Origin of the sequence: Nocardioides sp., from assembly GCF_041913365.1 — a bacterium.
Classification (GTDB): domain Bacteria; phylum Actinomycetota; class Actinomycetes; order Propionibacteriales; family Nocardioidaceae; genus Nocardioides.
This window is the reverse complement of record NZ_JAYSFM010000015.1, coordinates 1-57213: the sequence shown is the minus strand read 5'-3', so window position 1 is coordinate 57213 and position 57213 is coordinate 1. Positions and strand designations below refer to the sequence as shown.

At 70.5% G+C, this 57213-nt stretch carries 53 protein-coding genes (1 of these 53 only partly in view); 30 read left to right on the top strand and 23 right to left on the bottom strand.

Features of this window, described 5'->3' with window-relative positions:
• The 4 genes from ACE3QY_RS20785 to ACE3QY_RS20770 all read right to left on the bottom strand — a co-directional run.
• Positions 1-2419 carry the 5' portion of an AMP-binding protein gene (locus tag ACE3QY_RS20785; RefSeq protein WP_374457970.1) on the bottom strand. The gene continues 122 nt to the left of window position 1, outside the view, so only the first 2419 of its 2541 coding nucleotides appear in the window; its start codon is at positions 2417-2419; its stop codon lies beyond the left edge, outside the window.
• Positions 2416-3468, bottom strand: a complete 1053-nt coding sequence (locus tag ACE3QY_RS20780) for an ABC transporter ATP-binding protein (RefSeq protein WP_374457969.1) — start codon at positions 3466-3468, stop codon at positions 2416-2418. The genes ACE3QY_RS20785 and ACE3QY_RS20780 overlap by 4 nt, the downstream gene beginning before the upstream one ends.
• Positions 3465-4946: an ABC transporter permease gene (locus ACE3QY_RS20775; RefSeq protein WP_374457968.1), complete on the bottom strand. Its 1482-nt coding sequence runs from the start codon at positions 4944-4946 to the stop codon at positions 3465-3467. Before ACE3QY_RS20775 ends, ACE3QY_RS20780 begins: the two co-directional genes overlap by 4 nt.
• 65 nt (positions 4947-5011) lie before the next feature.
• Positions 5012-6040 (bottom strand): iron ABC transporter substrate-binding protein, encoded by a 1029-nt coding sequence (locus ACE3QY_RS20770; protein ID WP_374457967.1) that lies wholly within the window; start codon positions 6038-6040, stop codon positions 5012-5014.
• Between the two features lie 141 nt (positions 6041-6181).
• Here ACE3QY_RS20770 and ACE3QY_RS20765 point away from each other — a divergent pair, with 141 nt between their 5' ends.
• Entirely contained in the window at positions 6182-7378 is a 1197-nt protein-coding gene (locus ACE3QY_RS20765; protein WP_374457966.1) for an acyl-CoA dehydrogenase family protein, read from the top strand.
• Positions 7379-7388: 10 nt separating this feature from the next.
• Here the strand turns inward: ACE3QY_RS20765 and ACE3QY_RS20760 are convergent, their stop codons facing one another.
• Positions 7389-8747, bottom strand: coding sequence for a DUF222 domain-containing protein (locus ACE3QY_RS20760; RefSeq protein WP_374457965.1), 1359 nt, complete (start codon positions 8745-8747; stop codon positions 7389-7391).
• A 72-nt stretch (positions 8748-8819) separates the two neighbouring features.
• Positions 8820-9869 (bottom strand): restriction endonuclease, encoded by a 1050-nt coding sequence (locus ACE3QY_RS20755; protein ID WP_374457964.1) that lies wholly within the window; start codon positions 9867-9869, stop codon positions 8820-8822.
• Positions 9870-9954: 85 nt separating this feature from the next.
• On the opposite strand from ACE3QY_RS20755, the gene ACE3QY_RS20750 reads away from it, so the two are divergent.
• From ACE3QY_RS20750 to ACE3QY_RS20710, 9 genes are all read left to right on the top strand, one after another.
• Entirely contained in the window at positions 9955-11736 is a 1782-nt protein-coding gene (locus tag ACE3QY_RS20750; RefSeq protein WP_374457963.1) for an N-6 DNA methylase, read from the top strand.
• Positions 11733-12920, top strand: a complete 1188-nt coding sequence (locus ACE3QY_RS20745) for a restriction endonuclease subunit S (protein ID WP_374457962.1) — start codon at positions 11733-11735, stop codon at positions 12918-12920. The genes ACE3QY_RS20750 and ACE3QY_RS20745 overlap by 4 nt, the downstream gene beginning before the upstream one ends.
• The gene (locus ACE3QY_RS20740) at positions 12917-15874 is read left to right on the top strand and encodes a type I restriction endonuclease subunit R (protein WP_374457961.1); all 2958 of its coding nucleotides are present in this window, start codon (positions 12917-12919) and stop codon (positions 15872-15874) included. The genes ACE3QY_RS20745 and ACE3QY_RS20740 overlap by 4 nt, the downstream gene beginning before the upstream one ends.
• Positions 15875-15885: 11 nt before the next feature.
• Positions 15886-16455 (top strand): DUF6642 family protein, encoded by a 570-nt coding sequence (locus tag ACE3QY_RS20735; RefSeq protein ID WP_374457960.1) that lies wholly within the window; start codon positions 15886-15888, stop codon positions 16453-16455.
• Between the two features lie 19 nt (positions 16456-16474).
• On the top strand, positions 16475-17119 hold the full coding sequence (locus ACE3QY_RS20730) for a hypothetical protein (protein ID WP_374457959.1): 645 nt from the start codon (positions 16475-16477) through the stop codon (positions 17117-17119).
• Between the two features lie 52 nt (positions 17120-17171).
• Positions 17172-18497: a sensor histidine kinase gene (locus tag ACE3QY_RS20725; protein ID WP_374457958.1), complete on the top strand. Its 1326-nt coding sequence runs from the start codon at positions 17172-17174 to the stop codon at positions 18495-18497.
• Positions 18494-19162, top strand: coding sequence for a response regulator (locus tag ACE3QY_RS20720; protein ID WP_374457957.1), 669 nt, complete (start codon positions 18494-18496; stop codon positions 19160-19162). The genes ACE3QY_RS20725 and ACE3QY_RS20720 overlap by 4 nt, the downstream gene beginning before the upstream one ends.
• Positions 19163-19242: 80 nt before the next feature.
• On the top strand, positions 19243-20124 hold the full coding sequence (locus ACE3QY_RS20715) for an ABC transporter ATP-binding protein (RefSeq protein ID WP_374457956.1): 882 nt from the start codon (positions 19243-19245) through the stop codon (positions 20122-20124).
• Complete coding sequence (locus ACE3QY_RS20710) at positions 20121-21311, top strand: ABC transporter permease (RefSeq protein WP_374457955.1); 1191 nt, start codon at positions 20121-20123, stop codon at positions 21309-21311. The genes ACE3QY_RS20715 and ACE3QY_RS20710 overlap by 4 nt, the downstream gene beginning before the upstream one ends.
• A 21-nt stretch (positions 21312-21332) precedes the next feature.
• Here the strand turns inward: ACE3QY_RS20710 and ACE3QY_RS20705 are convergent, their stop codons facing one another.
• Genes ACE3QY_RS20705 through ACE3QY_RS20680 form a run of 6 tightly spaced genes read right to left on the bottom strand, consistent with a single transcriptional unit; the run spans position 21333 to position 26616 of the window.
• Positions 21333-21797, bottom strand: a complete 465-nt coding sequence (locus ACE3QY_RS20705) for a YqaA family protein (RefSeq protein ID WP_374457954.1) — start codon at positions 21795-21797, stop codon at positions 21333-21335.
• Entirely contained in the window at positions 21794-22408 is a 615-nt protein-coding gene (locus ACE3QY_RS20700; RefSeq protein ID WP_374457953.1) for a CDP-alcohol phosphatidyltransferase family protein, read from the bottom strand. The genes ACE3QY_RS20705 and ACE3QY_RS20700 overlap by 4 nt, the downstream gene beginning before the upstream one ends.
• A gap of 43 nt (positions 22409-22451) precedes the next feature.
• Complete coding sequence (locus tag ACE3QY_RS20695) at positions 22452-23051, bottom strand: nucleoside triphosphate pyrophosphatase (protein ID WP_374457952.1); 600 nt, start codon at positions 23049-23051, stop codon at positions 22452-22454.
• Positions 23048-24739, bottom strand: a complete 1692-nt coding sequence (locus tag ACE3QY_RS20690) for a DUF885 domain-containing protein (protein ID WP_374457951.1) — start codon at positions 24737-24739, stop codon at positions 23048-23050. Before ACE3QY_RS20690 ends, ACE3QY_RS20695 begins: the two co-directional genes overlap by 4 nt.
• 33 nt (positions 24740-24772) lie before the next feature.
• On the bottom strand, positions 24773-24997 hold the full coding sequence (locus ACE3QY_RS20685; protein ID WP_374457950.1) for an acyl-CoA carboxylase subunit epsilon: 225 nt from the start codon (positions 24995-24997) through the stop codon (positions 24773-24775).
• Entirely contained in the window at positions 24997-26616 is a 1620-nt protein-coding gene (locus ACE3QY_RS20680; RefSeq protein WP_374457949.1) for an acyl-CoA carboxylase subunit beta, read from the bottom strand. Before ACE3QY_RS20680 ends, ACE3QY_RS20685 begins: the two co-directional genes overlap by 1 nt.
• 61 nt (positions 26617-26677) lie before the next feature.
• Here ACE3QY_RS20680 and ACE3QY_RS20675 point away from each other — a divergent pair, with 61 nt between their 5' ends.
• The 6 genes from ACE3QY_RS20675 (at position 26678) to purE (ending at position 31174) form a co-directional block, all read left to right on the top strand.
• Entirely contained in the window at positions 26678-27478 is an 801-nt protein-coding gene (locus tag ACE3QY_RS20675; protein ID WP_374457948.1) for a biotin--[acetyl-CoA-carboxylase] ligase, read from the top strand.
• Positions 27479-27516: 38 nt separating this feature from the next.
• A complete protein-coding gene (locus ACE3QY_RS20670; protein WP_374457947.1) occupies positions 27517-28020 on the top strand; it encodes a PH domain-containing protein in 504 nt (167 codons plus the stop codon).
• The gene (locus tag ACE3QY_RS20665; protein ID WP_374457946.1) at positions 28010-29017 is read left to right on the top strand and encodes an adenylate/guanylate cyclase domain-containing protein; all 1008 of its coding nucleotides are present in this window, start codon (positions 28010-28012) and stop codon (positions 29015-29017) included. Before ACE3QY_RS20670 ends, ACE3QY_RS20665 begins: the two co-directional genes overlap by 11 nt.
• A gap of 95 nt (positions 29018-29112) precedes the next feature.
• Positions 29113-29427, top strand: coding sequence for a winged helix-turn-helix domain-containing protein (locus tag ACE3QY_RS20660; protein WP_374457945.1), 315 nt, complete (start codon positions 29113-29115; stop codon positions 29425-29427).
• A 42-nt stretch (positions 29428-29469) separates the two neighbouring features.
• Positions 29470-30639 carry a 5-(carboxyamino)imidazole ribonucleotide synthase gene (locus ACE3QY_RS20655; RefSeq protein WP_374457944.1) on the top strand — a complete coding sequence of 390 codons (1170 nt, stop codon included), beginning with the start codon at positions 29470-29472 and terminating at the stop codon, positions 30637-30639.
• Positions 30640-30643: 4 nt separating this feature from the next.
• Positions 30644-31174: a 5-(carboxyamino)imidazole ribonucleotide mutase gene (gene purE, locus ACE3QY_RS20650; RefSeq protein WP_374457943.1), complete on the top strand. Its 531-nt coding sequence runs from the start codon at positions 30644-30646 to the stop codon at positions 31172-31174.
• On the opposite strand, the gene arfB is transcribed toward purE, so the two are convergent.
• On the bottom strand, positions 31171-31599 hold the full coding sequence (gene arfB, locus ACE3QY_RS20645; RefSeq protein WP_374457942.1) for an alternative ribosome rescue aminoacyl-tRNA hydrolase ArfB: 429 nt from the start codon (positions 31597-31599) through the stop codon (positions 31171-31173). The genes purE and arfB overlap by 4 nt on opposite strands.
• A 53-nt stretch (positions 31600-31652) precedes the next feature.
• Here arfB and lhgO point away from each other — a divergent pair, with 53 nt between their 5' ends.
• On the top strand, positions 31653-32852 hold the full coding sequence (lhgO, locus tag ACE3QY_RS20640; protein ID WP_374457941.1) for an L-2-hydroxyglutarate oxidase: 1200 nt from the start codon (positions 31653-31655) through the stop codon (positions 32850-32852).
• Between the two features lie 31 nt (positions 32853-32883).
• On the top strand, positions 32884-33867 hold the full coding sequence (locus ACE3QY_RS20635; RefSeq protein ID WP_374457940.1) for a Gfo/Idh/MocA family protein: 984 nt from the start codon (positions 32884-32886) through the stop codon (positions 33865-33867).
• Positions 33868-33870: 3 nt separating this feature from the next.
• Here the strand turns inward: ACE3QY_RS20635 and ACE3QY_RS20630 are convergent, their stop codons facing one another.
• Positions 33871-34311: a CoA-binding protein gene (locus ACE3QY_RS20630; RefSeq protein ID WP_374457939.1), complete on the bottom strand. Its 441-nt coding sequence runs from the start codon at positions 34309-34311 to the stop codon at positions 33871-33873.
• 54 nt (positions 34312-34365) lie between these two features.
• Here ACE3QY_RS20630 and ACE3QY_RS20625 point away from each other — a divergent pair, with 54 nt between their 5' ends.
• Complete coding sequence (locus tag ACE3QY_RS20625; protein ID WP_374457938.1) at positions 34366-35538, top strand: acyl-CoA dehydrogenase family protein; 1173 nt, start codon at positions 34366-34368, stop codon at positions 35536-35538.
• Between the two features lie 15 nt (positions 35539-35553).
• Here ACE3QY_RS20625 and ACE3QY_RS20620 read toward each other — a convergent pair whose 3' ends face one another.
• On the bottom strand, positions 35554-36117 hold the full coding sequence (locus tag ACE3QY_RS20620) for a TetR/AcrR family transcriptional regulator (protein ID WP_374457937.1): 564 nt from the start codon (positions 36115-36117) through the stop codon (positions 35554-35556).
• 74 nt (positions 36118-36191) lie between these two features.
• Between ACE3QY_RS20620 and ACE3QY_RS20615 the strand changes: the two genes are divergently transcribed.
• Complete coding sequence (locus tag ACE3QY_RS20615) at positions 36192-36518, top strand: multidrug efflux SMR transporter (protein ID WP_374457936.1); 327 nt, start codon at positions 36192-36194, stop codon at positions 36516-36518.
• 54 nt (positions 36519-36572) lie between these two features.
• A complete protein-coding gene (locus ACE3QY_RS20610) occupies positions 36573-37412 on the top strand; it encodes a hypothetical protein (protein WP_374457935.1) in 840 nt (279 codons plus the stop codon).
• On the opposite strand, the gene ACE3QY_RS20605 is transcribed toward ACE3QY_RS20610, so the two are convergent.
• The 6 genes from ACE3QY_RS20605 to ACE3QY_RS20580 all read right to left on the bottom strand — a co-directional run bounded on the left by ACE3QY_RS20605 (position 37390) and on the right by ACE3QY_RS20580 (position 43248).
• Complete coding sequence (locus ACE3QY_RS20605; RefSeq protein WP_374457934.1) at positions 37390-39081, bottom strand: copper resistance CopC/CopD family protein; 1692 nt, start codon at positions 39079-39081, stop codon at positions 37390-37392. The two genes, ACE3QY_RS20610 and ACE3QY_RS20605, sit on opposite strands and share 23 nt — an antisense overlap.
• Complete coding sequence (locus tag ACE3QY_RS20600) at positions 39078-39788, bottom strand: YcnI family protein (RefSeq protein WP_374457933.1); 711 nt, start codon at positions 39786-39788, stop codon at positions 39078-39080. Before ACE3QY_RS20600 ends, ACE3QY_RS20605 begins: the two co-directional genes overlap by 4 nt.
• A gap of 66 nt (positions 39789-39854) precedes the next feature.
• On the bottom strand, positions 39855-40403 hold the full coding sequence (locus ACE3QY_RS20595) for a hypothetical protein (protein WP_374457932.1): 549 nt from the start codon (positions 40401-40403) through the stop codon (positions 39855-39857).
• A gap of 50 nt (positions 40404-40453) precedes the next feature.
• Positions 40454-40870, bottom strand: a complete 417-nt coding sequence (locus tag ACE3QY_RS20590; protein ID WP_374457931.1) for a DUF1707 domain-containing protein — start codon at positions 40868-40870, stop codon at positions 40454-40456.
• Positions 40867-41577 (bottom strand): PadR family transcriptional regulator, encoded by a 711-nt coding sequence (locus tag ACE3QY_RS20585; protein ID WP_374457930.1) that lies wholly within the window; start codon positions 41575-41577, stop codon positions 40867-40869. The genes ACE3QY_RS20590 and ACE3QY_RS20585 overlap by 4 nt, the downstream gene beginning before the upstream one ends.
• 150 nt (positions 41578-41727) lie before the next feature.
• Entirely contained in the window at positions 41728-43248 is a 1521-nt protein-coding gene (locus tag ACE3QY_RS20580; protein ID WP_374457929.1) for a hypothetical protein, read from the bottom strand.
• Positions 43249-43476: 228 nt separating this feature from the next.
• Between ACE3QY_RS20580 and ACE3QY_RS20575 the strand changes: the two genes are divergently transcribed.
• Complete coding sequence (locus ACE3QY_RS20575) at positions 43477-44175, top strand: hypothetical protein (RefSeq protein WP_374457928.1); 699 nt, start codon at positions 43477-43479, stop codon at positions 44173-44175.
• A gap of 1165 nt (positions 44176-45340) precedes the next feature.
• Here ACE3QY_RS20575 and ACE3QY_RS20570 read toward each other — a convergent pair.
• Both ACE3QY_RS20570 and ACE3QY_RS20565 read right to left on the bottom strand, forming a co-directional pair.
• The gene (locus ACE3QY_RS20570) at positions 45341-46687 is read right to left on the bottom strand and encodes a hypothetical protein (RefSeq protein ID WP_374457927.1); all 1347 of its coding nucleotides are present in this window, start codon (positions 46685-46687) and stop codon (positions 45341-45343) included.
• Between the two features lie 196 nt (positions 46688-46883).
• Positions 46884-48086, bottom strand: a complete 1203-nt coding sequence (locus ACE3QY_RS20565; RefSeq protein ID WP_374457926.1) for an LCP family protein — start codon at positions 48084-48086, stop codon at positions 46884-46886.
• Positions 48087-48111: 25 nt separating this feature from the next.
• On the opposite strand from ACE3QY_RS20565, the gene ACE3QY_RS20560 reads away from it, so the two are divergent.
• From ACE3QY_RS20560 to ACE3QY_RS20525, 8 genes are all read left to right on the top strand, one after another.
• Positions 48112-48615, top strand: a complete 504-nt coding sequence (locus ACE3QY_RS20560) for an acyl-CoA thioesterase (protein WP_374457925.1) — start codon at positions 48112-48114, stop codon at positions 48613-48615.
• 91 nt (positions 48616-48706) lie between these two features.
• Positions 48707-50242 carry an LCP family protein gene (locus ACE3QY_RS20555; RefSeq protein WP_374457924.1) on the top strand — a complete coding sequence of 512 codons (1536 nt, stop codon included), beginning with the start codon at positions 48707-48709 and terminating at the stop codon, positions 50240-50242.
• A gap of 31 nt (positions 50243-50273) precedes the next feature.
• Entirely contained in the window at positions 50274-51203 is a 930-nt protein-coding gene (locus ACE3QY_RS20550; RefSeq protein WP_374457923.1) for a glycosyltransferase family 2 protein, read from the top strand.
• A complete protein-coding gene (locus ACE3QY_RS20545) occupies positions 51200-52117 on the top strand; it encodes a glycosyltransferase family 2 protein (protein WP_374457922.1) in 918 nt (305 codons plus the stop codon). Before ACE3QY_RS20550 ends, ACE3QY_RS20545 begins: the two co-directional genes overlap by 4 nt.
• Positions 52118-52152: 35 nt before the next feature.
• A complete protein-coding gene (gene glf / locus ACE3QY_RS20540; protein ID WP_374457921.1) occupies positions 52153-53349 on the top strand; it encodes a UDP-galactopyranose mutase in 1197 nt (398 codons plus the stop codon).
• Positions 53346-55370 (top strand): glycosyltransferase, encoded by a 2025-nt coding sequence (locus ACE3QY_RS20535; RefSeq protein ID WP_374457920.1) that lies wholly within the window; start codon positions 53346-53348, stop codon positions 55368-55370. Before glf ends, ACE3QY_RS20535 begins: the two co-directional genes overlap by 4 nt.
• A complete protein-coding gene (locus ACE3QY_RS20530; RefSeq protein ID WP_374457919.1) occupies positions 55367-56338 on the top strand; it encodes an ABC transporter permease in 972 nt (323 codons plus the stop codon). The genes ACE3QY_RS20535 and ACE3QY_RS20530 overlap by 4 nt, the downstream gene beginning before the upstream one ends.
• Entirely contained in the window at positions 56338-57135 is a 798-nt protein-coding gene (locus ACE3QY_RS20525) for an ABC transporter ATP-binding protein (protein WP_374457918.1), read from the top strand. The genes ACE3QY_RS20530 and ACE3QY_RS20525 overlap by 1 nt, the downstream gene beginning before the upstream one ends.
• Positions 57136-57213 lie beyond the last annotated feature (78 nt).

Below are 57213 nucleotides of genomic sequence, written 5' to 3'. Positions count from 1 at the left end.
GGGCCGGGTAGACCTGCCAGTGGGTGAGGTAGACGAACAGGCTCGCCCCGGCGAGCACCCCGGCGGCCCGTGCGAGCCACGACGGCAGCGGCACGTGCGGGACCCACAGCATGAGCAGGAAGCCGCCGAGCACGATGACCTCGCGGTGCGCCTGCCCGAAGAAGCCGACGGTCAGCGCGGCGGCAACGGCGGTCACGAGCAGGCGCCGGCGGGTGCTGGTGGCGCGGGCCGCGACCCACCCGAGCACGAAGAAGAAGGCGACGACGAGCGTGGTGTAGCGCTGGGTGGGTCCGGCGCGGAGGCCGACCTCCACGAATCGGGCGGCGGCGGCTACGGCGAGGACCGCGAGCGCGAACCGGAACGGCGTACGCCGCTCGAGCCGGTGCAGCGCCGGCACGCACGTGATCGCGAGGGCGGCGGCGGTGATCCAGACCAGCGACTCGAGGAACCACAGCTGCCACTGGTCGTCCCACTCCGAGCCGTTGACCAGCTCGCGGACGAAGAGGGCGGTGGTGAGGTCGTAGCTGCCCAGGACGAGCGCGACGCCGCCGACCCAGAGCACCGAGGGCACCACCAGCTGGGCCAGGCCGGAGAGGCCGTGGCGGAGGCGCGTGCGGGCGTCGCCGGCGGCCGAGAGCTGGAAGCGGGCGAAGTTGAAGCCGGCCAGCGCGAGCAGCAGGTGGGCGCCGCCCTCGAGCGGGACCAGGTCGACGTGGCTGGCGACGACGAAGAGGATCGCGAGCGCGCGCAGCCCGACCGTGGTGTCGAGCCGCACGGTCCTCCTGCGGCGGGCGGGCGCGTCGACGGTCGTCGCCGTGGTCCGCAGGTGCTCCAGCTCGCCGATGCCGCGCGTGTGCCAGCCGGCCGGCAGGCCGCCCGGGAAGAGGTCCGCGAGGCGCGTGGCCAGCTCGACGTAGGACAGCGAGTCGCCCCCGAGGTCGACGAAGGAGTCGTCGTCGGTGGCGTCGGGACGGCCGAGCACGAGCACGAAGTCGGCGCGCACCGAGGCGGCCTCGCGGGTGTCGTCCGGCGCACCGTCGGCCAGCTCGGCAAGCTCGCCGAGCGCGAGGTAGTCGGGCTTCCCGGTCGCGGTGACGGGGAGCGGGTCGAGGACCGTGACCCGGACGGCGTGGGCGGGCACGCCGCAGTGGCTGGTCACGAGCCCGCGCGCGGCGGCGCTGCCGCGGCCGTGGGTCACGAAGACGTGCACGGCCCGGTCGGTCGCCACCACGCGCGCGTGCCGGTCGACGGTCGCGCGCAAGGTCTGCTCGACGGCGTCGAGGTCGATGCGCAGCCCGAAGACCTTGCCGTAGCGGTTGCGCCTCCCGACGACCTCGAAGAGCCCGTCGACGCAGCGGGCCAGGTCGCCGGTGCGCAGCTCGGCGGTCTGCGCGCCGAGGGCGAGGTCGGCGGGGGCCTGGGCGTAGCCGAGCATCACGTTGGGACCGGAGTAGACGAGCTCGCCGACGCCCGGCCGGTCGTCGGCCTCCTGGTCCAGGCGCAGGTGGCCACCGGGGATGGCGCGACCGATCGCGGCGGGGTGGTCCTCGGCGAGGCCGGGCGGCAGCCAGGCCATGCGGGCGGTCGCCTCGGTGGCGCCGTACATCACCACGAGGTCCCACCCGTGTCCGCGGCCGAACCGGCTCCAGCGGCGTACGGCGTCGGGGTCGAGGCGGCCGCCGGCCTGGGTCACCTGCCGCAGGGTCGGCAGGTCGCGCTCCTCGAAGCCGCTCGCGGCCAGCAGGTCGAAGGTGTGCGGGACACCGGCGAAGCTGGTGGCGCCGCTGCGGGCGAACAGGTCCCAGAAGCACTCGTCGACCACGCTCAGGCCGGTCAGCACGACGCTGGCGCCGGCCATCAGGTGCGAGTGCAGCACCGACAGCCCGTAGCAGTAGTGCAGCGGCAGCGTGGTGATCGCGCGGTCGGTGGGGGTGAGGTCGAGGTAGTCGGCGATCGCGGCGGCGTTGCTGGCCACGTTGTCGCGGGACAGCCGCACCAGCTTGGGGGAGCCGGTCGTGCCCGAGGTGCTGAGCAGCAGGGCCAGGTCGGGGTGGAGGTCGTGGGCGGTGGCGTCGCGGCGTACGTCGTCGGGTGCGTCGGTCGTGCAGACGACGTCGGGGTCGTAGGCGGCGACCATCGCCTCGAGCTGGGCCTCACGCGCGTCGGGGACCACAAGGGCGACGTGGCCGTGCTGGAGCGCGGCGAGGTAGGCGACGAGCGAGTCGAGCCGGTTGGCGCCCTCGACGAGCACGAGTCGGCGGGCGGGGCCCCAGGCCGCGGCGCGGTCGGCGACGCGCCGGGCGAGCTCGGCGTGCGAGACCTCGACGCCGTCGGTGAGGACGGCCGGGGCGGCACCGAAGCGCGCGTGCGGGAGGACCGGGCTGGTCGCCGGTGACGGTCGGGTCGGAGTCAGCGTCACGGCGAGCCAGCCGCTCGGTAGGCGCGGACCAGGCCGGTCACCCGCAGGTGGACGACGTCGCCGGGGGCGGGGTGGAGGACCCCGGACATCCGGGAGAGCACGGAGGTGCCGTCGGCGAGCCGGACCTGCACCGCGCAGTCGTGGCCGTAGTAGCTGACCTCCTCGACCTCGCCGCGCACGCCCTCGTCGTGCGCGAGGTCGACGTAGACCTGCTCGGGCCGGATCATCAGCGACACCGGGCCGGTGGCCGGCTCGGTCAGCACGACCTCACCGAGCGCGCAGCTCGCGTGGGCCTCGTGGGCGGTGCCCGGGAGCACGACGGCGCGGCCGACGAACTCGGCGACCTGGGGGTCGCTGGGGGACAGGTAGACCTCGCTCGGCGGCGCCGACTGCACGAGGCGGCCGCCGCGCATGACCGCGACCTGGTCGGCCAGCGAGAGGGCCTCGTTCTGGTCGTGGGTCACGAGCAGCGCGGTGGTGTTGGTGGCCTCCAGCGCCCGGCGCACGGCACGGGAGGTGCTGCCACGCAGGCTCGCGTCGAGGGAGGAGAACGGCTCGTCGAGGAGCACCACGGCGGGCTGCGGCGCGAGCGAGCGCGCGAGGGCGACGCGCTGCTGCTGGCCGCCGGACAGCTCGTCGGGACGGCGGTGGCGGTAGTCGGCGGGCAGCTCGACCAGGTCGAGCATCTCGGCGACCCGGTCCCGTCCGCCGCCGGAGGCACGGGCCTCCCGGGGCAGGCCGAAGGCGATGTTGGCGGCGACGTCGAGGTGCGGGAAGAGCGCGCCCTCCTGCGGGACGTAGCCGACCCGGCGCGCCTGCGGCGGCGTCGAGCGCACGCCGTCGCCGGCGACCACGGTGTCGCCGAACGCGATGCTGCCGGACTCGGGCACGAGGAAGCCGGCGATGAGGCGCAGCAGCGTCGTCTTGCCGCACCCCGACGGGCCGAGCACGGTCGTGAAGGAGCCGTGCGGGACGGTGAGGGTGACGTCGTCGACGGCGCGGGTCGCGCCGAACGACTTCGTCACGCCGGTGATGGTCACGCTGCTCATGCGGGCACCCTCTCCGGGTCGTCGGAGCGCATCAGCAGCACCGTGGCGGGGATCGAGACGAGCACGAGCAGCAGCGCGTAGGGGGCGGCGGCGCCGTAGCGCAGCTCGGAGGAGGCCGACCAGAACTCGGTGGCCAGGGTGCGGGTGCCGATCGGGGAGAGCATGAGCGTGGCGGTGAGCTCGGTGGAGATCGCGAGGAAGACGAGGGCCGCACCCGCGCCGAGGCTCGGCGCGATCAGCGGCAGGGTCACCCGTCGCGCGGTGGCGAGCGGGCCGACGCCGAGGCTGTGCGCGACGTCGTCGAGCACGGCCGGCGCCTGCTCCAGCCCGGCACGCACGGTCACCACGGCCCGCGGCAGGAAGAGGATGGCGTACGCCGCCACCAGCAGGCCGGCGGTCTGGTAGACCGCGGGCACCAGCCGCAGCGACGCGACCACCAGCGCCAGCCCGACGACGATGCCGGGCAGGGCGTTGGCGACGTAGGTGCTGCGCTCGATGAGCGTGCTGGCCGCTCCGCGGTGGCGCACGGCCAGCCAGACGACCGGCACCGCGGCGAGCGTGGTGACGACGGCGCCGGCCAGCGCCAGGACGATCGTGGCGACCAGCGCCCCGGTCAGGTCGGTCATCGGGAACTCGGTCGAGGTGCCCACCGCGAGCCAGCGCACCAGCGAGAAGGCGGGTACGCCGATGGCGAGCACGACGACGGCGCCCACGGTCGCGAGCAGCGGGGCCTGCCACCGGCCGAGCTCGACGGGCACGGCCGCGCGGGCGGCGCCGCGGCCGACTCGGGCGTAGCGGCGGTCGCCACGCAGCCGGAGCTCGCCGACCAGGAGGAAGAGGCAGAGCAGGACGAGGACGCCGGCCATCGCGGTGGCGGCAGCGCCGTTGAAGGTCGAGCCGTACTGGTCGTAGATCGCGGTGGTGAAGGTCGGGAAGCGCAGCAGCGACAGGGCGCCGAACTCCGCCAGCAGGTGCAGCCCGACGAGCAGCGCGCCCCCGAGCAGGGCCGGGCGCAGCTGGGGCAGGACCACGGTGCGGAAGGTGCGGGCGCGGGAGTGGCCGAGCGACCAGGCCGACTCCTCGAGCGCCGGGTCGAGGCGGCGCAGCATCGCCACGACGGGCAGGTAGACCAGCGGGTAGTAGGACAGCGTGACGACGAGGAACGCGCCACCGAACCCGTGCACGCTGCGGTCCAGGGACACCCAGGCGTAGCCGTTGACGAAGGCCGGGACCGCGAGCGGCGCCACGAGCAGCCCGTGCCACAGCCGACGTCCGGGGAGGTCGGTGCGCTCGACCAGCACCGCCAGGGCGACGCCGAGGGCGGCGGTCGCGGCCATGCAGGCGGCCGCGAGGGTGATGGTGTTGCGGAGCAGCTCACCGATCCGCGACCGGGCGAGCAGGTGCCAGAGGTCGGCCGGCCCGATGATCACGACGTAGGTGGCGACGTAACCCAGCGGCACGAGCGCGAGCAGCGCCACGGCCGCTCCCGCAGCGAGCAGCAGGGGCGGTGTGCGACGCCCGGTCGTGGTGGCGGCCGCCCCGGTCAGAGGAGGCCGGCCTCGGTCATGAGGTCGGTGACCTGCGGGCCGTTGAGGCCGGCCACGTCGACCTCCGGCGGCTCCAGCTCGTCGAACGGCTTCACGTCGGGGTTGAGGCTGGCGTCGGGGTTGAGCGGGTACTCGAGGGCGTACGACTCCGCCATCGCCTGCTGCGCCTCGGTGCCGGTGAGCCAGGTGACGAACTCCTCGGCCGCCTCCTGGTGCTCGCTGCTGGCGAGGATGCCCGCGCCGGAGATGCTGAGGAACGCGCCCGGGTCCTGGTCGCCGAAGAAGTGCAGGGCCGAGCTGTCGGAGTCGGTGCCGTTCTCCTCGCGGTCGCGGTACCAGTAGTAGTGGTAGGCGATGCCGGCGTCGACCTCGCCGGAGTCGACGGACTGCATGACGACGAGGTTGTTCTGCACGATGACGCCGTTGTCCTTGAGCCCGGCCAGCCAGTCGGCGGTGGCCTGCTCGCCCTCGAGCGCGAGGACGGCGGAGACGATCGCCTGGAAGTCCGCGCCGGTGGGGGAGAAGGCGACGCGGCCCTTCCACTCGGGCTCGGCGAAGTCGAGGATCGAGGCGGGCATGTCGGCCTCGGTCATCGAGTCGGTGTTGTACATCGCGACGGTCGAGCGGCCGAGGAAGCCGGTCCACGTGCGGTCGGAGGGGACGTACTGGTCCGGGATCGACTCGGTCGCCGACTCGGGCAGCTCGGCGAACAGGCCGGCGTTGTCGACGATGCTCATTGCCGGGGAGTTCTCGGTGAGGAACACGTCGGCCGGGGAGTCCTCGCCCTCCTCGACGATCTGGTTGGCCATCTCGAGGTCCTTGCCGTTGCGCAGCTCGACGTCGAGGCCGGACTCCTCCTCGAAGAGCGGGACGAGCTCGTCGAGCAGCTGCTCGTGCTGGGCGTTGTAGATGACCAGGTCGGGCGACCCGAAGACGCCGCAGGCCGACAGGGTGGACGCGGCGAGCAGGGTGCTGGCGAGGGCGGCGCCGGCGCGTGCGGCGCCGCGGCGGGGGAGGGTCGTCACGGGGGTGTGCCTCACTTGACTCAGGACTTTGCTTAGGCTCGCCTAACAGTAGACCCGGAGGGGTGGGGTCGTGGAATCGGTCCATCCGGCGGGGTCGCGCGGGGGTTAGCGATCGCTAACCTGCGGCGCTACCCTGCTCGCATGACCTTCGAGCTGTCCCCCGAGCACGAGCAGTTCCGCCGCAGCGTCCGCGACTTCGCCGAGGCCGAGATCGCGCCGCACGCCGCGCAGTGGGACCGCGAGCACCACTTCCCGACCGACGTCGTGCAGAAGATGGGCGCGCTCGGCCTGATGGGCCTCACCGCCCCGGAGGAGTTCGGCGGCGCGGGGATGGCGGGCGAGGACGGCGGCTTCACCTCGCTGTGCCTGGCGATCGAGGAGATCGGCCGTGTGGACCAGTCGATGGGCATCACGCTCGAGGCCGCGGTCGGTCTCGGCATCAACCCGATCCTCACCTACGGCACCGACGAGCAGAAGAAGACCTGGCTGCCCGCCCTCGTCGCCGGTGAGCAGCTCGCCGGCTTCGGGCTGACCGAGCCCGGTGCGGGCTCCGACGCCGGGGCCACGAAGACGAAGGCGGTGCTGGAGAACGGCGAGTGGGTCGTCAACGGCGCCAAGCAGTTCATCACCAACTCCGGCTCCTCGATCACCTCGCTGGTCACCGTCACCGCGCGCACCGGCGAGCGGGCCGACGGCCGTCCGGAGATCTCGACGATCATCGTCCCCTCGGACACGCCCGGCTTCACCGCCGAGAAGGCGTACGACAAGCTCGGCTGGCACGCCTCGGACACCCACCCGCTGTCCTTCACCGACGCCCGCGTGCCCGAGGGCAACCTGCTCGGCGACCGCGGTCGTGGCTACGCCCAGTTCCTCGCCACCCTCGACGACGGCCGCGTCGCGATCGCGGCCCTCGCGGTCGGCTGCATCCAGGCCTGCCTCGACATGTCGCTCCAGTACGCCGGCGAGCGGCAAACCTTCGGCGGCCCAATCGGTCGCAAGCAGGGCCTGGCCTTCCAGGTCTCCGACCTCCAGGTGATGCTCGACGCCTCGCGCCTGCTGACCTACAAGGCCGCCGCGATGAAGGACGCGATGGATGCGGGGCAGAACGTGTCGACGGGCGCCTTCAAGCAGGCCGCCGCGGTCGCCAAGCTCTACGCCACCGAGTCGGCCGTCACCGCGACCCGGATCGCGACCCAGGTGTTCGGCGGCTACGGCTTCATGGAGGAGTACCCCGTGGCGCGCTTCTACCGCGACGCCAAGGTGCTCGAGATCGGTGAGGGCACCTCCGAGGTCCAGCGGATGCTGATCGCCCGCGGGCTCGGCCTGCCCGTCGAGTGAGCGTCGCACCTCACCCGGCGAGGACGTAGTCGATCGTCAGCGCTGGGGCGTCGCGCCGCCGGATCGTGGCGACCGGCGGAGGCCTGGTGGTGAGGGAGTGGCCGGTCGGGGTCGTGGTGGTCACGGTGCCGTCCGGCCCGGGTCTGGTCCGCCAGCGCGGGGCTTCCTTGGCGTAGTTGCAGGCCTCGCAGAGCCCTTGGCCGTTGGCCCCGGACGTGAGTCCACCCGATCCGCGGGACCGCACGTGGTCGAGGTGTCGGATCGGGGCATTGCACCAGGGGGTGCGGCAGACCTGGTCGCGCAGCCGGATGAACCGGGCCAGCGTGGACCGGAAGAGACGGGCGCGGCTGTCCATCGAGACCAGCTCGCCGGTGGTCGGGGAGGCGTAGAGCCGTCGCAGCCAGACCTCCTCGCCGCGCCTGAGGGCGTCGGCGACGATCTCGCGGGCGAGCTCGGCCGGGATCGGTCCGAACCCGGCCAGACGCGCCTCCTCGTCGCTCGTGCCGAGGAGGGCGTCGTGGGACATGACGAGGGAGAGGTCGACGGATCGGCGGCGGGTCGGGCGGCCTGTGGGGTCTGCTGGCCCCTCGGGCTCGGCGCCCTCGGACGCCTCGGCTCCGAGGAGCCGGTCGACCAGCTCGTCGGCCATCACCTGCCCCTTGGTGCGTGGGTCGCCCTGCGCCCGGGCGGTGTCGGCCTCACGGGTCAGGGCGGCGAACGCGGCCACGCCCGCCGCGACGGGCAGCAGCGCGGACAACCACACCATGGTGTCGGGAGCGGGGCGGATCGAGACGCACCGCTCGGACTCGGCCTTGCGTCGACGGGCGGTCACTGCCTCGGCGTCCAGGCGAGCGGCCGCGGCCTGCGCGCGGCTGACGACCTCCCGGTCGCTCATCGCCTCGAACGCGTCGGGGTCGGCGGCCAGCAGCTCGTCGACTGCAAGCCGATCCTCCAACGAGAGGCAGGCGGTTTCGCGCGCCATGAGCGTGGCCCGCCACTCGGTCACGCGACCCGCTCGCCATGCGGCCCAGGTGTGTGGGAGCTCGCTGCTCACCACCCGCGCCAGCCCGAGGTGGCGCTGGCCGCGGTGGGGCGACTCACGCCGGGCGAGGGCGATCATCGACCCGACACCCTGGCCCCGGCGGGCGGCCGGGACGCCCAGCGCCTTGTGGTCCGCCTCGACCGACTCGGCGAGGTCGGCGGCGAGCGCTGCCTGCGCGGCGGTGGTCGTGCAAACCAGCTCCTCGAGCGCGCGGATGAGATCGACTCGCTCCGCGTCATCGAGCACGCTCGGCCGGTCGAGCGTCACCTGCACCTCGCGCCGGATCGCCGCGACTGCGGCTGCGGTGAGGGGCTCGGTGGTGCTCATGGATCCACTCAACACGAAGGGTCCGACAACGGGACCTGGGGTCTGTGGACTACCTGTTGCCTGGCGCGAAGCTCACGCGTCAGCGGCGTCGTCGACCACGAGCACTGACCTGAGTGGGAACAGACTGCGCCACCGAGGAGCGAGTGCCTCGTAGTGGCGTAGCACCAGATCAACGAGATCCTCGCCACTGATGAGCCGCAGGCCGTGGCGCGCACGTTCGATGGCCAGCGCGTCCTTGCTGTAGTTGCCGAGCGTCACGAAGAGGTTCAGTTCGTTGGGTGATTGCGTTCCTAGGAGCTGGCTGACCTCGGGTGCGCCGACCGTGGTGGTCCGATGCTTGCACTGCACCTTGATCAACGGTGGTTCCACCCCCAAGGGGTCGCGATGCGCGATGACGTCGACCCCTCCGTCCTGGGAGTAGGCGGTCACTCGTGCCTCGTACCCGAGCGCTCGCAGGACATCAGCAGTGAACTCCTCGAAGTCCTGATGCGTCATCGCCGTCTTGATCTGCTCAAGGACGAAGTCGCGGGTGTGGCGGTCGATGCGTGACGCTCGCGGTTCGTCCGCGGCGTCGTCGTCGACACTCGCGCTCTCGACTTCCTTCTCCACCGCCTCGGGGGAGGGCATGTCGCTCTTGAGAGCAGCCTCGAACTCCGCGCGATGTCGCCGGATGCCGAACACAGCGAGGAAGGCGCCGACCTCGTAGAGCGCGGCCTGCGAGAAGAGGGAGCGGGGCAGCCCGAGCTTCGTCCACTCCACCGGGCGACGGTGGCGATGGGTGCTTGCAGTCGAGACGAACTCGTAGGGTCCAGTCACCACGCCGATGTTGATGGTGCTGTCGGGCTTGTAGGGCGCGACCACGATGTCGCCCACGGCGATTTCATCGGCGAAGCGATGGAGGATCCCCACCCAGCCGGCTATCGCGCGTGACTTCTTGTCGGGGTAGGCGTCGAGAAGTGCCGCGCGGAGGTCGTCGCGATCGAGTCCGATGTCGCGGAGGTCTCCGAGCTCGTCCCAACCGATGCTGACGAACCCGCCGCTCACCAGTTCGTCGGATAGTGCGTTGTTGTGAATCCCCCACATGTCCACCATGCCCGTCGTTCTATCACCCGTCTCGGTCACCCGTTGAGCTTCACGACATAGCGCCACGCCCTCAGCTCTGGCGGGTTAGGTTGGCCGCGCGCAGGTTGGTCAACAAAGGGGAGTCATGGCACCGCAGGGGTTCTCGGACAAGGTCGCGTTCGTCTGGAGGGTGGCCGACAAGCTCCGCGGCACCTTCAAGCAGCACGAGTACGGCTCGGTGATGCTCCCGCTACTCGTCCTCCGCCGGATGGACGCGGTCCTCGAGCCGACGAAGAAGGCTGTGCTGGACGCGGCCGCGGGGATGAGCGAGATCGGTCCCGGTCAGGACGCGATCCTCAAGCAGGTCGCCGGCCAACGGTTCTACAACACCTCCCCGCTGACGCTCGCCTCGATGCTGAGCGACGACAAGAACCTGGACCAGGCGCTCGCCGGCTACCTACGTCGTCTCTCGGCGGACGCGTACGCCGTGATGGAGGCCTACAACCTCGACGACAAGATCGCTCGGATGCACAAGGCCGGGACCCTGTACGCCGTCCTGGCCGACTTCGCCGACCTCGACCTGCGCCCGAGCGTGGTAGGCAACGAGGCGATGGGCTACATCTTCGAGGAGCTGCTCCGGAAGTTCTCCGAGATGTCTAACGAGACCGCGGGTGAGCACTACACCCCGCGCGAGGTGATCTCGCTGATGGTGCACCTGATGCTCACCGGAGCGACGTCGGCGGAGCTGACCCAGAACCCCAAGCCGGTGCGCACCATCTACGACCCGGCCGCGGGCACCGGCGGGATGCTGATGGGCGCGATGCACCAGATCACCGAGATGAACCACGGCGCGGTGGTGAAGGTCTACGGTCAGGAGCTGAACGACGAGACGTGGGCCATCGCCCAGTCCGACCTGATGATGCAGGACATCGACCCCAAGCAGATGGCCAACGGCAACACGCTCGTCGCCGACGCCTTCGCCACGCTGCCGGGCTTCGACTTCATCCTCGCCAACCCGCCCTACGGCGTGGACTGGAAGGGGTACGCCCCAGCGATCAAGGACGAGCACGCACGTCTCGGCTTCGACGGGCGCTTCGGCGCCGGCCTGCCGCGCGTGTCCGACGGGTCGCTGCTCTTCCTCCAGCACATGCTCAGCAAGATGAAGCCGAGTGGCTCCCGCGTCGGGATCGTGCTCTCGGGGTCGCCGCTGTTCTCCGGGCAGGCCGGCTCGGGGGAGTCGGAGATCCGCCGGTGGATCCTCGAGAACGACTGGATCGAGGGCATCGTGGCGCTGCCGGACCAGATGTTCTACAACACCGGCATCTCCACCTACATCTGGATCCTCACCAACGACAAGGCCGAGGCTGACCGCGGCACCGTCAAGCTCGTCGACGCCCGTGAGCTCGGCACCAAGATGCGCAAGTCGCTCGGTGACAAGCGCAAGGAGCTCACCTCCGACGCGATCACCCACGTCGCGCAGCTGTACGGCGGCGCGCGGGGCGAGTTCGCCGACGACCCACGCGTGAAGGTGCTGACCCGCGAGACGTTCGGGTTCCAGCGGATCACGGTAGAGCGACCACTGCTCGACGACGCGGGTGAACCGGTCCTGAAGAAGGGCAAGGCCCAGCCCGACCCCAAGCTCCGCGACCAGGAGAACGTGCCGCTTCCCGCCGGATTCCTCGACCTCGGTGAGGACGAGCGCGCCAAGGTGCTGCGCGTGGCGGCCGAGGAGCACCTGGAGAACGAGATCCACCCCTACGTCCCCGACGCCTGGATCGACCACGCCAAGACGAAGCTCGGCTTCGAGATCCCTTTCACCCGCCAGTTCTACGTTTACACCCCGCCGCGCCCGGTCGGGGAGATCGCGACCGAGATCAAGGAGCTCGAAGAGCAGATACAAGAGTGGATGAAGGGGCTTGGGCTGTGACAACAGCACCAGTTTGGTCGATGGTCGATCTTCAAAATGGCTATCCATTCGACAGCGCGGAGTTTGATTCAGCAGGTCCAACGCCTCTGGTGCGGATTCGCGACCTCTCAGCGTCGGACTTCGAGACCTTCCTTCCCTTCGACGTGCCCGACGAGCAGGCCATCCTTCCGGGCGATCTTGTTGTCGGCATGGACGGTGACTTCACAGTACGCATTTGGGATCGTCCGCGCGCCGCGCTGAATCAGCGCCTCTGCAGACTACGAGTGAAGAACGGTGTTGCCGATCTTCGTTTCGTGGCTTATGCGTTGCCGCAGCAATTGGAACGCATTCACGCGACGCAGTTCGCCACCACTGTCAAGCACCTTTCGTCACGCGAGATCCTCGGGTGTCGGCTGCCGGCGAAGTCGCTGCCGGAGCAGAGTCGAATTGCGAATTTCCTCGACGAACGGGTTTCACGGATCGACCGGATCATTGCTGCTCGTCGAAAGCAGGCGACCGCGGTGGTTGAGGAGTATGAGGCGGCTCGAGCGTCCGCCGTACTCTCATCCGAGTGGCCGGAACGGCGCCTCAGTCATGTGGCTCGGATGGGCACGGGCCACACACCGAGCAGGTCGAACGTGGACTACTGGCGAGATTGCACGATTCCGTGGTTGACCACCGGCGATGTGCATAGGTTTCGCAAGGACGAGATCGACGTCCTGACGGACACGACTCTTCAGATCAGTGAGCTCGGCCTGAAGAACAGTGCCGCGATCCTGCATCCCGCTGGGACTGTGGCACTCAGCCGCACGGCGTCTGCGGGATTCTCAATTGTTATGGGCCGCGACATGGCCACGAGTCAGGACTTTGCAACCTGGACTTGCCGCGACGGTCTGCTGCCCGAGTTCCTGCTCCATGTACTGCGCGCCCGCCGATCATTCCTGCTCGGCTACCTGTCCATGGGGACTACCCACAAGACGATCTACTTTCCTGACCTTATGGACCTGACCGTGGGTCTCCCGCCCCTCGCGGATCAACGATCGGCGGTGGCAGACGTATCTCTCTACGGCGAATCGCGCACGCAGGTACTCGCTGCACTGGAGAAGCAGGTCGCACTCCTCGCCGAGTACAAGACCTCCCTCATCAGCGCCGTCGTCACCGGCGAGCTCGACGTCACGACGGCGGGAAGCGGGATCCCGGTATGACCGCGCACGACGAGGCGGCGTTGGAGTCCAACATCGATGCCCACCTGACGACTCACGGCTGGCACGCGCTCGACCCGGCGACGTACGACAAGAAGCTCGGCCTGTTCGGCGGGGAGGTGGTGGCGTACGTCCAGACGTCCCAGCCGAAGGCGTGGGAGAAGCTAGTCACCCGACACGGTGGCGAGCAGATGGCGGCCGCGAAGTTCCTCAAGGTCGTGGCCGACGCGATCGACCACCGCGGCACGATCAGCGTGCTGCGCGGGACAGTCAAGGACTCCGGCGTCACGGTGAGGATGTGCTGGTCGAAGCCGGCCAACGACCTCACGCCGGAGCTGGCAGAGCGCTATGCCGCGAATCGGTGCGGTGTCGTTCGACAGCTGCACCACTCGGAGTCCAACCCCGCCGACTCCCTCGACTTGGTGCTGGTCGTCAACGGCATCCCGGTCGCGACCGCGGAGCTGAAGAACCCGCTGACGCACCAGACCATCGAGCACGCGATGGCGCAGTACCGTACCGATCGCAACCCGCACGACCTGATCTTCGCCAGGCGCACCCTGGTGCACTTCGCGGTCGATCCGCACCGGGTGGCGATGACCACGAGGTTGGCCAAGGAGCAGACGAGGTTCCTGCCGTTCAACACTGGCTCGGACGGACCGGGGCAACCGGGCGGGGCAGGCAACCCGACCAGCGACGGCTACCAGACGGCGTACCTCTGGGTGCAGGTGTGGCAGCGCGACGCGTGGCTCGACCTGCTGCACACGTTCGTCCACGCTCACGACGGAGGGATCCTGTTCCCGCGGTTCCACCAGTGGCACGCAGTGCGGACAATCCTCGCCGCGACGAAGGCCGACGGCGCGGGAGTCGACCGGCTGGTCCAGCACTCGGCCGGGTCGGGCAAGTCCAACACCATCGCCTGGACGGCGCACTCGCTCTCGCGGCTGCACGGTGACGACGACGCGCCGATCTTCGACAAGGTGGTGGTGATCACCGACCGGCGCGTGCTCGACCGGCAGCTCCAGGAGACCGTCGCCGGGCTCGACCACACGCCGGGCACGATCGTGCGGGTCGACCAGCACTCCAGCCAGCTCAAGGAGGCGCTGGAGGGCAACGCCGCGCGGGTGATCATCACGACGCTGCAGAAGTTCCCAGTGATCGCCGAGACCGCCAACGCGGTGGTCGGGCGCCGGTTCGCGGTGATCGTGGACGAGGCGCACTCCTCGACCACGGGCGACGCGGTCAAGAAGCTGAAGAAGGTGCTCGGCGAGGGGCTGGAGGAAGCCGAGGCGACCGAGTCGGAGGCCGAGGCGGAGTCCGACGCCGACGACGCGCTCTTGGCCAGCGCGCAGGCTCGCGGCAAGCAGAAGAACCTGTCCTTCTTCGCCTTCACCGCCACGCCGAAGCCGAAGACGCTCGAGACCTTCGGGCAGACGGGGCCTGACGGCAACAGGCGGCCGTTCCACACCTACTCGATGCGTCAGGCGATCGACGAGGGCTTCATCCTCGACGTGCTCGCCAACTACACGACCTACTCGACCTACTACAAGCTCGCCAACTCCCACCCGAAGAACGATCCGGAGATGGAAGCGAGCAAGGCCAAGGCCGCGCTGGCGCGGTTCGTCTCGCTGCATCCCTACCAGCTCGAGGCCAAGGCGGAGGTGATCGTCGAGCACTTCCGGCAGAAGACCGCATCGAAGCTCGACGGCAACGCCAAGGCCATGGTCGTGACGCGCTCGCGGCTCCACGCCGTACGCACCAAGCAGGCGCTGGACGCCTACATCTCGCGCAAGGGGTACGACCAGGGCGCGGCGCCGCTGCGGGTGCTGGTCGCCTTCTCCGGCAGCGTGCCCGACCCCGACCTGCCCGAGCTCGAGTACACCGAGGCCCAGATGAACGGGTTCGGCGAGGGACAGCTGCCGAAGAAGTTCCGCGAGGACGGGTACCAGGTGCTCGTGGTCGCCGAGAAGTACCAGACCGGATTCGACGAGCCGCTGCTGCACACCATGTACGTCGACAAGAAGCTCGCCGGGGTGAAGGCGGTGCAGACGCTGTCGCGCCTCAACCGCACCCACCCGGGCAAGGAGGACACCTTCGTCCTCGACTTCGCCAACAGCGCCGAGGAGATCCAGGCGGCCTTCGAGCCGTTCTTCGAGGAGTCCTTCGCCGCACCCACTGACCCCAACGTGCTCTACACGATGGAGCACGACCTGCTCGCCGCCGGCGTCCTCGCCTCCGGGGAGATGGCTGCTGCTGTGGCGGCGCTGCTCTCGGAGGATCCGGCCCAGCAGTCGGTGATCTACGCCAACCTGCTGCCCGCGGTCGGTCGCTTCGCCCAGCTGGACGAGGACGCCGCGGAGGCGTTCCGAGCCACGCTCAACCACTTCTGCCGCGCCTACGCCTTTGTCGCGCAGGTGATGCCGTGGACCGATGCCGACCTCGAGCGGCTCTACCTCTACGGCAGGGCACTGCTCACCGACCTGCCCTCCGGGGACAGCGACCCGATGCCACAGCTGAGCAAGTCGGTGCAGCTCACCCACCTGCGGCTGTCTGTGTCCGGGGAGAGCGCGATCGAGCTCACCGCCACCGACGAGGCCGGCGTCGCGCTGCCTGGTGAGGGCAAGGGCAGGGAGGCCGAGCCGGTGCTCGACAAGCTCTCGGCCCTCATCTCGGCGATGAACGAGAAGTACGGCGCCGACCTCGGCGACGCGGACAAGGTCTGGGTCGACCAGCAGTGGGTCGTGGTCAAGTCGGACGACGAGATGCGCGACGTCGCGCTCCACAACGACCGCAGCCAGTACGAGCTCGTGCTCGCGGAGAAGATCAAGGAGTTCCTGGTCCAGCGACACGACAAGAACGGGCACCTCTTCGACCTGTTCTTCGCCAACCCGGACTTCCAGGTCATGTTGCTCAGCCACCTGGCCGGCACCTACGACGAGTTCCGCACGGAAGCCGGATGAGGAGCGATCGGGTGAAACTGCCGGGGATCTTCTGCTTGGAAGGCGAGTGGGACGATGATCTTCGCCGTAGACGATCCGTCCTACCGATTCTCGAGCTCTTCGAACGGCTGGGCATCGCGAGGTACGTCCACCGCGATGTCGCGACGCGTGAAGAACTCGCCTACTACCTCAAGCGATGGCGTCTCAAGAGCTATCAGGACTACCAGTTGCTCTACCTTGCGATGCACGGAGACATCGGCGAGCTGGACCTGGGTCGTGACACGCTGCGTCTACCGGATCTGGCGGAGCTGATCAGAGGCAAAGCGGCTGGGCGCACGATCTATTTCGGATCATGCTGGACGATGCTGGAGGACGAGGCCGAGCTGCAGCGATTCGTCCGGACGACGGGCGCGACTGCCGCGGTTGGATTCTCGGAAGAGGTCGATTGGCTCGAATCTGCCGGTTTCGAGGTCTTCCTGATCCAGAAGCTGCTTCAAGGCAGACGGAGCGACGCCTTCTTCGCGAGCATCACGCGGGAGCATCCCGCTCTGGTCGGCAAGCTCGGGCTGACTGTGGCGACGAAGACGAAGACGTACTACTGATGAAGATTGAGGGGAAGCATTGAGTCGACTTGTCGCCTACTACGAGGATGAGCCGGTCCGCACGAAGGGATCTGTCGAGGTCGAGCAGCTCCCTCTGGCCGATGGGGGCGCCATCCTGACGTCGGACGGTGAGGTCAGGGCGAACGTGGTCTACGTCGTCGTGCCGAATCCTGTTGGGAGTCCCTTGCACGTCCCCTTCGCCGCCTTTGACGAGTGGTTCCTCCGCGATCGCTATGGCGAGGCGCTACGGATCGTCAACACGCTCGGAGCGTCGAGCATCGAGTGCAAGACGTCCCGCGACACCCGTAAGGGCACGGGGATCACCGGAACCGTCAAGGGCTTCGGGGCTGGAATTCGAAGGAACCGACGCCAGACCAGCTTGTTCGACTACTCCCATGCCGGCACCGGAAGCCAGCCGCGGGATCCTCGCCCACTCAGGTGGCCGGATGAACCCGGTTTCGGAGCGGCAGTGTCGAGCGTCTTGGACAACAAGGCAACGACAGTGACCATCAACATCAGCAGCACGACGCGTCATTCCGTGAAGGGCAGTCTCGGCAAGAAGCTCGCTGCCTTCGGGTTCGAGCTTGGCGTGAGTGGTGAGAGCAGTGACGCGGTCTCCTTGCACATGGTCGCGAAGTTCCCCGAGAGATCGCGCTGGCGCTGATCTCCGTCGTACGACGGATCCCCGGGCGCGGCGGGCTGACTACCCTCACCCCGTGTCCACCCTCAGCGAGCGCGTGCTCGACGTCTTCGGCGTCGACGACCCGTGGGAGCGTCCGCGTCCGGCGATCGGTCGTCCCGACGTGGTGTGGGCGGGCGCGATCGCGGTCCTCGGCCTGCTGAGCCTGGAGCTGGTCCGCAGCGGCGGCGGCCTGGAGCACACCGACGCACCGGTCTGGAGCCAGTGGCTGGTCGTGCTGTCGGGGGCGGGGCTGCTGCTCGGCCGGCGGCGCTGGCCGCTCGTGGTCGCGAGCCTCGCCGCGGCCCACATGTTCGTCTCCGGCGTGACCATGCCCGAGGTGATGGGCCAGCTGCCCAGCCAGATCGTCTACTTCGTCGCGATCCTGTCGGGGGTCTCGTGGGCCCGCGACCGCCGGGCGATGCTGCTCGTGGTCGGCGCCATCCTGCTGTTCATGTTCGCCTGGCTGAGCTGGCAGTTCGCCCTCGGCTCCGCGGTGCAGGAGTGGTACGACGACCTCGGCGAGGGCGAGCAGGAGGGGGTCTTCCCGGCGATCCCGGCCGCCATCGCGCTGACGATGCTGATCAATGCGGTCTACTTCGGCGGCGCGGTCGCCGGTGGCGTCGTCTCGTGGCGGTCCGCGCGGCAGCGACACCGCCTCGAGGAGCAGGCGACGACGATCGCCGCGCAGGCCGGCCGCCTCCGGGAGCAGGCCGTGGTCGACGAGCGGCTCCGGATCGCCCGTGAGCTGCACGACGTGGTCGCCCACCACGTCTCCGCGATGGGCATCCAGGCCGGTGCCGCGCGGCGCGTGCTCGACCGCGACCCCGACGCCGCGCGCACCGCCCTCGCCAACGTCGAGGAGGCCTCGCGTGACGCGGTCACGCAGATGCGCCGCCTGCTGGGCACGCTCCGTGAGGGGGAGCAGGTGACCACGCAGGCCCGCACGACCGAGGCGGGCGTCGGCGACCTGCCGCGGCTCGTCGCCGAGGTGTCCGGCGACGGCCTGGCCGTGACCCTCGACGTGGTCGAGACCCAGCAGGACGCGGCGACGCGGCTCCCTCGGGCCATCGGCCTCGCCGTCTACCGCACCGTGCAGGAGGCGTTGACCAACGTGCGCCGGCACTCCACCGCCGACACCGTCTCGGTGGTCGTACGTGTCGACGAGTCGCACTCCACGCCGTACGCCGAGGTGGAGGTCGTCGACAACGGCCGTCCCCGCCACGGCACGTCCGGCAGCGGGCTGGGGCAGCTCGGCATCCGCGAGCGCGCCGCCACCCACGACGGCCAGGTCGACATCGGCCCACGGGTCACCGGCGGCTACCGGGTGCGCGTGCGCTACCCGTTGGGGGCCGGCTCGTGACCGACACCCTGAAGGTGCTGCTCGTCGACGACCACGCGATGGTGCGCTCGGGCTTCGCGATGGTGCTCTCCGTCGAGGACGACATCGAGGTGGTCGGCGAGGCCGCCGACGGGCTGCAGGCGATCGAGAAGGCCCGCGAGTCGCGCCCCGACGTGGTGCTGATGGACGTCCAGATGCCGCGGATGGACGGCATCGAGGCCACCCGTCACCTCGTGGCCGACGACCTCGGGCACGTCGTCATCGTGACCACCTTCGACCGCGACGACTACCTCTTCGACGCGCTCCAGGCCGGCGCCAGCGGCTTCCTGCTGAAGAACGCCGGTCCGGAGCAGCTGCTCGACGCCGTACGCGCTGCGGGCCGGGGCCACGCCCTGCTCGCCCCGGAGGTCACCCGCCGCGTCATCGGGAGGATGGCCGGGCGCGAGGCCGCGCCGGAGCGTCCCGAGCCGCCGGCGCTGGCCGGCCTCACCGCCCGCGAGCGCGAGGTCCTCGTCCTGCTCGGCCGGGGGCTCTCCAACGGCGAGATCGCCGCGGAGCTGGTGCTGGGCGAGGCGACGGTCAAGACCCACGTGTCCAACGTGCTCGCCAAGCTGCACCTGCGCGACCGCGTGCAGGCGGTGATCTACGCCTACGAGGCCGGCCTCATCCTCGCGACGGAGGACTGACCCGCGCCGGCGCGGCTCCGCCTCGAAGTTCCGCCGCGCGACGGATCCCGCGGCCCGCTGGGCCCCCTAGCGTCGTGGTCATGTTGGAGATCAGGGAGCTGACCAGGCGGTTCGATGAGAACACCGCCGTCGACCGCGTGTCGTTCGAGGTGCCCGACGGCCAGATGACCGGCTTCGTCGGCGCCAACGGTGCCGGCAAGACCACGACCATGCGGATGGTCATGGGCGTGCTGGGCATCGACGGCGGCGAGGTGCTGTGGCGGGGGCACCCGATCACCCGCCTCGACCGCCGCTCGTTCGGCTACATGCCGGAGGAGCGCGGGCTCTACCCCAAGCAGCCGATCATCGACCAGCTCGTCTACGTCGCCCAGCTCAAGGGCATGGAGCGCACCGCGGCGCGGACCGCGGTCACCGAGCTGCTCGAGCGGTTCGGGCTGGGCGAGCGGACCAAGGACCACCTCGAGAAGCTGTCGCTCGGCAACCAGCAGCGGGTGCAGATCATCGCCTCGGTGCTGCCCCGCCCGGCCGCGCTGATCCTCGACGAGCCGTTCTCGGGCCTGGACCCGGTGGCCGTCGACTCGATGGTCGACCTGCTGCGGGAGTACACCCGCGACGGGATCCCGGTGCTGTTCTCCAGCCACCAGCTCGACCTGGTCGAGCGCCTGTGCGACCGGCTGGTCGTGCTGGCCCAGGGACGTCGGGTCGCCGCCGGGACGGTGTCGGAGCTGCGCGATGCGGGGGTACCGCGCTTCCGGCTCGTCCTCGGCGGCGACGCCGGCTGGGTCCGCGACCAGCGCGGCCTCGAGGTCCTCGACCTCGACGGCACGACCGCCCTGGTCGAGGTGCAGCAGGCCGGCGCCGAGCAGCAGCTGGTCGCCGAGGCCACGAGCCGCGGCGACGTCCACGAGTTCGTCCGGGTGCGCCCGGCGCTCAGCGAGATCTACCGGGAGGCCACGGCATGAGCACCCACACCAGTAGCGACCACCGCGAGCCGGCCTGGCTCCTGGTGACCCGCCGCGAGATCGTCTCGCGGATCACCGACAAGTCGTTCCTCATCGGCACCGTGCTGATGATCGCCATGATCGTCGGCTTCATCGGCTTCACCGCCTGGCAGGACGAGAAGACCGTGCACACCACCCTGGGCGCGACGCCCGACGCGGTGGCGATGGCGACCGCGATCGCCGACAACGCTGCCGACGTCGACGACAAGGTCGAGGTGGAGCTCGTCGAGCTCGTCGACGAGGACGCCGCGAAGGCGGCCCTGCGCGAGGAGGAGGTCGACGCCTGGCTGCACCCGGTCGACGGTGGCTGGCAGCTGACCTCGGAGTCGAGCGAGCAGGACTCGCTGACCGACGTCGCGCGCGTCGTCATACGCCAGCAGGTGCTCGCCGACAACGCCGCCGACGTCGGCAGCACCGTCGAGGCCCTCGAGGCCGGCAGCACGGTGTCGACGGACTTCCTCCGTGGCGATGCCGAGAAGGCCGGCGTGGCCGAGGCGGTCGGCTTCGTCTTCGTCTTCCTCTTCTACTTCGCCGCCCTGATCTTCGGCATGCAGCTCGCGTCGTCGGTGATCGAGGAGAAGCAGAGCCGGATCGTGGAGATCATCGCGGCCGCGATCCCGCTGCGGCACCTGCTCGCCGGCAAGGTGCTCGGCAACACCGCCCTGGCGCTGATCCAGCTGCTGACGTACCTCGCGGTGGGGCTGGTGGGGCTGTCGTTCACGCCCTACAAGTCCTACGTCCCCGCGCTGTCGGGCCCGACGATGTGGTTCATCGGCTTCTTCGTCGCTGGCTTCATCGCGCTGGCCTGCCTCTGGGCCGTCGCCGGCTCGCTGGCCTCGCGCACCGAGGACCTCCAGGCCACCTCGACGCCGCTCACGATGCTGATGCTCGTGATGTTCTTCGGCGGCCTCTCGCTCGAGGGCCGCGGCCAGGTGATCGCGTCGTTCGTCCCGCCGGTCTCCGCGGTGGTGATGCCCAAGCGCATCCTCGCCGGCGGCGTGGCCTGGTGGGAGCCGCTCGTGGCCCTCGGCCTGCTCGCGGTCTTCGCCGCGGTCACCGTGTGGGTGGGCGAGCGGCTCTACCGCCGGGCGCTGCTGCAGACCGGCGGCCGGGTCAGCCTGCGACAGGCCTGGTCCGCCGCCGAGTGAGGCCGGGCCGTGGTGCCGGCGTCAGAGCCAGCCGAGGAAGGTGCTGGCGCCGGCCACCACGACCCAGAACCGCAGGCCGCGGCCGAGCAGGCCGGTGACGAGGAACGTCCAGAAGTTCACCCGCAGCGTGCCGGCGAGCACAGCGGTGACGGCGTACGGCGGGAAGCCGGTGAACGCGGACACGAAGAGCAGCCCGGCGGTGAACCACGGCCGTCCCTCGGCGCGGGCGTGCCAGCGCTCGAGCGAGGCCTTGGCCTTCGGCTTCTCCAGCTGGCGGCGCACCCAGGGCGCACGCTCCACCTCGACGGCGCCCCAGTACCAGAGGATCTTGCCGAGCATCTGGCCGATGGTGGCCGCGACGACCAGCGCGAAGGCGTGCTGCTCCTGCTGGGAGATGGTGACGGCGAGGATCGCCTCGATGTTGATCAGCGGCAACAGCGCGGAGGCGACCGACGCGCCGAAGATGCTGGCGTAGACCCAGATCATGCGGCTCCGGGGACCGGGATCCCGATCCGCACCAGGCGGTGCAGCGAGACGCACTTGAGCACCAGCAGCGCAGTGGCGATGGCGAGGCCGACCCACATCCAGCCGGTGACCAGCAGCAGCACCGCGAACAGCGCGCTGTTGACTGCCTTCGCGGGCTTGGACCAGTTCCACAGCCAGATCGGCCGGTCGATCACGAAGAAGTAGTTGGGACTGCGCACCGGCCACGCCAGGAAGGCGATGGAGAGGAAGCAGTCGACGACCATGAACTCGGCGAGGTAGACGAACACCGCCGGGGAGAGGTCGGGCTGCAGCCAGGCGAGCCCGATGTAGAACGCGGCTGCGTTGAGCCGGTCGCACATGATGTCGAGGACCGCGCCGATGCGGGTCTCGCAGTCGCGGACCCGGGCGTAGAAGCCGTCGAGCATGTCGCCGACCCAGTAGACGCCGAGCGCGACGACCAGCAAGGTCAGGCTCTCCTGGTGGGCGGCGACCGCGGCCAGCACCACGCTGGCGATCGTGCGGACCGCGGTGATCACGGTGGCGCCGGTGAGCAGCCGCTCGTCCCGGACGCCGTAGCGGTCGTCAGGGTCGGCGACAGGCTGCGCCTTCACCGTGCCAAGCTCCCCGCTCCCCACGGTGCGAGATCGTATCGGGTCACGCCCACAGATCCGGCCATGCGTGGCCGAGCTCGATGACGAGCTCGCGCAGGAGCGGCAGGCTGACGCCGACCACGTTGTGGTGGTCGCCCTCGATCCCGCGGACGAACGCACCCCCGAACCCGTCGATCGTGAAGGCTCCGGCGACGTGCAGCGGCTCGCCGGTGGCGACGTAGGCGTCGATCTCCTCGTCGCTGACGTCGGCGAAGTGGACGGTGGTCGAGGCCGTCGCCGCGGCGACCCGTCCGCTGGCCACGTCGCGCAGGCAGTGGCCGCTGTGCAGCACGCCGGACCGGCCGCGCATCGCGCGCCAGCGCGCGCGGGCCTCGTCGGCCTCGTGGGGCTTGCCGAGGGCCTGGCCGTCGAGCTCGAGGACCGAGTCGCAGCCCAGCACGAGACCGTCCGCGGGCACGTCGTCGCGCTCCGCGACCGCCGCGCACTTGAGCTCGGCCAGCTGGAGGGCCAGCTCGGCCGGCGGCAGGTCGGTCAGCTGCGACTCGTCGACGCCGCTGACGATGACGAGCGGCTCGATCCCCGCGGTGCGGAGCGTCGAGAGCCGCGCGGGGGAGGCGGAGCCGAGGACGAGGGGTGTCGTCACAGCCGCTCCAGCGCCGCGCGCAGCGGGTCGAGGCCCAGCGAGCCCAGGTCGAGCGCGGCGCGGTGGAAGGCCTTGAGGTCGAAGTCGTCGCCGTGGCGCTCGGCGACCTCGGCGCGCGCCTCCAGCCAGATCCGCTCGCCGACCTTGTAGGACGGCGCCTGGCCGGGGAGGCCGAGGTAGCGCTTGACCTCGAACTGGATGAACTCGTCGTCCATCCGGCAGTGCAGCCGCATGAACTCCAGGCCCAGCTCGGGCGTCCAGGTCTCGCCGGGGTGGAACGCCGTGCCACCGGGACCGAGGCGGTTGTCCTCGGGGATGGTCAGCTCGAGGTGCATCCCGATGTCGATGATGACCCGGGCCGCCCGCAGGGACTGGCCGTCGAGCATCCCGAGCAGGTCGGCGGGGTCGTCGAGGAAGCCGAGCTCCTCCATCAGCCGCTCGGCGTACAGCGCCCAGCCCTCGCCGTGGCCGCTGCACCAGCACATCAGCCGCTGCCAGCGGTTGAGGGTGTCGCTGCGGTAGGCCGTCTGGGCGACCTGGAGGTGGTGACCCGGGACGCCCTCGTGGAAGACCGTGGTGACCTCGCGCCAGGGGTGGAAGTCGTCGATGCCGTCCGGCACCGACCACCACATCCGACCCGGACGGGCGAAGTCCTCCGAGGGGCCGGTGTAGTAGATGCCGCCGTCGTTGGTGGGGGCGAGCATGCACTCGATGCGCCGGATCGGCTCGGGGATGTCGAAGTGCACGTCGGCCATCGCCGCGATGGTGCGGTCGGCCAGGTCCTGCATCCAGTCGCGGAAGGCCTCGCGGCCGTGCACGACGCGCTGCGGGTCGGCGTCGAGGTGCGCCACCGCCGCGTCGACGTCGGCGCCGGGCAGGATCCGGTCGGCGGTCGCGGTCATCAGGTCGGAGAGCCGCTGCAGCTCGGTCCATCCCCAGGCGTAGGTCTCGTCGAGGTCGACCTCGGCGCCGAGGAAGTAGCGGCTGGCCAGCGCGTAGACGTCGCGGCCCACGCCCTCCTTGTCCTTGCCCTGGGGCTCGAGCTCGTCGCTGAGGAACAGCCCGAACGCCGCCGTCGCCGCGCTCGCCGCTGCCGCCAGCGCGCGGAGCTCGGCAGGGTCGCCGGCATCGAGCCGGTCCACCAGGCCGAGGTAGAAGTCGCCCGCGTCACCAGCCTGGCCGGTCCAGCGGCGCACCTGCTCGGCCACCTCGGCGTACTGCCGGGCGGCGACCACGTGGCCCTTGCGTGCCTCGTCGGACAGCGTGACGCGCAGGCCCTCGAGCGCGGCCGGCACGGCGGCGAGCCGGGACGCGATCGCGGCGACCGCCTCCTCGCCCTCGGTCGGCATGAGGTCGAACACGCCGCGGATCTCGTGGAGCGGGCTCCAGAGGACCGACATGCGCGACCGGTTGACCCCGGCGTCCTCGAGCTCGATCTCCAGCCGGGTGCGCTCGAGGAAGGCGTCGCGCGCCGCGGCCTCCCGGTCGTCGACCGGGGTGGCCGCCTCGACGGCCGCGACGACGGCACGGTTGAGCGCCTCCCGGGCGTCGTAGCCCGCCGGGGAGAAGTCGGTCATCTCGTGCTCGTGGCCGGCGACCCCGATCGAGGTGGCGGTCAGCGGGTCGAGGGCGCAGAAGTCCTCGACGTAGGCGTCGCAGAGGGCATCGATGGTCCGGGTCTCGGTCACGGGGGCGACCCTAGACCCGCGCGCCGACAGCAGTCAGCGGGGCAGGCCGCTCGCGCGCCAGGCGCCGGCGCCGTGCCGGTGCGTGGTGCGTACGCCACGTGCCGGGAGGTTCCACGACGGGCGCGGCTTCCTCGGGGCCGGGGCGCCGGCCGAGCCGAGCGCCGAGAAGACCGCGACCAGGGCGGCGACCTCCTCGGGGGTGGCGTCGGGGTTGACGACCCGCAGCAGCGGCTGACTCTGTTCGTTCTCTGCGTTCATCAGAGCGGGATGTTCCCGTGCTTCTTGGGCGGCAGGCTCTCGCGCTTGGTGCGCAGCAGCCGCAGGGCGCGGACGACCTCGACGCGGGTCTCGTGGGGGGCGATGACCGCGTCGACGTAGCCGCGCTCGGCGGCGATGTAGGGGTTGGCCAGCGTGGTCTCGTACTCGTCGATCAGCTCGGCGCGGCGGGCCTCGACGTCGCCGCCCTCCTCGCCGACCTTCTTGAGGGTCTTGCGGTGGAGGATGTTGGCCGCGCCCTGGGCGCCCATGACCGCGATCTGCGCTGTGGGCCACGCGACGTTGATGTCGGCGCCGAGGTGCTTGGAGCCCATCACGTCGTAGGCGCCGCCGTAGGCCTTGCGGGTGATGATCGTGACGAGCGGGACTGTCGCCTCGGCGTAGGCGTAGATCAGCTTCGCGCCGCGGCGGATGATGCCGTCCCACTCCTGGTCGGTGCCGGGCAGGAAGCCGGGCACGTCGACGAAGGTCAGCACCGGGATGTTGAAGGCGTCGCAGAACCGCACGAAGCGGGCTGCCTTCTCCGAGGCGTCGATGTCGAGGCAGCCGGCGAACTGCATCGGCTGGTTGGCCACCACGCCGACCGAGTGGCCCTCGACGCGGCCGAAGCCGACGATGATGTTCGGCGCGAAGAGCTCCTGGACCTCGAGGAACTCCTCGTCGTCGAGCACGGCGGTGATCACGTCGTGCATGTCGTAGGGCTGGTTCGCGCCGTCCGGGATGATCGTGTCGAGCGCCCGGTCGAGGTCGGTGACCTCCATGTCCGGGGTCTCCTCGAAGTCCGGGGCCGGGTCGAGGTTGTTCTGCGGGAGGTAGGACAGCATCGCCTTGACGTACTCGATGGCGTCCTCCTCGTCGGAGGCCATGTAGTGGGCGTTGCCGGACTTGGTGTTGTGGGTCCGCGCGCCGCCGAGGTCCTCCATCGTGACGTCCTCGCCGGTGACGGTCTTGATCACGTCGGGCCCGGTGATGAACATCGCGGAGGTCTGGTCGACCATCACGGTGAAGTCGGTGACGGCGGGGGAGTAGACGTGCCCGCCGGCGCAGTTGCCCATGATCAGGCTGATCTGCGGGATCACGCCGGAGGCGTGGACGTTGCGGCGGAAGATCTCGCCGTAGAGGCCCAGGGAGACCACGCCCTCCTGGATCCGCGCGCCGGCGCCCTCGTTGATGCCGATGATCGGGCAGCCGGTCTTGATCGCGAGGTCCATGACCTTGGTGATCTTCTCGCCGTAGACCTCGCCCAGCGAGCCGCCGAACACGGTGAAGTCCTGGCTGAACACGCACACCATCCGGCCGTTGACCTCGCCGTAGCCGGTCACCACGCCGTCGCCGTAGGGGCGGTTCTTCTCCAGCCCGAACGCCGTCGAGCGGTGCCGCGCCAGCTCGTCGAGCTCGACGAAGGTGCCCTCGTCGAAGAGCATCTCGATCCGCTCGCGGGCGGTGCGGCGGCCCTTGGCGTGCTGCTTCTCCACGGCCTTGGCCGACCCGGCGTGGACGGCCTCGTCGAGCCGCTGCTCGAGGTCGGCGAGCTTGCCGGCGGTGGTGTGGAGATCGATCTCGTCGGGAACCTCGGTTCCCTCGCCCGGCTGTGCACTCACGCGCTGTCCTCCTGGAGTGTGGCTGGTCCGTCGGTGGTCCCTCTGGGGCAATCTAGTGCCCATGAGTGACTCGCCCGCACCTCGCCCACCCATCGACCTCGACCGGCTGGTCGCGCCCACGGGGTGGCGGGTCGAGGTCGAGGCGGCCACGCCCTCCACCAACGCCGCCGTCGCCGAGCGCGGCCGCGCAGGGGAGGAGCCCGGCCTGGTCCTGGTGACCGAGCACCAGACCGCAGGTCGCGGCCGGCTCGACCGGACCTGGGAGACGCCTGCCCGCTCCTCGCTGACCTTCTCGGTGCTGCTGCGACCCGACGTACCGGCCCAGGCGTGGTCGTGGATCCCGCTCCTGACCGGGTACGCCGTCCAGGCCGCGCTCGCCGACCGGCTGCCCGACATCGCGCTGAAGTGGCCCAACGACGTGCTCGTCGACGGCGGTGACTCGGGCGCGGGCCGCAAGGTCGCCGGGATCCTGGTCGAGCGCATCGAGACCGACCGCGGGCCGATGGCCGTCGTCGGGATCGGCATCAACGTCGACCAGACGCTCGACGAGCTCCCCATCGCGCTCGCCACCTCGGTCTCCCTGGAGACGGGCGAGCCGGTCGAGCGGACCGGGCTGCTCGGGCAGGTGCTCGGCTCGCTCCACGGGCTGCAGGGCCTGCTCGACGACACGGAGGCGCTGCGCCGGGCGTACGCCGACGTGTGCGTGACGCTGGGCCGGACCGTCGACGTGCACCTGCCGGACGGCACCGTGCGCCGCGGCGAGGCGCTCGACATCGACGCGACCGGGGCGCTGGTGGTCGGCACCGACGACGGCGCCTTCACCGTCGCGGCCGGCGACGTGGTGCACGTGCGACCTGCCTGACCGTCGCGTCGCGACGTGCCTAGTGCCATGATCGGCGCGTGGCTTTCCCGACCAAGCTCCTCAACGAGGGCGAACACGTCGTCGTCTCCACCCGCACGCACGTCAAGGCGCTGATCCTCCCCGGGATCCTCGTCGTGGTCGCGCTGGCGGTGGCGCTCTTCCTCACCGGCCTGATCGACAGCTCGGTGGCCCGCCTGGTGATCTGGGTGGTGTTCCTGGGCGTGGTGGTCTGGTTCGTCGTCGGGCCGTTCCTGCGCTGGCTGACCACGACCTACACCTTCACCAACCGCCGCTTCATCAAGCGCTCCGGCTTCATCGCCAAGGAGGGCCGCACGATCCCGCTCAACCGGATCAGCGGCGTCGACTTCGAGATCGGCGTGATCGACCGGATCTTCGGCTGCGGCACGCTGGTCGTCTCCGACGCCAGCACCGACGGCAGCGTGGAGCTCAGCGACATCCCGCGCGTCGAGGAGGTCCAGCTGCAGGTCTCCAACGAGCTGCATCGCCTCGCCGGCGGTGACCGCCGCGACGATGGCTCCTGACCGCGGCCGCCGTGAGGAGCCTCCGGCCCGGGCGCCGGGGGAGCAGCTCGACGACGCCATCCTCCGCAGCACGCCCGAGTTCAACGCCCTGGAGGTGGCCGCCGAGACGGGCGTGACGATCGAGCAGACCCGTCGGCTCTGGCGCGCGCTGGGCTTCCCGGAGTTCGTCGGCGAGAAGGCCTACACCGCGGCCGACGTCGAGGCCGTCGCCACCTTGATGAGCTTCGTCGACGCCGGCGCGGTCGACTTCGACATGGCGGTGAACCTCACCCGTGGCGTGGGCCAGACGATGGCCCGGCTCGCGGACTGGGAGGTCTCCACCCTCGTCAGCCGGGTGGAGGAGATGGAGCGCGGCGAGGACGCCACCGGCTCGCGCATCGGCTCGGCGATGAAGCTGATCAACGAGGTCAACCCGCCCTTCGAGCGGCTGCTGGTCTACGCCTGGCGGCGCCACCTCGCCGCCGCCGTCGGCCGGATCGAGGCGATGGGCGCCAAGGACGAGGACCTGCACACCATCGACGTCTCCGTCGGGTTCGCCGACCTGGTGTCGTTCACCGCGCTGTCCAACACCCTCGACCGCGACGAGATCGGCGACCTCGTGGAGGTCTTCGAGAGCCGGTGCCAGGACGTGGTGGCGCGCTACGGCGGCCGGATCATCAAGAGCCTCGGCGACTCGGTGCTCTTCGTCACCAACGGCGCCGAGGACGCGGTCGCGGTCGCCGAGGGGATCATCAACGTCATCGGCCGCGACGCCAAGATGCCCGACGTACGCCTCGGGCTGGCCAGCGGACCCGTCATCCAGCGGCTCGGCGACATCTTCGGCCCGCCGGTCAACATGGCCGCCCGGCTCACGCAGGTCGCCCGCCGCAACCGGCTGATCGTCGACCAGAACACCGCGGACCTGCTGCCGTCGGCGGAGTGGGAGAGCCGTCGCCTCCCGGCCCGCCCGGTGCGCGGCTTCGGGCTCGTGGAGCCGGTCGCCGTACGTCGTCGCTGACCGGCGCCGCCCGCGCGCCGAGGTGGACCAGACCAGTTCTCCACAATTCACCCATAAGGGTCCCCTAAGACCCGCGGGCTGCCTACCTTCGCCCCGTGCTGGCTGTGCAAGACGTACGACTGGATCCCTCGACGCGACAGGTCTGGAGGGGCGAGCGCGAGATCAGGCTCTCGCGCAAGGAGTTCCAGCTCCTGCATGCCCTGATGGCGCGCCCCGGTGACATCGTCACGCGCGGGGAGCTGATGGCGGACGTGTGGCAGACGTCGTTCTACACGAACTCCAAGACCATCGACGTGCACCTCGGGTGGCTGCGCCGCAAGCTCGACGACGACCCGCGCAACCCCACGCTGATCACCACGCACCGGGGTCGCGGCCTGCGCTTCGAGTCGGGCGCAGCGGTCGCCGGCTGAGCCGGGCCCGAGGTCCGCGCGCGCCTTCTATAGGCTCCGGGCGTGTCCTCGACCGGCTCGCACCGCGCCCCCACGCTCGCCGTTATCGGCGGAGGCCAGCTGGCCCGGATGATGGCCCAGCCCGCGATCGCGCTGGGGCTGCCCCTACGCCTGCTCGCCGAGGCCGAGGGCGTCTCCGCCGCGCAGGTCATCCCCGACCACCTCGTCGGCGACTACACCGACCTGCCGACGCTGCGCCGGGTCACCGAGGGCACGCGCGTGGTGACCTTCGACCACGAGCACGTGCCCACCGACCACCTGCACGCACTCGAGGCGGAGGGCGTCGCCGTACGCCCCGGTCCCGATGCGCTCGTGCACGCCCAGGACAAGGCGGTCATGCGCCGCCGGCTCGCCGAGCTCGACGTGCCGTGCCCCCGCAACGCGGTGGTCACCGCGACGGCCGACGTGGAGGCCTTCGGGCTGCCGTGCGTCCTCAAGACCACCCGCGGCGGCTACGACGGCAAGGGCGTGTGGGTCGTGCGCGCCCTCGACGAGGCGCAGGCCGCCCTCGACGCTGCCGCAGCCGCCGGCGTGGAGGTGCTGGCCGAGGAGCTGGTCGACTTCCGCCGCGAGCTGTCGGCCCTGGTCGCCCGCTCGCCGAGCGGCCAGGCCGCGGCCTACCCGGTCGTCGCCTCCACGCAGCTCGACGGCATCTGCCACGAGGTCATCGCCCCCGCGCCGGACCTCGCGCCCGCGCTGGCCGGTCAGGCGCAGGAGATCGCCCTGCGCATCGCCGGTGCGCTCGACGTCACGGGCATCCTCGCCGTCGAGCTCTTCGAGACGACCGACGGCCGGATCCTGGTCAACGAGCTGGCGATGCGTCCGCACAACACCGGCCACTGGAGCCAGGACGGGGCCGTGACGTCCCAGTTCGAGAATCATCTCCGCGCCGTCATGGACCTCCCGCTGGGCTCGCCGGCCCCGCGCGAGCGCTGGACCGTGATGGTCAACATCCTCGGTGGACCCACCGACACCGGCCACCTGTACGACGGCCTGCCGCACGCGATGGCGCGCGACCCGCAGCTGCGCGTGCACTTCTACGGCAAGGACCTCCGCCCGGGCCGCAAGGTCGGGCACGTCAACGCCTACGGCGACGACCTCGAGGACTGCCTCGAGCGGGCACGGCACGCCGCCGCGTGGTTCCGCGGCGACCTGGGCAACGAGAGCGAGTGAGGCCATGAGCGAGCAGCAGCAGGCACGGGTCGGGATCGTGATGGGGTCGGACTCCGACTGGCCGGTGATGCAGGCCGCCGGCGAGGTCCTCACCGAGCTCGGCGTCGCCTGGGAGGCCGACGTCGTCTCCGCGCACCGGATGCCGACCGAGATGATCGCGTGGGGTCAGGAGGCCCACACGCGTGGCCTGTCGGTGGTCATCGCCGGCGCCGGGGGAGCGGCCCACCTGCCGGGCATGCTCGCCTCCGTCACGCCCCTGCCGGTGATCGGCGTCCCCGTGCCGCTGAAGTACCTTGACGGGATGGACTCCCTGCTCTCGATCGTGCAGATGCCGGGCGGGATCCCGGTCGCCACGGTCGCCATCGGCAACGCCAAGAACGCCGGCATCCTCGCCGCCCGGATCCTGGGCACCAGCGACCCCGAGCTGCAGCAGCGCCTCGTCGACTACCAGTCGTCGCTCGCCGAGACCGCCCACGCCAAGGGCGACGTCGTACGCCAGGCGGCTGCGGGCAGCACCCGCCGCGTCGGCTTCTAGTCGGTCACGCGTCCCCGGAGCGACTTGGTCCGGGCCCGCTGCTTCTTGGCCTGGAGCCGCCGCTCCTTCGAGCCGCGGGTCGGCTTCGTCGGCCGGCGCGGGGGAGGCGGCGGCGCCAGCGCCTCGCGCAGCTGCTCCGCCAGGCGCTCGCGCGCCGCGACCCGGTTGCGGTGCTGCGAGCGGTGCTCGGAGGCCGCGATGGTGACCCGCCCCGACGGCCACCGCCGCAGCGCCCGCGCCCGCTGGGCGTCGGTGAGCGCCGCCGACGACGCGACGTCGTAGTCGAGCTCGACCCGCGAGTCGGTGGTGTTGACCGACTGCCCGCCCGGCCCGGGTGACTTCGAGAACCGCTCGACGAGCTCGGCCGCGGGCACGACCAGGCCGTCGGGCAGGCCCGGTCCGGCCGGGACGTGGAGGTCGCGCATGGCCCCATTCTGGGGTTGACGCCCGTCGCGGCGACCCACCACCGTCTGACGGCATGGGGGACAGGACCGTGGGAGTCGTCGGCGGCGGCATCCTCGGGGTGGCGATCGCGCGCGAGGTCGTGCGTCGCCGGCCCGGGACCGAGGTGGTCGTGCTGGAGAAGGAGGACCGGCTCGCCGCCCACCAGACCGGCCACAACTCCGGCGTCGTCCACGCCGGCATCTACTACCGCCCCGGCACCCTCAAGGCCGAGCTCTGCACCCGCGGCCGACTGCTGCTGCGCGACTTCTGCGCCGAGCACGCCATCGTGTACGACGAGTGCGGCAAGCTCGTCGTCGCGGTCGACCGGGAGGAGATGGGGCGCTTCGACGCGCTGGAGCGGACGGCCACCGCCAACGGCGTCCCGGGGCTGCGGCGGCTGACGGCGACCGGGATCACCGAGGTCGAGCCGCACGCCGCCGGCCTGGCCGCGCTGCACTCGCCGGCCACCGCGATCACCGACTACGTCGCGATCACCCGGGCCATCGCCGACGAGGTGGTCGCCGCGGGCGGCCGGGTGCGGCTGTCCTCCCCGGTCACCGGCATCCGCCGGCAGGGCGGGCGCGTGGTCGTGGACGTCGCCGGCGACGGCGCGCCCGTGGTCGTGGACCACCTGGTGGTCGCGGCCGGCCTGCACGCCGACCGCGTCGCCCGGCTGGTCGGCGGGGAGCAGAGCCCGGCGATCCTGCCCTTCCGTGGCGAGTACCTCGCGGTCAGCCGCGCCAAGCAGGAGCTGGTGCGCGGCATGGTCTACCCCGTCCCCGACCCGCAGTACCCCTTCCTCGGCGTCCACTTCACCCGGCGCGTCAGCGGTGCGCTCGAGGTCGGCCCCAACGCGGTGCTCGCCACCCGGCGTGAGGGCTACCGCCGCCGCGACGTCTCGGCCGCCGACCTCCGCGAGGTCCTGGCCTACCCCGGGTTCTGGCGCCTCGCCCGCGCCCACTGGCGTACGGGCATCGACGAGGTCGTCGGCTCGGCCTCGACCCGGGCCTTCATGCGCACGGCGTCGCGCTACGTGCCGGAGATCGACGCCGGCGACGTGGTGCGAGCCGACAGCGGCGTCCGGGCGCAGGCGGTCGACCGCGACGGCAGCCTGGTCGACGACTTCCGCATCACCCAGGCTGACGGTGTCACCCTCGTCCGCAACGCCCCGTCGCCGGCGGCCACGTCGAGCCTGGCCATCGCGGCGCACGTCGTCGACCAGACGTGGGGATGATCCGGGCGGCGCTGATCCCTAGGGTGTGCCCATGACCACGCGCTGGGGCATCGCCGCCACGGGCGGCATGGCCGCCGCCTTCGCCACCGACCTCGCTCTCGTGCCGGACGCCGAGCTCGCCTTCGTCGGAAGCCGCGCGCCCGAGCGGGCCGCCGACTTCGCGGGCCGGTTCTCCGCGTCCGCGTCGGGCACCTACCGCGAGCTGCTCGCCGCCGACCTCGACGTGCTCTACGTCGCGACGCCGCACCCGCAGCACCACGCGCTCGCCCTCGCCGCGATCGATGCGGGCATCCCGGTCCTGGTCGAGAAGGCGTTCACCGCCACCCTCGCCGGCGCCCACGAGGTCGTCGACGCCGCGCGCGCGGCCGGTCTCTTCTGCATGGAGGCGATGTGGACCCGCTTCCAGCCCGCGGTCGTGCGTGCCAAGGGACTGGTCGACGCCGGTGAGATCGGCGAGCCGCTCCTCGTGCAGGCCGACTTCGGCGCCGAGCGCGTCTACGACCCGTCCAGCCGGCTGTTCGACCTGACCCTGGGCGGCGGCTCCGTGCTCGACCTCGGCGTCTACCCGATCTCGCTCGCCCAGTACTTCCTCGGCCGCCCGGACCGCGTCACGGTCGCCGGCACCAAGTACCCCAACGGGGCCGACCGGTCCGCGGCGATCCACCTGGCCCACGACGACGGCCGGGCTGCCGCGCTGACCTGCACGCTCGCGGCCGACACGCCCGGCCGGGCGGTCGTCGTCGGCACGGAGGGCTCGATCGAGCTGCTCCCGCGCTTCCACCACCCCGAGCGCTTCGTCGTACGCCGCAACGGGCAGGAGGCGGTGGAGGTCGAGGAGCCGGCGACCGGCGCCGGCTACTTCCACCAGGCGGTCGAGGTGCAGCGCTGCCTGGCCGAGGGGCTCACCGAGAGCCCGACGATGCCGCTCGCCGACACCCTCGACGTGCAGTGGGTGCTGGAGGAGTGCCTCGCCCAGCTCGGGATCGAGATCGGCGAGGCGCCGGTCGAGCTGTAGGACTCAGCGGTCGCGCTTGCGCCACTCGATGGCCGGGCAGGTGTTCATCACCATCGGCACGCCCGCCGCGACGGTCCGCTCGAAGGCGGCCTCGTCGATCACGCCGAGCTGGAACCACACGCCGCCCGCGCCGATCTTCACCGCCTCGTCGGCGAACTGCCCGGCCGCCTCGGAGCGGCGGAACACGTCGACCACGTCGATCGGGAAGGGCACGTCGGCCAGGCTGGCGTAGCCGGGCTCGCCGTGGACCGCGAGGGCGCCCGGCTCGGCGAACTGCGGGTGGATCGGGACGATCCGCTTGCCGCGCTCCTGGAGCAGCCGCGCGATCGACCAGGCGGTGCGCCCGGGGTCACCGGAGAGCCCGACGATCGCCCAGGTCTCGGCCTCGTCGAGCATGTGGTCGATGGTGGCCTGGTCCTGCCAGTCCTGCTGCGACGTGGTCATGACCACACCGTAGACGGCTGCTCCAGAATGCTTGGACGTCCTAGAATCCCGGCCATGAGCGAGTTCCCCCTCTACGCCCTGTCCGAGGAGCACCAGGCGATCCGCGAGGCCGTCCGCGCGGTGGCCGACGCCAAGATCGCGCCCTTCGCCGCCGCGGTCGACGAGGAGGCCCGCTACCCGTCCGAGGCCGCAGCCGCGCTGCTCGCCTCGGACTTCCACGCCCCGCACGTGCCCGAGCAGTACGGCGGCGCCGGGGCCGACGCGCTCGCCACCGTGCTGGTCATCGAGGAGGTCGCCCGCGCGTGCGTGTCGTCCTCGCTGATCCCCGCGGTCAACAAGCTGGGCTCGCTCCCCGTGCAGATCTCCGGCTCGGAGGAGCTCAAGCAGAAGTACCTCGGCGCCCTGGCCCGCGGCGAGGGCGGCTTCTCCTACTGCCTCTCCGAGCCCGACGCGGGCTCCGACGCCGGCGGCATGAAGACCCGCGCGGTCCGCGACGGCGACGAGTGGGTGATCGACGGCGTGAAGCGCTGGATCACCAACGCCGGGGAGTCGGAGTTCTACACGGTCATGGCCGTCACCGACGCCGAGAAGAAGACCCGCGGCGGCATCTCCGCCTTCGTGGTGGAGAAGTCCGACGAGGGCGTCTCCTTCGGCGCCCCGGAGAAGAAGCTCGGCATCAAGGGCTCGCCCACGCGCGAGGTCTACTTCGACAAGGTGCGGGTCCCCGCCGACCGGATGATCGGCGAGGAGGGCACCGGCTTCGCGACCGCGATGAAGACCCTCGACCACACCCGCGTCACCATCGCCGCGCAGGCGGTCGGGGTCGCGCAGGGTGCGCTCGACTACGCGCTCGACTACGCCAAGGAGCGCCAGCAGTTCGGGAAGTCGATCGCCGACTTCCAGGGCCTGCAGTTCCTGCTCGCCGACATGGGCATGAAGGTCGAGGCGGCCCGCCAGATGACGTACGCCGCCGCCGGCCGCTCCGAGCGCGGCGACGACGACCTGACGTTCTTCGGCGCCGCGGCGAAGTGCTTCGCCTCCGACGTCGCGATGGAGGTCACCGTCAACGCCGTGCAGGTGCTCGGCGGCTACGGCTACACGCGCGACTACCCGGTCGAGCGGATGATGCGCGACGCCAAGATCACCCAGATCTACGAGGGCACCAACCAGGTCCAGCGCATCGTGATGGCACGGCAGCTCCTCGCCGGGGTCCAGTCGGAGCTCTGAGCAGACCGACCACCCTCAGTCGGCCAGCGCCGCCACGGCGTCGGCGAGGTCGCTGACGGCCCGCCTGCGGGAGGTGGGGGAGACGTCCAGCGGTGCGTCGAGCTGGAAGCCGAGGAACGCGGCGTCGATGATCGTGACCGCGCGCCCGGCCAGGGTCCGGGGCACGCCCGACTTCGTCAGGTGCGTGACCAGGGACGCCGTCCAGCGGCCGTTGGCCTCGCGCACGATGCTGGCGTACGGCTCGCGCCCGAGCAGGCCGAGTGCCGCCGCCTCGACGTAGAGCCGTGAGCACGGCTGGAGCTCGGGTGAGCACCAGGCGGACCACAGGTCGCGCACGGCGGCGCGCAGGTCTGCCGACGCCGGGAGGGCGGAGACGTGCTCGACGGAGCGGTCGTTGGACTCTCGCAGGACTGCGGCGACCAGGTCGTCCTTCGTGCCGAAGTGGTAGAGCAGCATGCGGTCGCTGGTGCCGAGGGAGGCGGCGAGCGGACGCAGGCTCAGGCCGATCAGGCCCTCCCGCAACGCGTAGTCGGTGGCGGCGTGCGTCCAGGCCTCACGACGTCCGGGATCCTGGGGCATGCGCCGGAGTGTAGCAAGTGCTACAGTTGGACATGTAGCACCTGCTACAACGACCCGGGAAGTGAGTCCGCACCATGTACGCCGCGCTGGTCCTGCTGTTCGCCGCGATCGCCGCCGAGGTGGCGGCCACCGCGTCGCTCCCGCGCACGCAGGGCTTCCGCGACCCCGTGTGGGCGGCGTTGGTGGTCGGCGGCTACGCGGTCTCGATCTGGCTGCTCGCCCTGGTCGTGCGGCACATGTCGGTGTCGACGGCGTACGCCATCTGGGCAGGTCTCGGCACCGCGGCCGTCGCGGTCATCGGTGTGCTCTGGCTGGGCGAGTCCCTCACCGTCGCGAAGGTCGTCGCGTTGAGCATGATCATCACCGGCGTGGTCGTGCTCAACCTCCAGGGTGCGCACTAGCCCGCTGGGTGCACCCTCGACTCCACGCTCGACAGCGCCTCGTAGGCTGCGCCCGTGACCGTACGCCGCCGAGTGACCGCAGTCGCCGCCGTCGGCCTCCTCGCCGTCACGGGCTGCACGGCCGGGGACCCCGGGCAGGTGGCCGCTGGCCACTCCCACGCCGGCGGCGGCATCGTGTCGATGGCCGTCGGTGACGGCACGACCGTCTCCGAGGTCGGCTACACCCTGAGCGACCTGCAGGTGCGGGAGAAGCCGCGCGGGATCGGGGAGGTCCGCTTCCGCATCGACGACTACGACGGCGACCCGGTCACCGACTACGTCGAGGAGCAGACCAAGGAGCTGCACCTCTACGTCGTCAACGACGCGCTGACCGTCTTCCGGCACCTGCACCCCACGCGCGCCGAGGACGGCACGTGGTCCGCGCCCTTCGACGTACCGGACGCGGGGTCGTACCGCGTGGTCGCGGAGTTCGTCGCGAAGGACGAGGGCGGCAACGGCGACCACGTCGTGCTCGGCCGGCCCCTCGCGCTGCCGCCCGGCGACCCCGGCGACACCGTCGCGGAGGACCGGGTCGTCGGCGTGACCGTCTCGCAGGCGCCCGACGCCGGCCCCGACGGGCTGCTGCGGCTCGTCGTGCGCGACGCGCAGCGCCAGCCGGTCAAGCTCGGCACCTACCTCGGCACCTACGGTCACGTCACCGGCTTCAACACCGAGACGGGCGCCATGGTCCACCTCCACCCGCTCGACGCGCCGGACGTCACCGAGGACGGCTCCGAGCTGACCTTCCACGCCGACATCGCGCAGGCCGGCGACTACCGGCTCTTCGTGCAGGTCCGGGTGGACGGGTTCCTGCACACCGTCCCGGTCGAGCTCACGGTCGGACGCGCAGCCTGACCGTCGTCACAGGGCTCTCGAAGCGGCTCAGCACGATGCTCACCTGCACCTCCCACTCGCCGGCCCGCGGCACCACGACCTCGCCCTGGTAGGTGCCGGCCGCGATCGGCCGCACCGTCACCTCGCCGACGTCGAGACCCTCGGTCCGCAGCGACACGACGGGGTTGGCCGGCGGGTCGTACGGGTCGCCCGCCGCGTCCTGCACCTGCACCAGCAGCGTGTTGCTGCCGACGCGTTGCGGGTCCATCACGGCCAGCACCCGCAGGTCGCCCGCGGTGGCCGCCCCGGTGCCCGTCGTGCCCGTCGCCGCGGTCACCGGCGCCGGCCGCGGGGACTTGTTGACCAGCACCCCGGTGACGCCGAGCAGCACGACGAGCAGCACCGCCTCGACGCGCACCGTGCGCGTCACCAGGCCGGCGGCACGCTCGCGGTCCCCGAAGCCGGCCGCGGTCCGCACGGCCGGGAGCGTGCGCCAGCGGTTCCAGCCGCCGATGGCTGCCACGAGGACCGCGAGGCCGACCTTGACCAGCAGCAGCCGGCCGTACGTCGTCTCCACCAGGAGTGCCCACGACCCGACGATCCGCCAGGTGAGGAAGGCGCCGGCGCCGGCGACGACGAGCAGCAGGCCGCCGGCGAGGGTCGAGAAGCGGGCCAGGGTCTGCGCCGCCAGCAGCTCGCGGCCCGAGAGCGCGCGCAGGGTGAGGACCAGGCCGACCAGCCCGCCGAGCCACATGGCTCCCGCGGTCACGTGCAGCACGTCCCAGGTGATCATCACGGGCGCCGGGGGGAAGGCCCGGGTGTGGCCCACGAGCGAGGGCCCGGCCAGCGCCAGGACGGCGCCGACGCCGACCACGCGGCCGGACGACAGTGTCGGGGCGACGTCGGCCAGGCCCCGGACCACCACGCCGAGCCCGACCACCACCAGCGCGGCGCTGAGCACCTCGTTGACCACCAGCCCGGCGTCGAAGCCGGGCAGCAGGTCGGCGAGCTCCTGGCCCTGCGCGTAGGCCGAGGCCACCGGCACCTGCAGGACCGCGCCGACCGCGGCCACCCCGGCGGCGTACGCCACCAGCCGGCGCAGCCGGCCGCGGGTCTCGCCCCCGGCCCAGGTGCGCGGGAGGACCAGCACGACGAAGAGCGCCAGTCCGGCCGCAAGCAGCAGCCCGACGTACGTGACCACGGTCAGGCCGTCGCGCAGCACCGTCACTGCCGCCGAGGAGCTCTCCGGCTCGGGCGGCGCGACGACCGACGCGCTGGGGGCGCCGACCGAGAAGGTGAGGGCCCCCGAGATCGGGTGACCGTCGCCGGAGAGCACGTTCCACGACACGACGTACGTGCCGTCGTCGAGCGCGGCGGCGTCGGCGAGGTCGACCCGGACCTCCTCGCCGCTCGCCCCGGCCGTCGAGGCGACCTCGTCGCCCTGCGCGTCGTAGACCGCGATCTGCTGCGAGGTCAGCCGGACCGGCTCGTTGAAGGTGAGCGTCACCGTCTCGGGGGCGACGTCGACGATGGCGCCCTCGTCCGGGTCGGAGTCGACCAGCTCGGCGTGGGCGGACGCGGGGGCGCCCGCACCCACCACGACGAGGAGTGCGAGCGCGAGCGCGACCAGCGCGGCGGAGACCGGGCCCGAGGCCCGGCGCCACCACGCCGGTCGCGTCGCGGGAGTCACGACGCCGTGCGCGTCCGGGCCAGGGCGAGCCCGCCGGCCGCCAGGCCGACGAGGCCGGCGGCGAGGCCGGCCCAGCCGAGCGCTGCCGAGCTGTCGGTGTCGTCGGCCTCAGTGGCCTCGGTGGCCTCGGGCTCCTCGGAGGCCGCCTCGCCGTGGTGCCCCTCGCCGCTCGCGGGCAGGATCTCGAACGACGGGGCCGGGTGCTCGAGCGCGTCGGCGTCCTGGCCCTCCGCGGCGACCTCGATCCAGTCGGTGCTGCCCTTCGCGCAGGTCTGGATCGTCGGGAAGGCGAGCACCTCGCCCTCCGCATCGGGCACCTGGAAGGACAGCTCGAAGGTGTCGCGCTCGCCATCGGGGAGCGGGGTGGTGGCGGTGTAGGTGATCGAGGACGTGCGCTCGGTGACCTCGTTGCCGTGGGCGTCGGTCGTCGGCTCGTCGAGCTGGGTGATCGTGCTCTCCAGCTCGTAGTAGGGGTTCCGCGTGGGCGTGACCGACAGGACCGACTCCGGGACCTGGATCTCGATCTTCGTGGTGGGCGACCCCTCGCAGCCGTGGGGGACGCTGAACGTCGCCACGGTGAAGGCGCCGGCCGACGCGTCGGTGACGGTCGCGCCGACGTGGGCGCTGGCCGGCGCGGCGACCACGAGGGCGATGGCCGCGGTGGCGGCCGGGAGCGCGCAGGCGCGCGCAAGGGTGCGGGTGGACATGGGTCTCCTGAGTGAGTGTGGTGCGGGTCTTGGGGGCGCGTGGGCACACCCGAGCCCGCGTCGGGCTCAGGTGTGCAGGACCGCCCGGGGCGGCCCGCGCCTCGGCGAGGCCAGCAGGTGCACCAGCGAGACGTACGCCCGGACCTCCGCGCGCGGGGCCCGGAGGCGGACCGCGACGAGGGGTGCGGGACGGGAGACGAACGAGACGACCAGCGAGGCGGCGCGGCGGCCGGCCCACCACAGCACCGCGGTCAGCAGCGTGACGAAGAGGTGGGCGGTGACCATCTGCCAGGTCCAGCCCGGGTCGGGCGCGGCCGCCGCGTCGTGCCCGGTGTGGACGTGCTCGGCGACGAGCCCGAAGGACTCGTGGAGGCCGAGCTGGGCGGCGGCGACGACCGGCAGGAGCGCCCAGGCGGGCACCTCACGCGCGAGGACCAGGTAGCCACCGCCGAGGACGACGGCGGTGATCAGCACGAGTCCGGGGGCGGTCGGGACGGTGCCGCCGGCCCACGTGTGGGCCGAGACGGCACCGGTGAGGACCACGACGGTCGCGGCGAGGGCGCGCGCCAGGGCGTACGGAGCACGCACGTGCTCGACGCTCGGCTCGGCCCTCATGCGGCACATCGTGTCAGAGCGCCACCGGGGGTCGGCCCGGCGCCCGGGGACTACCAGCCGTGGTGACCTCTCGGCCGGCGGTAGTCACCGTGCCCGTACGCCGGTGCGCAGCGCCCGCGGCGACCCTTGGCGAAGAACATCAGCGGGAAGATCAGCAACCACAGCGGCGCCTCGGTGATGACGCTCAGCACGATGAGGAGTGCGAGCACCGGCAGCAACGGCAGCCGGAAGCCCTTCCGGCTCCGCTGCGGTGCCGGCTTCGCGGGCGGGTACGACACCTGGGGCCGGGGGAGGTCGCTGAAGAGCACCGCGAGGTCGGCGCGGGTGCGCGCGGTCCAGATCGCGTCGAGGCGTTCGTCGTACTCCTCGTGGTCGAGGCGACCGTCGGCGTAGTGCATGGCCAGATCGGCCATGGCGCGCTCGCGGTCGGCGTCGGAGACGCGCAGGCGCGGATCGGGGGCGCTCATCGCTCGCCGTCCCGTCCGTCGACGTCCCGCCCGTCCGCGAGGATGCCGTAGAGCCGGCGGCGGGTGTCGGCGAGCACGTCGAGTGCCGCCCGCCGCTGCTGCTCCGACCCCTGGGTGACCAGCTGCCACACGGCGCTGACGACCTGGCCGATCTCGCTCTTGATGTCGGCCTGCCCGGAGGGCTGCTCGCTCGCGGGCTGCTCGGCGCGGGCGAACGGCGCCCACACGGCCGCCAGCTCGTCGGCGTGCTCCTCGGCCCAGCTGGCGCCCTGATCGGTGAGCCGGATGGTGCGACGGCCGCGCGCGTCGTCGGACTCGACGAGGTCCTCGTCCTGGAGCTGCTGGATGGTCGGGTAGACCGAGCCGGGGGAGGGCCGCCACTCGCCGTTGCTGAGCTCGGCGATCTCCTGGATCACCTGGTAGCCGTTGATCGGCTCGTCGGCCTTCCGGGCGCGGTGCAGGACGTCGATGATCGCGGTGCGGACGTCACCGCGCCGCACGCGCGGTCCGCGCTGCTGCGGCCGCTGCGGTGCTGTGGCGAAGCCGAGCAGCTCGCCCAGCCACGGCGGCGGGCCGCCCGCACGGCGCCCGGGTCCGGGGCTCCAGGTGCCCCAGCCGCCGCCCGAGCGGTGGTCGGATCGGTGGTCTGAACGGTGGTCGGGTCGGTCGTCGCCGGGCCAGTCGGCACCGGGCCAGTGGTGTCCCATGTCGGGCTCCCTCGAAGTCGTACGCTGGTGGAAGTTCGTGATCTATCGCGCAACTATCGAAGACGTATCGCGATATATCGTGAGCGTACGCCGACGAATCCGGCCGGGCAAGGGAGATGCGCGGCCGAGTTCTGCTGAGGAACGGGTGGGTCAGGTGAAGTAGAGCTCGACGCCGTCGTCGATGGCGTCGGCCATCGCTTGTGCCTGGTCTCCGGTGAGTCGTGTCGTGCCGGTGTGGTCGACGAGGAATGCCTGCCCGTGTGGGGTCTGCCAGAGGTGTCGGCCGGGGCCGACGACGCGGGTGGTGAGGCCGCCGTGGGTCTTGGTGCGGTGGTGGCGGCGGCGGAGGGGGCCGGAGTTGTGGGGGCCGGTCTGGCCGGGTGGTCCGGTGTCGTCGTAGGGGATGGCGTGGTCGTAGTCGACGTTGTCGCGGGTGGCGGTGCGGGGGGTGTAGGGGAAGCAGTCGCCGCCGGTCTGGGTCCAGACGTGGTCCTTGATGACCTCGGGGTGCTCGTAGGCGTCGACCCGGCGTCGCATCCGCAGGTCGAGGACCGGTGTGACGGTCACATCGGCGTGGCCGAGGACCTCGGCCAGCTGGCGTACGTCGATGGGGCCGAGGCCCTCGATGCGCGCGACGCCGGTGCCGGTGCGGAGCGCGTCGTCGGTGAGGTGGACGAACAGGCGCCCGCGGCCGCGCATCTTGGCGAGCCGCCGGGCCGGGATGGCGGCGAGCTTGTCGAGGGTGTCGGCGAGGTGCTCGGGCACCCAGGCGGGCCGCCCCTCGTGCTCGTCCGTCTCGGTGTGCTCGTCGTCGGTGTGGTCGGTGTCGGTGTGCTCGTCGTCGGTGTGGTCGGTGTCGGTGTGCTCGTCGTCGGTGTGGTCGGTGTCGGTGTGGTCGGTGTCGGTGTGGTCGAGGAGGAGCTTGAGGAGGTCGGCGGGGCGGGCGAGCCAGCCCATCGCGATCGAGCGGAGCTCGTCGTGGTTGTGGTCGGCGCCCATGGTGGTGGCGAGGATGTCGGCGATGCGGTCGAGCATGGCGTCGAGCCAGGCGGCGTCGCCGGCGGTGACGCGGGCGATGAGGTGGCGGTAGCCGAGCTCGTCGGAGCGTGACAGTGACACGTAGCGCTGGTGGCGGGACCGCTCCTGTTCGGCGCGGTGGGTCTCGGGGTCGGCCTCGATGACCTTGGCGCGGGCGATCTCGAGGACGGTGGAGGGTGCGTGCCCGGCGATGGCCTTGGCGACCGCGCGGTCGACCTTCACCACCTGGTCGGTGAGCAGTGCGCGGGAGATGACGGCGACCTTGCGTGCGACCCAGGGCTCGCAGTCGCCGGCCTCGACGACCGCCCACGTCAAGGGCAGTCGGTGGGTCAGGTCGAGCCCGTCGGCGATCAGCGCCCGGGTCGTCGCGGGATGGGTCTCGCGTGCCATCGCGAGCTCGGGGATCGCGTGCTCACGCACCGAGGGGGTGCCGTCACCGCCGGGGGTGACCATGGGGTCGCGGTCGTCGCGTGGGTGGCCGTGGATGACCGCCCACTGGATCGCCAGCCGCAGCTCCTCGACCTCCGCCAGCCGACGCGCACGCAAGGCCTGCGTGGCCAGACCCAGGATCTGGCTTGCGGGCGCCTCGTCAGCCGGGCGGTGCGGCTGGGCGAGGGAGCGGGTGATCGACATGCCTCATGCTATCGAACACCTGTTCGAAGCACAAGCGTTCATCGAACTGTGGAGGCGGGCAATCGCGGCGGACTGACGCGGGTCGCGAGTGCATCGAGTGCCGCTACTCGTCGCTGGGGAAGGACTACGAGCCCGTCCCGTGGAAGACACAGTCGACGAGAGTCTTGGGACGCGAGAAGGCACGCGCGATCTGCTGACAGCCGTCAAAACCCGACATACGGTCCGGTCATGAAGATCCGCAGTGCCCTCGCTCTTGTCGCCGCCCTCGTTGTCACCGGCGCGCTTACGTCTCCCGCGCACGCCGCGAATGAGGTCCGTGTGAGTATGGTCGGCGGGGTCCTTTACGACACCTGTGGCGATTACGGCTTCTCCTACGCTGCCTCCCTGCCGGCAGGGTATGGCCCCTACTGGAACATGGATCTCGAACTCATCGGACCCGACGGAAACATTGCCGCGTCGACCTACCTCTACGGCGAGGCGGCGTCGGGCGTGGACACGATGCAGATCTGCAACTCACCGAACCTGCCTGGCACCTACACCATTCGCGGCACTGGGGAGACGCGCAACTCAAGCTCGGACTACATCCCGATCTCAGTTCTGAGCAGCTCCGTCACCTTCCGGCTCCCGATGACACGCACCAGCATCAAGGCCACGCCCAAGAAGCCCGAAAAGGGCCAGGTCGTGCGGTTCGCAATCACAAGCACGGACGAACGTCCCAATGGCTACTTCGGAACCGCATACGCGGACGTGCGACTCCAGGTGCGACGTGGCGGCTCGTGGAAGACGCTCACGAAAACCTCGACGAACGACAGCGGCCGCGTCGTCGCGAAGGCTCGCCACTCTGGCAAGAAGGTCCGGGTTCGTGCGCTTACCGACGGGTCGAGTAGCCACACCGGCTCCACCTCTCGGATCATCAAGGTCGGCTGAGCTCACGTCGAGTTAGGCGGAGCGCTGGTGCCGACCGGTATGTCTGACTGGAACACCGATCGTGAGGCAGCGAGCCCCCGGCATCCACCCGAGCTCGATTCCGAAGATGATCCGTCGGGTTGCGGTTGCGCGGGATGTCCCGAGCCCGGTCAACCGCATCTCGGCAGGTTAGGACGTTGCAGGCGTCCTCTACAGGCGGCGAATTTCGCGCTTGAGAGGTACAGGCCCTCACAACGGAACCGCGCCCGACGCGGAATCGTTCCTACTCCGTCGCTACACCTCGACGTCTTCGACGTGTCCGACGGCTCCTGAACCCCGGCGTTGCCATCGTCGGCCACGAAAGGTGAACGTGAGCGTTACTTGATCTGCTTCGTCACGCTGCCAAGCGGCTAAGTCAGTTGGCACCGGAATGGGATTCGTCGTCAGTTCCCTACCGCGGAGCTCGGTTTGGTCGGTCCCTCCGGCCTCGAGCGTGTGAGTGCGCTTGCCCAAGGGACCGAACCGATCGTGCACCGCATCAACGTTGTAGGCGGGACTCTCACTAGCGCCGTTGAACTTGATGAATCGAATCTCATCGAAGTGGTGTCCGTTGTCGACCCCCACTTGCACTCAATTGTGACTAGGGCTGCCATCTTCTCGTCTCGCTTGAACGCCGCCGCTTCTTCTTGTTCAAGCCGCACGCGCTCGAGCCGGGCCGACTCTTCCAGCCGTTCACGCTCGATGCGCTCGTCGTCGCGTCGCTGTACCTCAGCCGCGCGACGTTCTCGCTCCTCCGCTCGGAAGGCAATCACTGCGAACCCGACTGCACCCACTGTGCCGAGTCCACCGACCCAGGTGCCGACCGCTTCAATCGCGGATACTCGCGGCTCGCATGCGTTGCCGCACGAGGTCCAACTGCCTAACCACCATCCGACGGCAGCACCCACCACCACGCCGACGAACACCAAGAAGGCTGACCTCCAGTGGGCGTCGAGCCAGTTTGAGTGGCGGTCTCGATTCGTCATGGCGCGACCCTATGAGAACTCAGCTCTCGCATGTCAGCACCCATCGCGCTCGGCGTCTCGCGACGAGGGCGTCTCATGACTTCATCGAATCCTCGTCTGCGATGGCGCATGTGGAGCGCGACCAGTCGCGCTTCCCGGCGATGGATGCCCTGGCGTGACAGTCACACCTCCGGTGACTCATTGGTCATCGAGAGGTCGAGGGCGCCTTGACCAAGAAGGTCTCGCTTCTTGGCGAAGTGGACTAGCCAGCCCTTCGATGTGAGCGAGATTGATCGCCGGCGTCCATCAACTTCGTCACGGCTGCTTATCGCTAGGTCGAATCGCTCGAGCTCCACGACGTTCTTTCGCATATGGGTCCGGTCGTTGAAGCCGTACGCGTCATGGTCTCCAGGAGCCGCGGTCCCACCGGCGGTCGCCAGGTCCTCCAAGAGTCGCCACATCCGCCCCTGTAGCCGAACGTCTCGCGCTGACTTCTCGGCAAGGTTGTCGACCCAAGCCATCAGCGAGTTCTCAATTTCAGCCGGCGATGAGTCCAAGAAGAACGCTGGATCGTGGTCGAGCGCGAAGTCCTGCGCGTACCCAAATGTATCCCGCAGGTTCTCGTTGCTCACGTCGTAGATGTAGCCGAAGCCGTCGGCATTCACGGGCGTGTTAGCCCGACCGCTCTCGTCGACGGAAAACACGTGTACCCGGGCATCAATCAACGACTCGATGTAGCGGCGCTCAACCGGAAGGAGGTCGACCGGGTCGGCTAGCACGCCGTTAAGTCGAGGAGTGTTCGCCAAACTGCGAGCGATTCCACGAGCGCCGCATAGTACCCAGCGCAGTCCCGGCAACTGGAGAACGGGATCCCGAATCTCCTCTAGTACACGGCGGGCGCTGGATGACGTGTCGAGGAGCTCAAGGTTGTCCAGCGTCCCGACAAATCCACCACTGTTACCGGGAAATGCTTCCTGCAAAGCTCGACGGAGCATCGTTTGGAAGCCGGAGTCCGTGAACGCCGATCCCGTGTTCAGGCCCGTTCCCGTAGTGGCGTAACCGCCCCCAAGGGGCGTGCTGACTCCGCCGCCCTTGCTCGATCGATAAGTTGGCGCATTTAGCCATGTCTCAAGGTCATCGACTCTCGGGACCCTGCGCCCCGCGGCCCGGAGGTCATCGTGATGGGCAATGAATGCCTGCGCGATCGCAAAGTAGACGTCTCGGATCAACTCCGAGCCGTCGTCCTTCATCTGCAAAGGCTCGCCCAAGGGCAAGAAGAGCTGCTGGGATCTTCCTTCCTTGAAGTCCTGAGACATTACATACGCAGCAACCGCGACGAGGCTGGTCTTGCCAACTCCGTTCTGTCCCTCCAACACGGGGTGGAGGTCGCTATTCCGGACCCGCTTTGTTAGGGCGGCGAGTTCGTCGTCACGTCCAACGAGGAGACGGCGACCGTCGGCGGTAGGAGCGAGCGCCCTTACCGCGTAGGGGTTCGCGCGAAATCCTAAGTCGAGCCAGAAGTCAGACACAGACCGCATGTTACGTACTGAAATCAGCCGAGACCGCCGGAGCGCTCGGAGCGGACGAAGACACTCGCACGAGCAGCGCAGCCGCCCGGCACGCCAGCGAAAGGAAGGACGTGCGACATAGTGGGCGCTTCGCAGCGCCACCTCGCAGCGCCAGCCCGCGCCCGCCCCTCACCCCGCGCACGCGGGACCGGAGGGTTCAGCTTCGCGCACGCCCCGTCGGCGTACAGGCGGCCTTGGGCACCGTCGTGTCCTCGATGATCGCGTTGAAGAGGGCCGGAGCGCGGTCCGGGTCGGCGATGATCCGGTTGGGGTCGCTGGGCGCCGACAAGTTGGGCATGGTGCAGGTCTGGCTGTCGCCGGTCATGGCGAGCGCGAACCGGCCGAGGTCGAGCGGGTTCATCTCCTCGTCGACGCGGATCGCGCCGGAGGCGGCCTTGTTGAGCTTCCAGTAGCGCACCGGGTTCACGAAGGTCCACGGCGTCTTGGCCTCGCTGCCCAGCGCGCTGATCACCTCACGCTGGCGGGCGACGCGGTCGAGGTCGCTGAGCGCCGTCACGTGCCGGGACCGGGAGTACGCCAGCGCGGTGAGGCCGTCGACCTCCTGGCAGCCCTTCTTGATGTCGAGGCGGGCCAGCGGGTCCTTCATGTCCTGCTTGGGGCAGATCTCCACGCCGCCGAAGGCGTCGACGGTGTTGATCACGCTGCCGAAGCCGAGCTCGACGTAGTGGTCGATGTGGATGCCGGTCAGCGCCTCCACCCGCTGGACCAGCAGCGGGGCCCCGCCGCTGGCGAAGGCGGCGTTGATCATCTGGGTCCCGCCGTCGGGCACCTCGACGAGGGTGTCGCGGGGGATCGACATCATCGTGCGTCCGCCCGAGCCGGTGTGGAGCACGATGATCGTGTCGGTGTTGGTGCCACCCCGCTCGGGGGTGTCGAGCACCTCGCGCTGCTCGTCGGTGAGGTCGTCGGCCTTGTCGGAGCCGACGATCAGGTAGTTGGTGCCGGGCTGGTCGCCGGGTCGGTCGCCGCTGGGCTGCGCGTCGACCTTGTCGATCTTGGTCCAGAAGTAGAGGGGGACGGCGACGAGCCAGACCACGATGAGCAGGAGGAGCAGCGGGATCAGCCCGAGCCGCAGGCGCGGGCGCCAGCGGCGCTTCTTCGGCTTCGGCGGCGGGGCGCTGGCCGCGGTGCGGGTGCGACCCGGAGGCTGGCCGCCCGAGCCGCGGGCCTCGCGCCGGGCCACCGGCATCACGCGCGTCTCGTCGGGGCGGTCGGCGCCCTGGGCGGGCACCTGCCGCGTGACGTCGCTCGACGGGGACTGCGACTGGCTCCCGTAGAGCCAGTCGTACTCCGGTGTTCCCTTCTCGGGCATCCCGGAGCCCTGCGGACGATCAGCCATGAGAAGGGACGCTACCGTGCCGAGCATGACCGAGAGCGCACCCCGACCCACGTCGTACAGCCGGGTGAGCCTGGGCATCATGGCCCACTCGAGCGAGGCCAACCTCCTCGGCAACGTGCACGGCGGGGAGATCATGAAGCTCGCCGACTCCACCGCGGGCGCGGTCGCGCACCGCCACAGCGGCGGTCCTGCCGTGACTGCGGCGATGGACGAGATGACCTTCCTGGCGCCGGTCCACGTCGGCGACATCATCAAGACCTACGCCCAGGTGAACTGGGCCGGCACGTCCTCGATGGAGATCGGGGTGCGCGTCGAGGCGCAGCCGTGGGGCAACGCCGGCGACGAGCCGGTGCACGTCGCCAGCGCCTACTTCGTGTTCGTCGCCATCGACGACGACGGGAAGCCGCGGCCCGTGCCGCCGCTGGAGACCGAGACGCCCGGTGACGTACGCCGTCAGCGCGAGGCCGAGATCCGCCGCGCGCACCGGCTCGCCCGCAAGGCCGAGATCGACCAGGGCCGCGAGGCCTGACCCGGACCGTCACGGCGCGTCGCGACCCGATGTGACGGGTGTGACTGGTGATACTGGGCGAGCTGACTTCCCCCAGCAGAGAGGCCTCCCGATGCCGCCCGTCCCGCCCTCCGGGTCGCGCCAGCCGCGGTTCACCACGCTCGACCGTGCGCAGCGCGTCCGGTTCCGTCGGGCGGTGAGCCTGATGCTGATGACCTTCGTGCTGCCGGGCTCGGCCCAGCTGGTCTCCGGCAACCGCCGGGTGGGACGGATCGCGCTCCGGACCTGGTTCGCGCTGGTGGTCATCGGCCTGGTCGCGCTGGTGGCGTCGTACTTCTGGCACGGGGTCGCGTTCTGGGCCGGCACCAACACCACGCTCCTGCAGGTCCTGCGGCTGGGCCTGATGGCGCTCGCCATCGGCTGGGCCTACCTGTTCGTCGACGCCTGGCGCCTCGGCCAGCCGCTGACCCTTCAGCGCCAGCACCGGCTCGCGATCGTCGGCGTCAACGGCTTCCTCTGCTTCAGCGTCGCCGGCGCGCTGCTCTTCGGCGCGCACATGGTCGGCGTGCAGCGCCAGTTCATGATCACGATGTTCGGCGACGGCTCGGCCGTCGGCGCCCACCACGGCCGCTACAACGTGCTGCTCATGGGCGGCGACTCCGGCGCCGGCCGCTGGGGCCTGCGCCCCGACTCGATGACGGTGGCCAGCATCGACGCCGAGACCGGCAAGACGGTGCTGATCTCGCTGCCGCGGAACATGCAGAACTTCCCGTTCCCCGAGGGCTCGGTGATGCACGAGCAGTTCCCCGACGGCTTCGACGAGGAGGGGATGTACCTCAACGGCCTCGCCACATGGGCGCTCGACCACGCCTCCTTGTTCAAGGGGTCGAAGAACCCCGGCGTCGACGCCACGATCGAGGGTGTCGAGGGCATCACCGGCCTGAAGATGAACTACTGGGCGATGGTCAACCTCCAGGGCTTCAAGGACCTCGTCGACGCGGTCGGCGGCGTGGAGCTCAACGTCCGGCAGAAGATCCCGGTCGGCCTGCCGAGCGACTCCTACTTCCACTACATCGAGCCCGGCACGCGCACGCTCAGCGGCGTCGACACGCTCTGGTTCGCGCGGGCCCGCTACGACTCCGACGACTACTCCCGCATGGCGCGCCAGAAGTGCGTGATGAGCGCGATGCTCCAGCAGGTGAGCCCGCAGACCGCGGTGACCAACTTCCAGAAGATCGCCAAGGCGAGCTCGGCGATGGTCTCCACCGACATCCCGCGCGGCGAGGTCGACCGCTTCGTCGACCTGGCCCTCAAGGCCAAGGGCCAGAAGATCGCCACGCTCTCCCTCGTGCCCCCGATGATCAACACGGCGAACCCCGACATCGCGCTGGTGCACGAGAAGGTGGCCGCGGCGATCGCGAAGGCCGAGGGCGTGAAGCCGGAGACGGAGACTGTGGAGGCGGCGCCCGAGACCGAGTCCGACGCCGGCACCACCACCGAGGCGCCCGCCGCCACCAAGGGCGGCGGCAAGGGCAAGGGCGCCACGCCCGCGCCGCCGACCGCGCCGTCGGTCACCGGTGGCTCGCTCGGCTCGATGTCGGAGGGCTACGCAGCCAACGAGTCGGAGGACCTGGGCGCGGTTTGCTGAGGGTGTCCACCGGGCCCCTAGTGTGTACGCCGTGACGACCGGACCCCTGCCTCGCATCGTGGCGGTCGTGGTCACCTTCAACCGGCTCGGCCTGCTCGAGAAGCTCGTGGACCGGCTCGGTGAGATCGAGGGCCTGGCCGAGGTCCTCGTCGTCGACAACGCCTCGTCCGACGGCACGGGGGAGTGGCTCGCCGGCCGGTCCCACACGGGCGAGGTCGGGCTCCGGGGCCGCAGCCTGCCGACCAACCGCGGTGGCGCGGGCGGCTTCCACGACGGGCTGGCCTGGGCCATCGACCGCGGCGCCGACCTCGTCTGGCTGATGGACGACGACGGCCTGCCCGACGTCGACTGCCTCGAGCGACTGCTGGAGGAGACCGACAACCTCGACTTCTGGGGTCCGCTCGTCGTCGACGAGGCCGACCCCGACCGGCTGGTGTTCCCCATCCGCATCCCGGGCGGCACCCGCGTCGTGCACGCCGTCGAGGACGTACGCCGGGTCGCGAAGGCCGACCGCATCGACGGGATCGTCATCCCGTTCAACGGCGTGCTCGTGACCAAGGAGCTGGTCGACCGGATCGGGCTCCCGCGCGAGGAGTTCTTCATCTGGGGCGACGACCACGAGTACCGCCTGCGCGCTGAGGAGGCCGGCGCTCGCGTCGCCACCGTGGTCACCGCGACCGTGCGGCACCCCAGCGTGGGCAACCTCGGCACGCCGATGATGTTCGGCCGCACCACCTACAACGACTCGCCCAGCGACCTCAAGCACTACTGCATGGCCCGCAACAACCTGGTCAACCTCCGCGACTACAAGGGCCCGCTGCACGCGACGGCCTTCGTGGTGAAGACCGCGTGGTTCTACACCTTCACCCGGCCCAGCCTGTCGCGGCTGCGGCTGAGCCTCAGCGCCATGCGTGCCGGCATCGCCGGCGACTTCGACGGGCACCGGAGGTTCCTCGGATGACGGGACAGGACGGGCGGGAGACCGTCGCGGTCGTCGTCGTCACCCACAACCGCGCCGACCTGCTCTCGCGCCTGCTCGACGGGCTGGCCGCCCAGACCCGGCGCCCCGACGCGGTCGTCGTGGTCGACAACGCCAGCGCCGACCACACCGCCGAGGTGCTCGGCGCGCGCACCGACCTGCCGCTCCACGTGATCACCCAGGACAACCTCGGCGGCGCGGGCGGCTTCCACGCCGGCGTGCGAGCGGCGTACGACGCCGGGTGGGACCGGCTGTGGCTGGTCGACGACGACGTGGTGCCCGCCCCCGGCTGCCTCGAGGCGCTCATGGCGGTGGACGAGGACTGCCTCATCGCCGTACGCGAGGACCTCTCGGGGGCCCTGGTCGAGAAGGCCGCGATCGACTTCGACCTGCACAACCCGCTCGCGATCCACCCGAAGCGCGCCGCGGTCGACACCGTCTACGCCGACCGGGCGTCGATGCCGGCGCTCGTGGAGGTGCAGAACGTCGCCTTCGAGGGCTTCATGGCACGTCGCCCGGTCATCGCGGAGATCGGCTTCCCCGACCCCGCCTTCTTCATCTTCTACGACGACGCCGAGTACGCCGTCCGCGCCCGGCGCGCCGGCCACCGGATCATGGCCGTGCGCGACGCCGTGCTGGTGCGCCAGCTCGACTTCAACCAGCAGCACGACCTGTCGGGCTGGAAGGGCTTCTACATGTACCGCAACCTCTTCGTGGTGCACCTGCGCCACGGGGAGAACGCCCTCGTCCGGCTCAAGCCGTGGCTGATCACGCTGGCCGTGGTGCTGCTCAGCCCGGTCCGCGGCGGGCGGGCCGAGGCCCGCAACGTGATCCGCGCCATGGCCTCGGCGCGGGGCATGCGCCGCCTCTCCGATCCGGCCCGACCCCCTCGCTAGACTCGACAAGCCTCTCAACCACAGGAGTTCCTCCCTTGTCCCAGGGCTCACCCGACCTTCCCGACCTCGTCATCGTCGGCGCCGGCCTCTTCGGCCTCACCATCGCCGAACGCTGCGCCGAGGAGCTGGGCCTGCGCGTGCTCATCCTCGAGCGCCGCCACCACCTCGGCGGCAACGCGTACTCCGAGCGCGACCCCGAGACGAACGTCGAGGTGCACAAGTACGGCGCCCACCTCTTCCACACCTCCAACGAGCGGGTGTGGGAGTACGTCAACCGGTTCACCGAGTTCACCGACTACAAGCACCGGGTCTTCGGCAAGTACCAGGGGCAGGTCTACTCCCTGCCGATGAACCTCTCGCTGATCAACCAGTTCTTCGGCAAGTCGCACACCCCCGACGAGGCGCGTGCGCTCATCGCCGAGCAGTCCAGCGAGATCGCGACCGAGGACGCCTCCAACCTGGAGGAGAAGGCGATCAGCCTGATCGGCCGCCCGCTCTACGAGGCCTTCATCAAGGGCTACACCGCCAAGCAGTGGCAGACCGATCCCACCGAGCTGAGCGCGGACATCATCACCCGTCTCCCGGTGCGCTACACCTTCCAGAACGGCTGGTTCAGCGACACATACGAGGGCCTGCCGGTCGACGGCTACACCGCGTGGCTGACGAAGATGGCCGACCACCCCAACATCGAGGTCCGTCTCGACACCGACTTCTTCGAGGTCGCCGACGACTACAAGGGCAAGGTCCCGATCGTCTACACCGGCCCCGTCGACGAGTACTTCCACAACTCCGAGGGCCGCCTGTCGTGGCGCACCGTCGACCTCGAGGAGAGCGTCGTCGACACCGACGACTTCCAGGGCACCGGCGTCGTCAACTACAACGACCAGGACGTCCCCTTCACCCGCATCATCGAGTTCAAGCACTTCCACCCCGAGCGGGAGAAGACGCACCTGCCGGGCAAGAGCGTGATCGTGCACGAGTACAGCCGGTTCGCCGAGGAGGGCGACGAGCCCTACTACCCGGTGAACACGGCCGACGACCGCGCCAAGCTGCTGAAGTACCGCGAGCTCGCCAAGGCCGAGCCCATGGTGCTCTTCGGCGGCCGCCTGGGCACCTACAAGTACCTCGACATGCACATGGCCATCGGCTCGGCCCTGTCCATGTACGACAACAAGCTCAAGCCGCACTTCACCGAGGGCGCCGAGCTGACCAGCGGAGGCATCGAGGCATGAGCGCCACCACCACCGACACGTCGAGCGTCACCCGGCTGCTCCAGCGGCAGATCCTCCCGATCGACCGGGACACCGACGTCTTCCCGCTCTACGTCGACCTCGAGGAGGCCAAGCTCGACACCGACCGCGACGCGGTGGGCGGCGACAAGGCGGCCAAGGACCTCAACAACGCGGCGATCCGCCAGTCGACCTCGACCGGCCGCAAGCTGCACCCCGACCAGATCCGCTCGCGCACCGCGCTCCGGCTCGAGCCCTCGCAGCTGCTGTCCTTCGGCACCTACTTCAACGCCTTCCCGGCGTCGTACTGGCGTCGGCACACGGTGGTCACCGACATCGAGCTGACCGTGTCGGTCACCGGCCCCGGGTCGGTCGTGACGGTCTACAAGTCGATGGCCCGCGGGCACTCCCAGCGCGTCGCGGCCGCGACCGTTGAGGGCGACTCGGGCACCTTCACCTTCGACCTCACCCTCAAGCCCTTCGTCGACGGCGGCTGGTACTGGTACGACGTCGTCGCCGGTGACCACGGCGCGACCGTCGAGGGCGCCGAGTGGACCGCCCAGGTCCCGGCCGACCGCGCCGAGCACGGCACCGTCGACGTCTGCATCACCACGATGCTGCCCGACATGAGCGCCCAGCTGCTCGGTCAGCTCGGCGCGGCCGAGGAGCTGCAGCCCTACCTCGACACCGTGTTCGTGATGGACCAGGGCAAGGACAAGGTCACCGACAGCCAGCACTTCCCGGCGGCGAAGGCGGGCCTCGGCGACAAGCTCCGCGTCCTCGTGCAGGGCAACCTCGGCGGCTCGGGCGGCTACGCCCGCGGGCAGCTCGAGAGCGTGCGCAAGGGCACCGCGACGTACGCGATGATGATGGACGACGACGTCGTCTGCGAGCCCGAGGGCATCATCCGCGCGGTCACCTTCGGCGACCTGGCCAAGCGGCCGACCATCGTCGGTGGCCACATGTTCAACCTCTACAGCCGTGCCGAGCTGCACTCCTTCGGCGAGATCGTCCAGCCGTGGCGCTTCTGGTGGCAGACCCGCCTGGACGGCTACTCCCAGTGGGACTTCGGCGCCCGCAACCTGCGCTCCTCGCGGTGGCTGCACAAGCGCGCCGACGTCGACTTCAACGGCTGGTTCATGTGCCTGATCCCGCGCGTGGTGCTCGAGGAGGTCGGCCTGTCGCTGCCCGTCTTCATCAAGTGGGACGACTCCGAGTTCGGCCTGCGCGCCAAGCAGGCGGGCTACCCGACCGTGTCCTTCCCAGGCGCCGCCGTGTGGCACGTGCCGTGGACCGACAAGAACGACGGCCTCGACTGGCAGTCGTACTTCCACCACCGCAACCGCATCATCGCGGCGCTGCTGCACTCGCCCTACGAGCGCGGCGGCCGGATGGTGCGCGAGAGCTTCAACCACCAGGTCAAGCACCTGGCCTCGCTGCAGTACTCCACCGCCGAGCTGCGGCACCTGGCGATGGAGGACGTGCTGCGCGGTCCGCACGCGCTGCACGGCGAGCTGTCGACCAAGCTGGCCGACATCAACGCCTTCCGCAAGCAGTGGTCCGACGCCCAGCTGCTCGCCGACCGCGACGACCTGCCCCCGGTGCGCCGCAAGAAGCCGCCGAAGAAGGGCAAGTCCGACATCGAGATCCCGGGTCGGAAGTCCACCCTCGTCGCCGCGGCCCTCGCGCCGCTGCGCCAGCTCCGCCCGGTGCGCGAGATGTCGGGGGAGTACCCCGAGACCGAGCTGACCGCGATGGACGCCAAGTGGTGGAACCTCGTGAAGTACGACTCGGCCGTGGTCTCGATGAACGACGGCAGCTCGGTCGCGCTCTACAAGCGCGACCCCGAGCACTACCGCGACCTCCTCAAGCGGACCATCGAGATCCACCGCCGCTTCCACCGCGAGTGGCCCCAGCTGGCCCAGCAGTACCGCGACGCGCTCGGCGACATCACCTCGCCGGAGTCGTGGGAGAAGACGTTCGCGCCGTGGACGGGCGACGAGTCCCAGGACGGCGATGCGTGAGCGCCGCCAGTCCTGAGGCGACGCCGGACCCGCGCCCGGTCGAGGTCCGGCACGACCTGGCGCACGTGCCGCTGGCCCCGCCCTCGCGCACGTCCGGCGTCTTCGAGGTCTTCCGCCGCCGCTACCTGCTGCGGCTGATGGTGCGCCGGGAGATCCGTGCGCGCTACGCCGGCACCGCCTTCGGCCTGGCCTGGTCCTACATCAACCCGTTCACCCGGTTCCTGACGTTCTACTTCGTCTTCGGCCTGCTGCTCGGGCGCGGCATGGGCCTGGAGAACTTCGCCATCCACCTGTTCGCCGGGATGGTGCTCGTCAACTACTTCACCGAGTCCGTCACCGCCGGCACCCGCTCCCTGCTGTCCAACAAGGGCGTGATCGCCAAGATGGCGATGCCGCGGGAGATGTTCCCCGTGGCGTCGATGCTCGTCTCCCTGTGGCACACGATCCCGCAGCTGATCATCCTGCTGCTCGCCTGCCTGGCGTCCGGCTGGTGGGGCGACGGGCCGATGTGGGTGCCCGACGCGGTCGGCATGGGGGCGGCCCTGCTGGGTTTCCTCATCATCATGGTCTGGGGCACGGCGTTCGGGCTGATGTTCTCGTGCATCAACGTGATCTTCCGCGACTTCCAGCGCATCGTGCAGACCTTCATCAACCTGGTGCCGTTCAGCGTGCCGATGATGTACGCCTACCACCTCATCGCCGACGGCGACCGGATCCCGCTGAAGTACCACGACGTCTACGTCGCCAACCCGGTCGCCGTGGCCGTCATGCTGATCCAGCGCGGCTTCTGGTACCCCACCTGCGAGCCGGCCTGCGCGGTCAACCCCCAGACCGGCGCACCGCTGCCGGAGTTCGTCAGCGACCTCTTCCCGCGCGGCTTCGTCATGCTCGCCATCGGCGTGGTCGTGCTGGCTGCCGGCCAGTTCATCTTCTCCCGTCTCGAGAAGACCGTCCCGGAGCGCCTCTGATGAGCACCACCTCGATCGTCGTCGACAACGTCTCCAAGACGTTCCGCTACCAGGCGCACCCGACCCTGAAGAAGGTCCTGCAGAGCAAGATGCGGGGCCAGAAGACCAGCGACGTCTTCAAGGCGCTCGACGGGGTGTCCTTCGAGGTCCAGCAGGGCGAGTCCATCGGCCTGATGGGCCTCAACGGCTCCGGCAAGTCGACCCTCCTCAAGCTCGTCAGCGGCGTGATGCGCCCCGACGAGGGCCAGGTGCTGACCCGCGGCCGGATCTCCGGGCTGATCGCCACCGGCGCCGGCTTCCACAACGAGCTCACCGGCCGCGACAACATCTACATGAACGCCGCGATGCTCGGGATGTCGAAGGACGAGACCGACTCCAAGTTCGACGACATCGCCGCCTTCGCCGACGTCGGCCGCTTCCTCGACACCCCGGTGGGCAACTACTCCTCCGGCATGTTCGCCCGGCTCGGCTTCTCCGTGGCGGTCCACGTCGACTGCGACATCTTCATCGCCGACGAGGTGCTCGCGGTGGGGGACCGACCCTTCAAGCGCAAGTGCCTCAAGCGCATGAAGGAGATCCGCGAGTCCGGCATCACGATGTTCTACGTCAGCCACTCCGCGGGCTCGGTCAAGAAGATGTGCGACCGCGCCATCGTCCTCGAGAAGGGCAGGGTCGGCTTCGACGGCGACGTCGAGGGCGCCATCAAGTTCCTCCACTACGACGGTGACGACGAGGAGCCGGACTCGGAGGAGAGCTCCGAGGACGAGCGCGACGACGCCCTCGCCAGCGACATCTGAGACACGCGACGTACGCCTCACCGGAGCGGTGGTCCACCTACATTCCGCAGCCTGGAAATGTAGGTGGACCACCGCCCC

Excerpts from the sequence above, each read along its gene's own strand:
- ACE3QY_RS20600 (WP_374457933.1), bottom strand. The coding sequence starts at position 39,788 with ATGTCCACCCGCACCCTTGCGCGCGCCTGCGCGCTCCCGGCCGCCACC.
- ACE3QY_RS20665 (WP_374457946.1), top strand. The coding sequence starts at position 28,010 with ATGGCTCCTGACCGCGGCCGCCGTGAGGAGCCTCCGGCCCGGGCGCCG.
- ACE3QY_RS20705 (WP_374457954.1), bottom strand. The coding sequence starts at position 21,797 with ATGATCTGGGTCTACGCCAGCATCTTCGGCGCGTCGGTCGCCTCCGCG.
- ACE3QY_RS20620 (WP_374457937.1), bottom strand. The coding sequence starts at position 36,117 with ATGCCCCAGGATCCCGGACGTCGTGAGGCCTGGACGCACGCCGCCACC.
- ACE3QY_RS20575 (WP_374457928.1), top strand. The coding sequence starts at position 43,477 with ATGAAGATCCGCAGTGCCCTCGCTCTTGTCGCCGCCCTCGTTGTCACC.
- ACE3QY_RS20760 (WP_374457965.1), bottom strand. The coding sequence starts at position 8,747 with ATGAGCACCACCGAGCCCCTCACCGCAGCCGCAGTCGCGGCGATCCGG.
- ACE3QY_RS20780 (WP_374457969.1), bottom strand. The coding sequence starts at position 3,468 with ATGAGCAGCGTGACCATCACCGGCGTGACGAAGTCGTTCGGCGCGACC.
- ACE3QY_RS20565 (WP_374457926.1), bottom strand. The coding sequence starts at position 48,086 with ATGGCTGATCGTCCGCAGGGCTCCGGGATGCCCGAGAAGGGAACACCG.
- ACE3QY_RS20595 (WP_374457932.1), bottom strand. The coding sequence starts at position 40,403 with ATGAGGGCCGAGCCGAGCGTCGAGCACGTGCGTGCTCCGTACGCCCTG.
- ACE3QY_RS20710 (WP_374457955.1), top strand. The coding sequence starts at position 20,121 with ATGAGCACCCACACCAGTAGCGACCACCGCGAGCCGGCCTGGCTCCTG.
- ACE3QY_RS20535 (WP_374457920.1), top strand. The coding sequence starts at position 53,346 with ATGAGCGCCACCACCACCGACACGTCGAGCGTCACCCGGCTGCTCCAG.
- ACE3QY_RS20545 (WP_374457922.1), top strand. The coding sequence starts at position 51,200 with ATGACGGGACAGGACGGGCGGGAGACCGTCGCGGTCGTCGTCGTCACC.
- ACE3QY_RS20740 (WP_374457961.1), top strand. The coding sequence starts at position 12,917 with ATGACCGCGCACGACGAGGCGGCGTTGGAGTCCAACATCGATGCCCAC.
- ACE3QY_RS20580 (WP_374457929.1), bottom strand. The coding sequence starts at position 43,248 with ATGTCGATCACCCGCTCCCTCGCCCAGCCGCACCGCCCGGCTGACGAG.
- ACE3QY_RS20560 (WP_374457925.1), top strand. The coding sequence starts at position 48,112 with ATGACCGAGAGCGCACCCCGACCCACGTCGTACAGCCGGGTGAGCCTG.
- ACE3QY_RS20625 (WP_374457938.1), top strand. The coding sequence starts at position 34,366 with ATGAGCGAGTTCCCCCTCTACGCCCTGTCCGAGGAGCACCAGGCGATC.
- ACE3QY_RS20685 (WP_374457950.1), bottom strand. The coding sequence starts at position 24,997 with ATGAACGCAGAGAACGAACAGAGTCAGCCGCTGCTGCGGGTCGTCAAC.
- ACE3QY_RS20675 (WP_374457948.1), top strand. The coding sequence starts at position 26,678 with ATGAGTGACTCGCCCGCACCTCGCCCACCCATCGACCTCGACCGGCTG.
- ACE3QY_RS20765 (WP_374457966.1), top strand. The coding sequence starts at position 6,182 with ATGACCTTCGAGCTGTCCCCCGAGCACGAGCAGTTCCGCCGCAGCGTC.
- ACE3QY_RS20590 (WP_374457931.1), bottom strand. The coding sequence starts at position 40,870 with ATGAGCGCCCCCGATCCGCGCCTGCGCGTCTCCGACGCCGACCGCGAG.
- lhgO (WP_374457941.1), top strand. The coding sequence starts at position 31,653 with ATGGGGGACAGGACCGTGGGAGTCGTCGGCGGCGGCATCCTCGGGGTG.
- ACE3QY_RS20750 (WP_374457963.1), top strand. The coding sequence starts at position 9,955 with ATGGCACCGCAGGGGTTCTCGGACAAGGTCGCGTTCGTCTGGAGGGTG.
- ACE3QY_RS20585 (WP_374457930.1), bottom strand. The coding sequence starts at position 41,577 with ATGGGACACCACTGGCCCGGTGCCGACTGGCCCGGCGACGACCGACCC.
- purE (WP_374457943.1), top strand. The coding sequence starts at position 30,644 with ATGAGCGAGCAGCAGCAGGCACGGGTCGGGATCGTGATGGGGTCGGAC.
- ACE3QY_RS20630 (WP_374457939.1), bottom strand. The coding sequence starts at position 34,311 with ATGACCACGTCGCAGCAGGACTGGCAGGACCAGGCCACCATCGACCAC.
- ACE3QY_RS20555 (WP_374457924.1), top strand. The coding sequence starts at position 48,707 with ATGCCGCCCGTCCCGCCCTCCGGGTCGCGCCAGCCGCGGTTCACCACG.
- ACE3QY_RS20715 (WP_374457956.1), top strand. The coding sequence starts at position 19,243 with ATGTTGGAGATCAGGGAGCTGACCAGGCGGTTCGATGAGAACACCGCC.
- ACE3QY_RS20635 (WP_374457940.1), top strand. The coding sequence starts at position 32,884 with ATGACCACGCGCTGGGGCATCGCCGCCACGGGCGGCATGGCCGCCGCC.
- ACE3QY_RS20615 (WP_374457936.1), top strand. The coding sequence starts at position 36,192 with ATGTACGCCGCGCTGGTCCTGCTGTTCGCCGCGATCGCCGCCGAGGTG.
- arfB (WP_374457942.1), bottom strand. The coding sequence starts at position 31,599 with ATGCGCGACCTCCACGTCCCGGCCGGACCGGGCCTGCCCGACGGCCTG.
- ACE3QY_RS20525 (WP_374457918.1), top strand. The coding sequence starts at position 56,338 with ATGAGCACCACCTCGATCGTCGTCGACAACGTCTCCAAGACGTTCCGC.